Origin of the sequence: Caulobacter sp. BP25 (assembly GCF_002737755.1) — a bacterium.
Classification (GTDB): Bacteria; Pseudomonadota; Alphaproteobacteria; order Caulobacterales; family Caulobacteraceae; genus Caulobacter.
In genome coordinates this window covers 277611-334551 of record NZ_PEGH01000004.1, presented here as the reverse complement: position 1 = coordinate 334551, position 56941 = coordinate 277611, and the positions used below count along the sequence as shown (strand labels likewise).

Genomic DNA, 56941 nt, shown 5'->3' with positions numbered 1-56941 from the left:
CCTCGTGTGACAGGTGCGACTCGCGCGCCGCGCCGAAGGTCAGGGTGGCGTGGGTGGCGACGCCTTGCTCGCCCACCAGATCCACGGCGGCGAACAGGGTCGACTTGCCCTGGCGCAGCGTCCGCACCGAGATCGACAGTTCGCCCGCCGCCGGGCCGACGAAGGCGAATTGGCCCGAGCGCAGCGGCGGGGCTTCCGGAAAGGCTCGCTGGGCGGCCTCCACGCAAAGGGCGGCCGAGAGCCCGCCATAGGTCGTGCGGCCCTGTTTCCAGTCATCGGTGACGTGGGCGGAAAAGCCGGCGTCGGTGGCGACGACGCCGGCCAGCAGTTCGGAGTAGCTTGTCATGGGCGGAGGGTCGTTTTCTTTCGCTACGGAAGTCAACGCCCCCAGCGCCTTACTTCATCGCCAGGGCGTCCTTGAGCCCCGGCGTGAACTCCGCCCCCGCCTTTACCTGGGCGGTGGACGGCTTGAGCGCCTCGCCGATCGGCTCCGAACGCCCGCCAAGGCAGCCTTTGAGGAACTGCTCGGTCACCGCGTTGAAGGCGATATTGTTCTCTGGGCGGGCGAAGCCGTGGCCCTCGTCCGGGAACAGGACATAGGTGACCGGAATGTTCTTGGCCTGCATGGCGGCCACGATCTGGTCGGACTCGGCCTGGTTCACGCGCGGGTCGTTGGCGCCCTGACCAATCAACAGGGGCTTGGTGATCGCGCCGGCGCGATAGACCGGCGAGCGGTCCTTGAGCATGGCCACGCCAGCCGGTGTCGTCGGATCGCCCATGCGCTTGTAGAACTGCTGCTTACCGGCCTCCCAATAGGGCGGAATGGTCTTCAGCAGGGTCTCCAGGTTCGAGGGGCCGACGATATCGACGCCGCAGGCGAAGGCCTCTGGCGTGTACGTCAGGCCCACCAGGGTGGCGTAGCCGCCGTAGGAGCCGCCCATGATCGCCGTCTGCTTGGGGGCGGCGACGCCATTGGCTTCTGCCCATTTCACAGCGTCGATCAGGTCGTCATGCATCTTGCCGGCCCATTCCAGATTGCCGGCGTTGATGAAGGTCTTTCCAAAGCCCGTGGACGCCCGGTAGTTCACCGACAGCACCGCATAGCCCCGGTTGGCGAGCCACTGGTGGTAGCTGTTGTAGCCATAGAAGTCCCGCGCCCAAGGGCCACCGTGCACGAACAGCACCATCGGCGCGGGCTTGTCGGCCTTGCCGTCGCCATTGGCGTCCGCCCCTGGCGGCAGGGTCAGGTACGAGACGAGGGTCAAGCCGTCGCGCGCCTTGATCTCGACGGGCTGCATCGGCTGGAGCGGCTGGCCTTCCAGTTCGGGGCGCGTGACGAACAGCTTGGTCAGTGAGCGTGTCTTGCGGTCGTACAGATAGTTCGCTGAAGGCGCGCTGACTGGGTCGACCACGACCGTCCACAGATCATCGGCGTCGGTGCGCGAGGTGACGTTGATCTCGCCCTTCAACTGTTGCTGCAGAAAATCGAGATCGGCCTTCACGGTGGGATCGACGGCGGTCCAGGTGTTGCGCAGGTAGTTGACCGCATAGGCCTGGATGGCGCCGGTCTTGGGATCGGCCAGGATCTGGCCGATATCGGCCTTGGCGTCCTGGGCCACGATCTTGGTCTGGCCGCCCGCCACGTCCTGAGCGACCAGGGCCGCAGTGTCGCGACCGCGCGAGTCCAGCCAATACAGCGTCTTCCCGTCGGTGGTGAAGCCCAGAGCCGCCGTCGTCAGGGAGTCGTCCAGGCCGTAGCTCACGATCGGCGTCGGCTCGACCTTGTCGCCGACCATGCGGAAATAGTCGGCGCCGCCGTCGACACGCGCCTTCTGCGCCAGGCGAAGGGTCAGGGTCTCGTCAGCGACGAAGCCAGCATAGCCCTCATTTTTGAACACCAGCTTCAGCTCGCCGGTTTTGAGATCCAGGCTGTAGACGTCGTGCCAGCGGGGATCGCGGTTGTTCAGGCCCACCAGGATGCGGTCTTTGAAATTCCGGCTTATGCCCAGGATCTGGGCTCGGGTCTTTTCGAAGGGCGTAAGGGCTCGCTGAACGCCGCTGACCACATCGACGCCGTAGAGCAGGAAGTTCTCGTCGCCGCCCTTGTCGTTGATGAAGAGAATGGACGCGGAGTCCGGCGACCAGAAGAAACTCCGGATCGGCCGGGTCTTTTCTTGAGTCAGCGGCTTGGCCTGGCTGGGATCGGATCGCGGCGCGACCCAGATGTTCATCACGCCGTCACGGGGCGCGCCCCAGGCTAGCCACTTGCCGTCCGGGCTGATCAGGCCACGACCCCGGCTGGGATTGCCAAACAGCTTGGCGCGTTCGATCAGCGGCGTCGACGCGACCGCCTGAGCAGCCGTCTGGGCCTGGGTGACTGAGGGCAGGATCGCTAGCGCCGCGACGGCGGCGAAGAACATTGTGCGCATGAGGGGCTCCCAGGATGGAGCTCAACTCTGGGCGCCCGCGCAACATCGCGCAAGTTACGAACGCTTTAGTCTGGCGCGCTGGCTCAGTGGATCGTGGGCGAGGGCTCGATCCAGGCCCCTAGGGCGCGGGCGTCGGCCTCTTCCTCGATCGCCATTTCCTCAAGGAGCACGGCGGCCATCAGCCACTCCTGCAGGTCGTCCTCGGTCGCGGTGCCGTTCTCGAGGGCTTCCCTGACGGTTTCGATCAGCCATTCGACGGCGTCAGCGTGGGTCTTGCGCATGGTCTTGCCTCACAACCTGAGGACAAGAGTAGTGGTTAAGACAGCCAAAGACCCTGCGACACAGGGTCGTTTGGGCGCCGCATCTCGCCGCAGGGGCCCGCGCGGGAGCGCGTTAGGTTTAAGTGTGAGCGGTTAAACCGCTCGAACGCGCTCCATTCTAAGAAATAGGCCCTGTCTGGTTTAGGCGGAGCCAGCTCAACCAGACAGGGCCTGAACCGCGCGGGAAAGAGGGCCTACTGGCCGCCCTTCAGCTTGCGCTCGAAGAAGTCCAGGTGCGTTTTCAGCACGCTGAGTCCCTTGGACTTGCCGCTGCCGGCGCTGTGGCGCTCGCCCGGATACAGCGCCATCTCGAACGGGATCGCCTTCTTCTGCAGGGCCGCGATGACGCGGGTGCTGTTTTCCAGGATCACGTTGTCGTCGGCCATGCCGTGTAGCAGCAGTAGGCTGCCGGGCTTGAGCTTGTCGAGGCGCGTGTTGATGTCGGCATAGGCGTAGCCGGCCTTGTTCTCGTCCGGCTTGCCCATGTAGCGCTCGGTATAGGCGGTGTCGTACAGGCTCCACTCGGTCGGCGGGGCGCCGGCCGCGCCGGCCTTGAACGGGGTGTTCTCGGCGGTCAGCAGCATCAGGGTCATGAAGCCGCCGTACGACCAGCCCATCACGCCCAGCTTGCCGGGATCGACATAAGGCAGGCCGGCCAGGAACTTGGCGCCCTGCAACTGGTCCTCGACCTCGACCGTGCCCATGCGGCGGTCCAGCGCCCGCATGAACTTGGCCGAGCGATTGCCGCTGCCGCGGTTGTCCAGCTTGAAGATCACGTAGCCGGCTTCGAGATAGGTGCGCTCGGACGGGTTATGCCAGTTCTTCATCACGCGCTGGGCGTGCGGGCCGCCATAGACCGAGACGATAGCCGGATATTTCTTGGTCGGGTCGAAGTTGGTCGGCTTGAGAATCTCATAGTGAAGGGTCTCGCCGTCGGCGGCCTTCAGGCTGCCGAACTCCGGAACCGGCAGGGTCGAGGCGTAGGGCCAGTAGGGGTGCCCCTCGACCAGCTTGTTTTCCTCGATCCAGCGCACGCGCTTGCCGTCGGGCGAATAGAGCGCCGTTTGCGGGGGGGTCTTGGGATCGCCGTAGGACCCGGCGAAGGCGCCGTTGCTGGCGACCTTGGCTGACCACCAGCCGCCGGCCGAGGTCAGGGCCTTGGGCTTTCCGGGTTTGGCGTAGCTCACCTCGTACAGTCGGCGCTCGATCGGCGTCTCCATCGAGGCGGTGAAGATCGCCACCTTGCGGGCTTCGTCGACGCCTTCCAGCGCCGAGACGGGCCAGTCGCCCTGGGTGACCTGGGCGACCAGCTTGCCGTCGGCGGCGTAGCGGTAGAGGTGGCGGTTGCCGTCCTGCTCGGACGACCACAGGAACGAACCGTCTTTCAGGGGATGGAAGTCGTCGGCCACCTCGATGTAGTGGGGGTCGGTCTGGGTCAGGATCGTGCGGCCCTTGCCCGTCGCCGCGTCGAAGGCGATCAGGTCCAGGGTCTTCTGGTCGCGCGACAAGCGCTGGACGTAGACGATCTTGCCGTCGGCCGACCAGTCGACGCGGGCCAGGTAGATGTCCTTGTTCGCGCCGAGATCCAGCGCGTTTACCTTGCCAGAGGCCAGATCGCGGACGAACAGCTCGACCACGGCGTTGGGGCGGCCGGCGCGGGGGTAGCGCTGATTGACGATCGTCGCGCCGCTGGGGCCGATGTCGGCGCGCGGCACGATGTCGACGCCGCTCTCGTCAACGCGGGTGTAGACGATCCGGGCTTCGTCCGGGCTCCACCAATAGCCGGTGAAGCGGTCGAGCTCTTCCTGGGCGATGAACTCGGCGGTCCCGAACGACAGGGCGTCCTTGCCCTCGGTCGTCAGGGCCGTCTCGGCTCCGCCGGTCGCCGGCTTGATAAAGAGGTTCTGGTCGCGGACGTAGGAGACGTAGCCGCCCTTGGGCGAGACCTTGGCGTCGACCTCGTCGCCCGGCGTTTCGGTCAGGCGCGTAACCTTCCCGTCAGCGACGCTGTCTAGATAGAGGTCGCCGTCCAGCGGGACGAGGATGAAGCGGCCTTGCTTGTCCCAGCTGTACTCGATGATGCCGCGGGTGGCGGCGACGCGGGCGCGTTCGCGGCGGGCCTTTTCGGCTTCGGACAGTTCCTTGGTTCCGGAGGACAGGGCCGCCGAGTCGATCAGGCGATAGGGCTCCCCGCCCTTCACGTCGGCCGCCCACAGGTCCTGCACGTTGGCCGCCTCGGGCTTGGCCTTCAGGTAGGTGACCCGCTTGCCGTCCGGCGACAACGCCACGCCCTTGGCCGTCGGACCCGAAAGGCTGGGGTCGGCGAAGATGCGTTCAGGGGTGAGTTTTTCCGCCATGGCTGGGGAGGAGAGGGCGAGTACAGCGGCGAGCGCGGTGAGCGAGGGTCTGATCATGGCGCGCGACGCTATTCGCGAGCGTGGCGGTTGTCAGCAGCGAAGTTGATGCAGGCGGTGAAACTCTAGCGGCACATCGCGTCCAGCGCCTTCAGGTCCACCGGATCGGGCGGAACCGGCAGGCCCTTGGCCTTCAAGGCATTGTCCAGCGTGGTCGGTCGGGGCGGCAGGCTGGGATCAATATCCGTCTTGTAGAACGGATGCTTCTGCGCCTGTTCCAGAGTGGTGAAGCCAAAGCCCTTGTCCTGGTAAAGCTTGAACAGACGCGGCGCCATACGCGCGTCAAAGGCGCCCGCGTGCATCAGCAGAACATACGGGATGTCCTCACCGTAGAGCGTCTTGGCCATGGCGCGGGCGCGATCGGCCGCAGCGGCCGCGCCTTCCAGGAAGCGTTTCTCCAGCTCGGCGACAGCGGTCTCGTCGCCCTTGGCCATGCAGCGGGCATAGGGCTCGCCAAAGGCCCAGTCGTTGAAGCCCATGGTCACGCTGGCGATCTTGTAGTGGTTGGCGGCTAGCCACTGGCGCACGGCCAGGCGTTTCTCGGGCGTGTCGCCTTCGGACAGGAAGGGATAGCGCAGCCAGCGCCAGTCCTCGTCGCCCATAAGGTCCTTCAGCATCGGCTCGTTGCGAGCGATCTCGGCCGTGAATTGCTCGGGCGTCAGGGCGGCCAGATTCGGATGCGACCAGGTGTGGTTGCCCAAGGGCTGACCGGCTTCGCGCCACATCTTCAGCACGGGCGCGGAGGCGGGCTCGCGCTCGGTCTGGACGCCGTTGATGAAGCCGAAGGCGGGAGCCTTGGCGTCGGCCGAGGCCTTCAGGAGGTCCGCCGCGATCTGCACGCGCGTCACGCCCGGCGGCAGGGCGCTGTGGGCGGGCAGATCGTCCCAGGTGACGGCGATGACGGGTTTGGGCTCCGCGTGCGCGGCCGTGGCGGCGCTCAGGATCATACCGAGTAGGCCAATCATTTTCCCGATCTCCCCGGCGAATGCCGGGGTCCAGATCGAGCCAGGAGTGCGAACGAACTTGGTTTTGATTTTGGGCGCGAACACGTCTGACTTCCCGGATGAAACTGGGCCCCGGCATTCGCCGGGGAGACCGGACTCTATTTGCTTTCGAACAGGCTCAGCGGAATGGCGTCCGCCATCGCCTTGTAGCCCGCCATGTTCGGATGCAGACCGTCATTGTCGTAGGCGGCCAGCAGGTGGGTCGGCCGGGCCGGATCGCGCAGGGCCTTGTCCCAGTCGATGACGCCGTCGAAGTTTCCGGGCGCGCGGATGAAGGCGTTGATGGCCTGGCGATCGGCCTCGCTCTCGGGGCCGGGATGGTAATAGGCCGAGCCGCCATAGGGCAGGATGGTCGCGCCGATCACCTTGATGCCCCGCGCGCGGGCCCGGTCGGTCATCTGGCGGTAGGCGGCGATCACCTGCTCGACCAGCGCCTTGTGCGCTTCCGGCGTCGCGGGCGCGTCGCGGGTCAGCGTGCCCAGATCATTGACGCCTTCCAGCAGCACCAGATGGGTGACGCCCGGCTGGCTGAGCACGTCTCGCTCTAACCGCGCCAGGGCGTTGGGGCCCAGGCCGTCCAGCAGCACGCGGTTGCCGCCGATGCCCAGGTTCAGGACCGCGAGGTTCTTGCCCTTCAGCCGTTCGATCAGGGCGTCGGTCCAGCGCAGGTTGGTGTTGGGCTGGACGCCATAGCCGTCGGTAATGCTGTCGCCGAAGGCCACGATCGCGCCGGCCGTCTTCGCGGTCGGAGCCACCTCGACGCCCGCGATCTGGAACCAGCGATCGGCCGTCTTGGCGCCGGGGAGGTCGGCGGCGGCGACGTGGTCCCCGGCGAGAACGTACGATGTGGCGCGCGAGCCTGGATGACCGGTTTGAACGTCGGGCGCTTCGACATAGCGCAGGCTGATCGCCAGGCTCGTCAGGGGCGCGACCTTCAAGGCGACGGGATCGGACCAGTAGTCGGCGCCGGCCGGGATGGTGACTTCGCTGCGGCCAGAGAAGGTGAGGGGGCGATCGGTCTCGGGCTTGATCTTGGCGCTGTCGAGCGCGGCGGACACCGCCACATGCGCCGCCTTGATCGTCAGGGGACGCGTTCCGAAGGCGTTTGAGAGGCGCACCCGCAGCCTGTCCCCGCCCAGGCTGAGACGCACGATCTGGCGCAGGGTGGCGTGGGAATAGTCTTCCGGGGCGAGGCTGTTCTTGGTGTCCGGCGCTAGCTGGGCGCTGGCCCAGGCGCCAACCCAGCGGTCCCGCGCCTCCGCCGCGTGAGCGCTCAGGGGCAGGGCCATGGCGAAGGACAGGGCCAGGGCGGCCAGCGATCGACGCGTACACAACATCATCAGCGCTTCTCTCCCGCTCCGCCTCTGCGGCGGTAGCGGTAACGCTGGTAGGGTCTCTTTCAACCGGCGTAAAGCCGTGAAGCCGCCGGACGCGCGACCGGACGTCGCAGCGGATAAGAATCGCTTGCATCTACACCGATGTTAGCGCTATCAAGATCCCGTGAGGCGCCGAGCGCCTCTGCCCTTCCTGGGCGTTTCCTCCCTATGAACTTTCAGCCCGGTCTTTTGGCCGGGCTTTTCTTTTGCGCCGAGCGGCGGGAAGATGGGGTTCGAAACGTCGGAGACGCCAATGCCTGTCGGCAGGTCGCCCAAGAAGACCGAGACCCTCGAAATCCGCCTGCCGCCCGAGACCAAGGCCGCGTTCATGGCGCGTTGCCAGGGCGCGCGGCGCACGGCCAGCGAGGCGCTGCGTGATTTCATCGAGAGGGACCTTCGGGCGTCCACGACGCCGCGCCGGCGAAGCGCGCTCTGGCGTGTGCTGGCGGCGGCGCTGGCGGGGCTTGCGGTGGGCGCGGTGGCCGCGCCATCGCTCGCGCGCCCCTCCGGCTCGGATGCAGCGTTCCAGCGGCTGGACGCCAATCACGACGGCGCCCTTAGTCTCGATGAGTTCAAGGCGCGCTGAGGCGACTAGAGCGTGATAGCCGAAAGTGTGAGCGGTTTCGGCGGCAATCACGCTCTAAATGTTTGAAATAGAGCCTTTCCCCTTCGAATGCTTTCATTCGCAGGAGAAAGGCTCTAGCGGATCGGCTTGACGAAGCGATCCCACTGAAGGTTCAGCCAGGTCCACGGCTTGTAGAGCGCCGCGCCCGGTTCCCACGACGCCAGCACCAGCTCGGCCTTGCCTACAATGTTGTCGGCGGGCAGCAGGCCGACGCCCAGCTCGCGCGGCCAGCGGCTGTCGAGCGAGTTGTCGCGATTATCGCCCATCATGAAATAGCGGCCTTCGGGTACGACATAGACGTCGGTGTCGTCACCCGGCTGCCCGGCCCCTCCATCATAGGTGACATAGGATCGACCGTCCGGCTGGCGCTCGCGCACCTCAAGGACTTGGCGGTAGGGATCGTCATGGTCCTGCACGACCGTCATCGGCGCCTGGGGCAGGGGCTTGTCGTTGACGAACACCTGGCCGCCCCGGACCTGGATGCGATCGCCAGGCAGGCCGATGACGCGCTTGATCCAGGTCTGGCCAGGATCACGCGGCAGGCGGAAGACCACCACATCGCCGCGCTTGGGCGCGCCACCCATGAGGCGGCCGGCGGGCAGCGGCGGATTGAACGGCAGGGACGCCCGGCTCCAGCCGTAGGCGAACTTCGAGACGATGATGTAGTCGCCGATGACCAGCCCAGGCTCCATCGAGGAGGACGGGATCGTGAAGGGCTGGAACACCACGATCCGGAGCAGCACGGCGATCGCCAGGCCCGCCAGCGTGATGCGGGCGATCTCCAGGATCTCGGACTTGGCGCCGGGCGAGGCCGTGGCGGCGGGGGAGGTGAGGGTGTCGGTCATGCGCCGAGTAGGGGCGAGCGGCCGTCTCCCCGCCAGCGCCATCGTGTCGGGACGCGGCTAAAATCGTGTCCGGACAAAAGAGAAGGCCGGGCGACGCGCGCCCGGCCCAAGTCATAGAGGGGAGGAAGATCGGGGGCGAAAGGCCCCCGAAAGATCAGAAGCGCTTCTTGACCGACAGGTAGACCTGACGCGGCGGAGCCGGCAGGACGGTCATGGCCTCGCCGGTCGCGTCACTGTTGACGAAGCCGCCCGAACCGATGGTCGAGATGTAGTCCTTGTCGGTCAGGTTGGTGACATTGACCTGGACCTCCAGGCCCTTGCCCCAGCCTTGTTCGGCGAAGCGGTAGCCCATGGTCAGGTCGGCCACCGTGGTCGAGGGCGCCTGGCCGCCGATGTTCTCGTAGGTGTAGTAGCGCTTGTCGGTATAAGCGACGCCCAGCTTGCCGAAGAAGCCGGCCTGGTCGAACGCGATCTCGCCCTTGAAGATGTTCTTGGGCGTGTTGACGACGGTCTTGCCCTTGGTGCGAGCGCGGATCGTGCCGTCCTGGGCGACCACGTTATCCTGGTACTTGGAGTCGTTGTAGGTATAGGCGCCGTACAGGCTCCAGGCGTCGGTCAGGCGGTACGTGCCAGCCAGCTCCACGCCCTTGGTCTCGACCGAACCGACGTTCGACAGCACCGGGGCGTTGCCCTGGATGGCCGAGCCCTGCGCCACCGCCAGCAGGCGGTTGTCGAAGGTCACGTGGTAGACAGCGGCCACGCCCTGGAAGCGCTCAGTGCGATAGCGACCGCCCAGTTCGAAGGTCTGCGAGCTTTCCGGCTTGAGGGTCTGGGCGATGTAGTTGACGCGAGCCTGGTCTTGCGAGGCGAAGGGACCGGAGGTGGCCGCCGAGACATAGGCGCCCATGTTCTCGGTATAGCCGCCGAACACTTCGAAGTCGGACGAGGCTTTATAGACGAAGCCGACCTGAGGCAGGAAGTTATCCTTGCTCTCGATCTCGCCCGACAGTGCGTTGCCGACCACGGTCTTGACGCCGTTGGTCACCTTGATCGTCTTGAAGCCGAAATTGACCTTCAGGGCGTCGGTCAGGGTCCACTCGTCTTCGATGTGACCGGTCGTGGTCTTGGTCTCGAAGCTATACTGCCACTGGGTGAAGAACGGGTTTGACTGGAAGTCCAGCGGATCGCGCGACGGCGCGGCGGCGGTCTCGGCGTAGAAGCGACGCGCCTGGTTGAAGTTGTTCACCTCATGCCAGAAGCCGCCGCTGAGGCGGTGAGCCCCCAGGTCCACGGTCAGGCCGGCGGTCAGGCCTCCCCGGTCGATGTCGTATTCGGTGGTGCGGATCGACAGCGGGGCGGCGGTCGAGCCCGTGGTCCCGAAGCCGGGGCTGGCGACATAGGGCGTATACCACAGGCCCTGGCCCTTGTTCTTATGCTGATAGGCCGTGGCGTCCAGCTTCACGCGATCGGTGATGTTGAGGTTCAGCGACGCGCCGTAGAGGTCGTCGTCACGGATGCCGGCGCCGGCGTAGTAGGCGTCGTCCACCGTCGCGAACGGGGCCGGCAGGGCGGTCCCGGTCTGATAGGCGCGGGCGGCGGCGACCGCCAGGGCCCAGTTCGGCTGGGTGTTGTCCCAGTCGCGACCCAGGCGCTTGATCATCGCGAACGACATGTCCTGGTAGTCCTGCTCGCGACGTTCCGAGCGGTGGTAGAAGCCGGTCAGGTCGCCGCGCTCGCCCAGCGGCATTACCAGCTTGGCGTCGTACTGGCGCTGCTTCTGCTCGCCGCCGCCCTTCCACTTGTCGGATTTCTGGTCGGCGATGGAGATGTAGCCGCGCAGGCCGCCTAGTTGCTGGATAGCGCCGGTTTCGAAGCGGCCGAATACGCGGTGCATGTTGTCCGAACCGCCCGTGACGTCGATCTCGCCGCCCAGGGTCTCCTGCGGATCGCGCGAGAAGAACTGCAGCGTGCCGCCCAGGTTCGAGGTCGAGGCCGTGCCGAGGGCGCCCGCGCCCTGGGCCAATTCAACGCGGCCGATGTTCTCGCTGGCGATCGCGCGGCTGATATGCAGGCCGTTGTGGTTGCCGTAGCTCATGTCGCCCAGCGGGACGCCGTCCAGGGTGAAGCCCAACTGGTTCTGGTTGAAGCCGCGGATCGAGATGCGGGTCGACCACTCGTAAGCGCCGAAGGCGTCGGCCGACTGGAATGTGACGCCCGGCAGCTTGTCGATCGCTTTCAGAGCGCTGGTGCCGGCGGCCTGAAGGCCGATGGCGTCGCTGTTCAAGGTCTGGATTTGGCGGCTCTGGCCCTGGCCAATGATGATCAGCGCGTCGACTTCCGAGCTGTCTGCCGGAGCGGCGGCGGCTGGGGCGGCGGCGTCAACGGCCTTGTCGTCGGCGAAGGCGGGCGCGGCGCCCATGACGAGCGCCAGCGCGGCGACGCCCAGAAGCATCTGGTTCTTTTTCATTGTCAGAATCCCCTTGTCCGATGCGGATCAGCGTCGGCTTGGGGGATCGGCTAACAGCGGTCGACGACGGCCGAACGACGGTTCGGTGTCAGATGGTCGACACTCGCGCGACGGAATGATGAACCTTGGCGAGCGGCCTAATGTCCCGCCGCGATTGCGCGAAGCGGCCCGGACCGCTATTTCAGCGGCCAATCCCCGAAACCCTCGTCCAGCGAGAACGCGAGCCTCATGGCGCAGCAATATATTTTCCAGATGCAGGGCCTGACCAAGGCCTATCCCGGCGGCAAGAAGGTCTTCGAGAACATCTGGCTGTCGTTCTATTCCGACGCCAAGATCGGCGTGGTGGGCGTCAACGGCTCGGGTAAGTCGACCCTGCTGAAGGTCATGGCGGGCCTCGACAAGGAATTCTCGGGCGAGGCCAAGGCCGCCGACGGCATCAAGCGCGGCTATCTCCCGCAGGAGCCCGTGCTGGACCCGACGCTCGACGTCTGGGGCAACGTCATCGCCGACTGCGAAGACAAGCAAATCTTTGACCGCTACAACGCTCTGGCGGCCCAGCTCGGCGAGGAATACACCGACGAGCTGATGGAGGAGATGACCAAGCTGCAGGAGGTCATCGACGCCCGCGACCTGTGGGACATCGACTCCAAGGTCGAGATGGCCATCGACGCCCTGCGGTGCCCGCCCAACGACGCCAATATCGAAAGCCTGTCGGGCGGTGAAAAGCGCCGCATCGCGCTGGCGCGCTTGCTGCTCAGCAAGCCCGACATGCTGCTGCTCGATGAACCGACCAACCACCTGGACGCCGAGTCGGTGGCCTGGCTGCAGCACCACCTGGAAGAGTTCCCGGGCTGCGTCATCCTGGTGACCCACGATCGCTACTTCCTGGATCAGGTCACCAAGTGGACCCTGGAACTGGATCGCGGCAAGGGCGTGCCCTACGAGGGCAACTACTCGGGCTGGCTGGAGCAGAAGACCAAGCGCGTCGTCCAGGAGCAGTCAGAATCCGAAGCCCGCCAGCGCGCGCTCACCCGCGAACTGGAATGGGTCCGCAGCTCGCCCAAGGCCCGTCAGTCCAAGTCGAAGGCCCGTTTGGCCTCGTACGAGGAAATGGTCGCTGCGCAGGAGAACGCCCGCGCCGCCCAGACCCAGGCCCACATCCAGATCCCGCCTGGCCCGCGCCTTGGCAACCTGGTGCTCGAGGTCAGCGGCCTGGAGAAGGAGTACGGCGACAAGGTGCTGTTCAAGGACCTGTCGTTCCGCCTGCCGCCGAACGGCATCGTCGGCGTTATCGGCCCGAACGGCGCCGGCAAGTCGACGCTGTTCAAGCTGATCACCGGCCGCGAGCAGCCTGACGCCGGCACGGTCAAGGTCGGCGAGACCGTGAAGCTCTCGTACGTCGACCAGTCGCGCGACGCGCTCGACCCGAACAAGACCATCTGGGAAGAGATCAGCGGCGGCACCGACGTGATGATCGTCGGCAAGCGCGAGATCAACAGCCGCGCTTACGTGGGCTCGTTCAACTTCAAGGGCGGCGACCAGCAGAAGAAGGTCGGCCTACTGTCGGGCGGTGAGCGCAACCGCGTCCACCTGGCCAAGACCCTGGCAACCGGCGGCAACCTGTTGCTGCTCGACGAACCGACCAACGACCTGGACATCGAAACCTTGCAGGCCCTGGAAGAGGCGCTGGAAGAGTTCGCCGGCTGCGCCGTGGTCATCAGCCACGATCGCTGGTTCCTGGACCGCCTGGCGACCCACATCCTGGCCTTCGAAGGCGACAGCCACGTCGAATGGTTCGAAGGCAACTTCGAGATGTACGAAGAAGACAAGAAGCGCCGCCTGGGCGCCGATAGTCTCATTCCCAAGCGCATCAAGTTCCAGAAGTTCGCGCGGTAGGGGCGGGCGCTTCTACGCTTTTTAGACCGCCCGCGTTTTAAGCGCGGGCGGTTTTCGGCCCTATTCCAACGCGGGCTCGGCGTTGCCGCTCACGAGCGGTTGGTGACGGGGCGCTCAGCCGTCGCCTCTACCTTCACTCCAAGGTCAAGTTTCCACTTGTTTCAGCGCGGCGCCTGAGTTCCACTTAAGGTGGGTCTTTTGCCCGCCTGGGTGGCGTCAATGGTGAATATGAGCGGGCCATCAGGCCGGATTGTTTCCTAGGCGTCGTCGCTTGGGGGCGTCGCGAGGTCTAGCTTTTCTAGAGCGCGAAGTTGTCGGCGAGCAAGTTGTTCGGCGCTTGGTCGCCCAATAGTATCTTCGGGTGCATGTGATTTTGTCGTTTACCAGAGTGAGGCGTTCGCATGACAATCACCATTTCGTCGAATTTTATCGTCGAGAAGGATGAAGTATACGCGACGAAAGACGGATCTTCCGTATTTTACTTTTATTCATTTGGTGGCCAGATTGAATTCTTGAACTACGGAATGATCAGCGCCAGCGGCGGGCAAAGTGCCGTCGCGATCAATTCCTACGTTTCCAGCGGCACTATTAACAATCAAGGCCTTGTATCAGCTGAATCCTCGGGTACTTCCTACGCATTCTACTCTCCGCAGTGGAGTGCTGGTATAGTCAATACTGGCAAAGTATACGCCCAGGGTGATGCTGCCTATGGTCTCTATACTTGGTCGACGGGCCAAGCGTTTGAAAATCATGGGCATGTCGAAGCGGTCGGCGGTAGCCGCGCAGAGGGGCTGCACTTCGTCAATGGCGGGCGTGTGACCAATGACGGCGTTATTTCCGCAGTGGCGTCAGGGGCGGCCACCGGCATATACATTGATCGGTTCGAATACGGCAGCTTCACTAACGATGGCACTATTACCGCTACCTCCACGGGTGGCGGAACGAGCATTGGTCTGACGGTCCAGGGGCTCAGCTCCCAGGTATCGACGCCAAACATTATCAACAACGGCATAATCACCGGGACCTATGCGATCCTGGTTGGCGATGGCGGCTATTCCCCGCCTCAACAGACCGTTGAGTATGTGCTCAACAACAATACATTGAACGGCTCGGTCTCGCTCGGGACCGGGGCGGACACCCTCGTCAACTCAGGCGTAATTCGCGGCAATGTGCTGATGGGCGACGGCAATGACGTCGTTCGATTGTCCGTCGGCGCTGTGTTTGGCCATGTCGATATGGGCGCTGGTGACGACAGTGCTACGGGCGGCGCGCGCGACGACGACATTCGCGGCGGAATCGGGCGGGACGTCCTTAGCGGAGACAACGGCGCAGACACCCTGGATGGGGGCGTCGGTTCCGACAGCCTGTACGGTGGCCAAGGCGACGACCGCCTGACCGGCGACACCGGCGGCGACCTCGTCCTGGGGGGGAGGGTCAAGATCAAATTTTTGGCGGCACCGGTGAAGACTCGATCGACGCCGGCGCGGGTGACGACATCGTGGCCGGCGACGAAGGCAATGACACCATCCGCGGCGGCGATGGTTTCGACCAGATCAACGGAAATATGGGTGACGACCTCGCCTATGGCGGCGAAGGCGGCGACTGGGTCGTGGGCGGCAAGGACCAGGACCTGCTCTACGGCGACGCCGGGGAGGATGTCGTCTACGGCAATCTCGGCAATGACACCTGCTATGGCGGCGACGGCGCCGATTGGGTGCGCGGCGGGCAGGGCGACGATATCGTCGACGGTGGGGCTGGCAACGACTGGATGGCCGGTGATCGCGGCAACGACACCGTCACGGGCGGCGCGGGAGCCGATACCTTCTATTTCTTTGCAGGGGCGGCGATCGACCGGGTGACTGATTTCTCCAGCGCGGCCGGCGACCGGGTCCAGCTGGATCCCGGTCAGACCTACACGCTCACCTATTCTACCGAAGGGGTGGTGATCGACCTTGGCAACGGCGACCAGATGATCCTTGTCGGAGCGACCAGCCAGACGTTGGGCGACTGGCTCGCGATCTAATGTCGCGGCGCGACAGTTAATCGTTTCGCAGGCATACTTGTCGTTGCATTGTTGCGCATAGGATCGTTCCGTCGGTCGATCGTGTAACGGAGTTGCGCCATGGCCCAAGACGCGCCGCTGAGCGATATTACTTCGCTGGCTGACAGGGGCGGCGTCGAGGCGAACGGCAAGACCTCCTACACGACCAGTCAGGCCGCAGCGCAATTGACGCGGGAGTCGAGCGGCTGGGGCGGGAGCCTGGGAACGGCGGCGACCATCACCTACGGGTTCCGCTCGACCGCGCCCAGCACCCTGCCTTCAGATGCCGAGAGCTTCTCGCGCTTCAACGCGGCCCAGATCGCCGCCACCGAAAAGGCCCTGTTATCTTGGTCGGACGTTGCCAACATCACCTTCTCGCGCGTCGGAAGCGGGACCAGCGGCGAGGCGGCCTATTCCGACAGCGCCACAATGCTTTTCAGCAACTACTCGCCAAGCGCTGACTCAGATGGCGCGGCGTTCGCCTATTATCCGGGGAGCCGCAGCGCCAGCTCCCTGTCGGGCGACGTCTGGGTCAATAGCACGCTGGGCTACAACACCAGCCCCGTCCTCGGGAACTATGGGGTCAAGACCCTGGTTCATGAGATCGGCCACGCCATCGGTCTGTCGCATCCGGCCGATTATGACGCCTCGGATACGACCGCTCCCTCCTATGCCTCGAGCGCCGTGTATTTCGAGGATTCGTACCAGTACACGGTGATGAGCTACTTCTCGGCGGCGAACACCGGGGCCTCCCACGGTTCGACCTACGCGGCCGGGCCCATGCTTGACGACATCGCCGCGGCCCAGCGCCTGTACGGCGCCAACATGACAACCCGCACCGGTGACACCATCTATGGGTTCAACGCCACGGCCGAGCGTGACTGGTTTGTGGCCACGGCCAGCAAGGTTCCCGTTTTTGCGGTGTGGGACGCGGGCGGAAACGACACCTTCGACTTCTCGGGTTATGCGCGAAATCAGACGATCGACCTGACGGCCGGCGGCTTCTCCAGCATTGGCGGCTACACCTACAACGTCGCCATAGCCCAGGGCGTGACGATCGAGAACGCGATCGGAGGCAGCCTCTCGGACGTCATCCAGGGCAACGCTGCGGCCAACGTCCTGCAGGGAAACGCCGGAAGCGACGCGCTATACGGTGCGGAGGGCCAAGACAGGCTCTACGGCGGAGCGGGCTTGGACACGCTGTCGGGCGGCGACGGCGCCGACTACATCGAGGGCGGCGCTGATTTCGACCAGATCAACGGCAACGTCGGCGCGGACACCGCCTATGGCGGCCAGGGCGATGACTGGGTCGTCGGCGGAAAAGACAATGACCTGCTCTATGGAGAGAGTGGCTCTGATATCGTCTACGGCAACCTCGGCGACGACACTGTCGATGGCGGCGTAGGGTCGGACATCGTGCGCGGCGGCCAGGGCAATGACACCGTCGCTGGCGGTGACGGCGATGACTGGCTGGCCGGCGACAGAGGTTCGGACACCATCACTGGCGGAGCCGGGGCCGACCGCTTCTATTTCTTCAGCGGCGCCGGGGTCGATCGCGTCACGGACTTCCTAAGCGCCCAAGGCGACCGCGTGCTTCTGGACGCCGGCCAGACCTACACGCTGTCGTTCTCGTCAGGGGACGCCGTCATTGATCTGGGGAACGGCGACCAGCTGATCTTGGTGGGCGTCACCAGCCAGACCTTGGGCGATTGGTTGATCGTCTAGAGAGCTTCCGGCGAGCCGCGAGCGGGCCAGTCGTCGAGAAGGCTTGAAAGTGGGCGCGTTCGCAGCCTGACCACAAAAGCAAAGCGCCGAGATCGGGCTTGTCACCCCCTCGTGATCCGGTTTCCCTGGCGAGGGCGCTGCGGGCTGCTTAGCTGTGCCTCGACGCCTGGAAGTCAGCAGTGCTCCCGGCTCGCCTGAAGGAGGAAACGATGCCCGACAGCGGAAAGCCGATCGACAAGCCCCACGTCTTGCTGTCGCACGAGATGCTCATGCCGCTGCAGCCGCTGCTTGAGGGCGCCTACACGGTGTACCGCCTTTGGGACTACCCGGATCGGCTAGCCTTCCTGGAGGGGCCAGGTCTTCGCGTGAGGGCGATCGTCCACGCGGGCGAGATGGCGCTGGGGCCGGACATGCTCTCGGAGATGCCGCAGCTTGGTTTGATCGCCTGTGTCAGCGTCGGCTACGACGGCGTGGACGTGCCCTGGTGCAAGGCGCACGGCATCGCCGTGACCCACTCGACCGGCCTGAACGCCGCCGACGTCGCCGACCACGCGGTGGGCCTTGTCCTGGCCGCCTGGCGCGGGATCGTCGAGGGCGACCAGCGGGTGCGCGCCGGCCACTGGAACCATGCCGAACGCATGGCGCCGCGTCACGGCCTGCGCGGCCGAAAGGCGGGGATCGTCGGTCTTGGCCATATCGGCGAGGCCGTCGCCCGCCGGCTGTCGGCCTTCGAGATGAAGATCGCCTGGTGGGGGCCCCGGGCCAAGGACAGCGACTACCGTCGCGCCGACAGTCTGATGGCCCTGGCCCGCGACAGCGACGTGCTCGTTGTCTGCGCCCGGCCCGATGCCGAGAACCGCCACCTGATCAACCGGGCGGTGATCGAGGCGGTCGGCACTCAGGGGCTGATTGTCAATGTCGCGCGCGGCTCGCTGATCGACGAGGACGCCCTGATCGCGGCGCTGAAGTCCGGCGCTCTGGGCATGGCGGCGCTGGACGTCTTCGAGCACGAGCCGACCCCGGCCGCGCGCTGGGAGGGCGTCCCCCACGTCGTACTGACGCCCCACACCGCCGGCGCGACGCTGGACAGCATCCCGGCCATGGTCAACCTGACCCTGGAGAACCTGCGGCGCTACTTCCACGGCGAGCCCCTGGCGACGCCGGTGTCGGCCTAGGAACGATTGAAGCGGGAGCGGCGAGCGATGGCCAAGGTTCTGGGACTGGGCGGGGTCTTCTTCAAGGCGCAGGACCCCAAGGCCGTGCGCGGCTGGTACGCTCGGGTGCTGGGGTTCGAGGTTCACGACTGGGGCGGGGCGGTGTTCGAGGCGCCCAAGGGGAGCCAGGCGACCTGGTCGCCGTTCGCCGCCGACACCGACTATTTCGCGCCGTCCGCCGCGTCGTTCATGATCAATTTCCTCGTCGATGATATGGATGGGGTTCTTGCTCGGGCCGCCGCCGAGGGCGTCGAGCCTCTAGGGCGGCAGGACGAGGGCTATGGACGGTTCGCCTGGCTGATGGACCCGGCCGGGGTGAAAATCGAGCTCTGGGAGCCCGCCAAGGGCGACCCTGAGGCATAATTTCCTCTTGCCAAAACGGACATAAAGATATCTTTATGTCCCTATGAAGCTTACCGCCGAACAGGTCGTAGAAGTGTTGCGCGCCGCCGGCGAGTCCACGCGCTTGCGGCTTTTGGTCTTGCTGGCGGCCGAGGAGCTGTCGGTGCTGGAGCTGTGCCGCATCCTCGATCAAAGCCAGCCGCGCGTATCGCGGCACCTGAAGCTGCTGGCCGAAGCCGGCCTTGTCGAGCGCTTTCCCGACGGGGCCTGGGTGTTCTATCGCCTGGCCGCCAAGTCGGCGGGGCGGTTCCTTGTCGAGCAGGCGCTGGACCTGATCGACGACGCCGATCCCGTCATCCAGTTAGACGCCGACAAGCTGGCCACCGTCCGCGCCGAGCGCTCGACCGATGCTCAGGCCTATTTCGCCCGCAACGCCGCGCGCTGGAACGAGATCCGCTCGCTCTATGTCGACGAGGCCGAGGTCGAGGCCGCGATTCTGCGCGCGACCGGGGAGGGGCCGTTTGACGAGATGGTCGACCTGGGCGCGGGGGCCGGCCGCATGCTGACCCTGCTGGGCAAGCGCGCCAGCAACGCCCTGGGCCTGGATCTGTCACAGCAGATGCTGAACATCGCCCGCGACGAGGTGGCCAAGGCAGGGCTGGCCAGCTGTGAGCTGCGCCACGGCGACATCTTCCGGACCGGCCTGCCGGGCGGCTGCGCCGATCTCGTGACCGTCCACCAGGTGCTGCACTATCTGTCCGATCCCGCCAACGCCGTGGCCGAGGCCGCGCGGCTGGTCGCCCCCGGCGGCCTCTTACTGATCGCCGACTTCGCGCCGCACGACCACGAGTTTCTGCGCGAGGTGCACCAGCATCGCCGCCTGGGCTTTGACGACAGCGAGATCGTCCCGTGGCTGCGCGCCGGTGGCCTTCAGCTAGAAAGCAACATCGCCCTGCCGCCCTCCACGGGCGAGGGCCTGACCGTGAAAATCTGGACCGCGCGTCGTCCCTTGAGTGTCGCCGCCGAAAGGACCGCCGCATGACCCTTCCGCCCACCCGCCGCGTGATTGGTCCCGTCGCCCGCGCCGGCGAGCGGACAGGTCGCCCCCGCGTCTCGTTCGAGTTCTTCCCGCCCAAGACGCCGCAGATGGAAGAGAGCCTGTGGCAGGCGATCACCCGCCTGGCGCCGCTGGATCCTGCGTTTGTGTCGGTCACCTATGGCGCCGGCGGCTCGACGCGCGAGCGCACGCACCGGACGGTCAAGCGCATCCTGGACGAGACCAGCCTCAAGCCCGCCGCCCACCTGACCTGCGTCGGGGCTTCACGCGCCGAGGTCGACGAGGTGATCCGCGACTATTGGGAGACGGGCGTTCGCCACATCGTCTCGCTGCGCGGCGATCCGCCGCCTGGCGAGGGCGGCATCGGCGGCGTCTATGTCCCGCGCGAGGATGGCTACGCCAACGCCACCGAGCTGACCAAGGCCATCCGGGGCGTGGCGCCGTTCGAGGTGCTGGTCGGGGTCTACCCGGAAAAGCACCCCGAGAGCCCGTCGCTTGAGCACGACATCGACGTCTTGAAGCAGAAGGTGGACGCCGGCGCGACGCTGGGCATCAGCCAGTTCTTCTTCGATCTCGACGCCTTCCTGCGCTACGTCGACAAGGTCCGCGCCGCCGGGATCACCATCCCGATCGTGCCGGGCATCATGCCGGTGACGAACTTCGCCGGCCTCAAGAAGATGGCCGCCGCTTGCCAGACCACAATTCCGGGCTGGCTGGCCAACCTGTTCGACGGGTTGGAGAACGACGCCGAGACCCGCCGCCTGATCGCCTGCTCGGTCGCCACCGAGATGTGCGCCAAGCTTCAGGAGCAGGGCTTCGAGGACTTCCACTTCTACACCCTGAACCGCGCGGACCTAGTCTATGCCATCTGCCGCGTGCTGGGCCTGCGCGAAGTTCCGCCCTCTGCTTCCGAGGTCGCCGCATGACGCCGCTAGCGCCCCCTCCGTCTCGTCGCGTATCCGCGCCGATCCAACTCTCCCGCTTGGCGAGTGAGGAGGCGGTGTCTTCTTCCTCACCCGTGAAACGGGGGAGGTGGCGCGATGCGAAGCATCGTGTCGGAGGGCGCGCTCTGGCTGCGCTGGCGGCGCTGTTCTTCGCCTTCGCCCCCGCCGCCCACGCCGACATGCCGGCCAATTGGACCAAGCCGACCAAGCCCTACCGCGTGGTCGGCAACATCTATTACGTCGGGACGGAAGGCATCTCGTCCTGGCTGATCACCTCGTCCGAGGGTCACGTCATTCTGGATGGCGGCCCCAACGCCGAGACCGGCAAGCAGATCGAGCGCAACATCGCCACGCTGGGCTTTCAGCTGACCGACGTGAAGTTCCTGATCAACACCCACGCCCACTTCGACCACGCTGGCGGTCTGGCTCAATTGAAGGCCGACATCCCGGCCGCCAAGCTGTGGATTTCGCGCGGCGACGAGCCGGCGATCGAGCAGGGCCACCATATCGGCGATAACGAGAACGGCCCCACGCCGATGCCAGCGGTCAAGGTCGACCGGGCTTTCGGCGACGGCCAGAAGCTGAAGCTGGGTGAGACCGCTCTGGTCGCCCACCTGACGCCTGGCCACACGATCGGCTGCACCACCTGGACCACGGCGGTGGTCGAGAAGGGGCGGCCGCTGAACGTGACCTTCCCGTGCTCGCTGTCGGTGGCCGGTAATGTGCTGGTGAGCAACAAGACCCACCGGACGATCGTCGCCGACTATCGCACGAGCTTCGTGAAGATGCGGGCCATCCCGACCGACGTCGTGCTGCCCAGTCACGAGGAGCAGGGCGGCCTCCTGGCCAAGCGCCAGAAGCAGCTGCGCGGCGACCCGAACGCCTTCGTCGATCCGACCGAACTTGGCCGCTTCGTCGACGGCTACGAGGCCGCCTTCAACAAGGAGCTGGCGCGCCAGCAGGGCGCTGGAGCCAAGCAATGACCGACCTATCCATCCGCGCTAATCGCGTCGCCGCGCTTAAGGCCGCCGCGAAAGAGAAGATCCTGATCCTCGACGGCTCCTGGGGCGTGATGTTCCAGAAGAAGGGCCTGACCGAGGCCGACTACCGCGCCGAGCGCTTCGCCGCCTACAACGGTCAGATGAAGGGCAACAACGACATCCTGTGCCTGACCCGGCCCGATCTCGTGGCCGAGCTGCACGACGCCTATTTCTCTGCCGGCGCCGATATCTCCGAGACCAACACCTTCTCGGGCACCACGATCGCCCAGGCCGACTATCACCTGGGCGAACAGGACGTCTGGGACATCAACCTGGAAGGCGCCAAGATCGGCCGCTCGGTCGCCGACCGCTGGAACGCTCAGAACCCGGCGAGCCCGAAGTTCATCGCCGGCTCGATGGGGCCGCTGAACGTCATGTTGTCGATGTCGTCGGACGTGAACGATCCGGGGGCGCGCAAGGTGACCTTCGACCAGGTCTACGCGGCCTATCGCCAGCAGGTGGATGCGCTGTACCAGGGCGGGGTCGATCTCTTCCTGATCGAGACGATCACCGACACCCTGAACTGCAAGGCCGCGATCAAGGCGATCCTGGACTGGCGCGACGAGGGCCATGAAGAGCTGCCGATCTGGATCAGCGGCACCATCACCGACCGCTCGGGACGCACCCTGTCGGGCCAGACGGCCGAAGCGTTCTGGAACAGCGTCAAGCACGCCAAGCCGTTCGCGGTGGGCTTCAATTGCGCTCTGGGCGCTGATTTGATGCGTCCGCACATCGCCGAGATGGCCCGCGTCGCCGACACCCTGGTCGCGGCCTATCCGAACGCTGGCCTTCCCAACGCCATGGGTCAGTACGACGAGGAGCCGCACGAGACCGGCCACGCCCTGCACGAGTGGGCCAAGGACGGTCTCGTCAACATCCTGGGCGGCTGCTGCGGCACGACGCCGGACCACATCCGCCACGTCGCCGATGAAGTGCGCGGCGTGAAGCCCCGCCAGATCCCCGAGCGCCCCAAGGCCATGCGCCTGGCGGGCCTCGAACCGTTCGAGTTGGCTTAGTGTCTCTAACTTCAATTCTCCTTCTCCCCATGTGGGAGAAGGTGTCGCCGAAGGCGACGGATGAGGGGTCTAGCCGGCCCTTCAACCGCTGTCTCGCGGCGGCGATGTTCTTCAACCCCTCATCCGACCCGCTTCGCGGGCCACCTTCTCCCGCAAGGGGAGAAGGGATGACTGCTGCTGGATCCTGAAATGCGCCCCGTCTTCGTCAACATCGGTGAGCGCACCAACGTCACCGGCTCGGCCAAGTTCAAGAAGCTGATCGTCGAGGGGAACTATCCCGAGGCGCTGTCGGTCGCGCGCCAGCAGGTCGAGGCCGGCGCTCAGGTCATCGACGTCAACATGGACGAGGGCCTGCTGGACAGCCAGCAGGCCATGGTCACCTTCCTGAACCTGATGGCCGCCGAGCCCGACATCGCCCGGGTGCCGGTGATGATCGACAGCTCCAAGTGGGAGGTGATCGAGGCGGGCCTGAAGTGCGTCCAGGGCAAGGCGATCGTCAATTCGATCTCGATGAAGGAAGGCGAGGAGAAGTTCCTCGAGCAGGCCAAGCTTTGCCTGCGCTATGGCGCGGCCGTGGTGGTCATGGCCTTCGACGAGGTCGGCCAGGCCGACACCGAGGCGCGCAAGGTCGAGATCTGCGAGCGGGCCTATAACACCCTAGTCGACAAGGTCGGCTTCCCGCCCGAGGACATCATCTTCGACCCCAACATTTTCGCCGTGGCGACGGGGATCGAGGAGCACGACAACTACGCCGTCGACTTCATCGAGGCCACGCGGCGCATCAAGCAGATGCTGCCCTATGCGCGGGTGTCGGGCGGGGTGTCGAACGTCTCGTTCAGCTTCCGCGGCAATGAGCCGGTGCGCCGGGCGATCCACTCGGTGTTCCTTTATCACGCCATCAACGCCGGCATGGACATGGGCATCGTCAACGCCGGCGACCTGCCGGTCTATGACGTCCTCGACCCGGTGCTGCGCGAGGCCGTCGAGGACGTGATCCTCAATCGCCCGCAACGCGATCCGGTGATGACCAACACCGAGCGTCTGGTCGATATGGCCCCCCGCTACAAGGGCGAGAAGGGCCAGGCCCAGCAGGTCAATCTGGCCTGGCGCGAAGGCACGGTCGGCGAGCGGATCACCCACGCCCTGGTCAATGGCGTCACCGAGTTCATCGAGGCCGACACCGAAGAAGCGCGCCTGGCCGCCGAGCGTCCGCTGCACGTGATCGAAGGCCCGCTGATGGACGGCATGAACGTCGTCGGCGACCTGTTCGGCGCGGGCAAGATGTTCCTGCCCCAGGTCGTGAAGTCGGCCCGCGTCATGAAGCAGGCCGTGGCCTGGCTGATGCCGTTCATGGAGGCCGAGAAGGAAGGCCAGGTTCGACAGGCCGCAGGCAAGGTGCTGATGGCGACCGTCAAGGGCGACGTCCACGACATCGGCAAGAACATCGTCGGCGTCGTGCTGCAGTGTAACAACTATGAGGTCGTGGACCTGGGCGTCATGGTGCCCGCCGACCGCATCCTCGACGAAGCCCGCAAGCACAAGGTCGACATGATCGGCCTGTCGGGCCTGATCACCCCCTCGCTGGACGAGATGGTGTTCGTGGCCGCCGAGATGGAGCGCCAGGGCTTTGACATCCCGCTGCTGATCGGCGGCGCCACCACCAGCCGCACCCACACGGCGGTCAAGATCGAGCCGGCCTATCGCCGGGGCCCGACGACCTATGTCGTTGACGCCAGCCGCGCTGTGGGCGTGGTCTCGGGCCTGCTGTCGCCGGGCGAGCGTGACCGGATCATCGCCGAGACCCGCGCCGAATACGTCAAGGTCCGCGAGCAGTACGCGCGCGGCCAGACGACCAAGGCTCGCGCCTCGATTCAAGAGGCCCGCAAGCGCGCCTTCGCCATCGACTGGAAGGGCTACACGCCGCCCAAGCCCGCCTTCATCGGCACGCGGACCTTCGAGCCGTCGCTGGCCGAGCTGGTGCCGTTCATCGACTGGTCGCCGTTCTTCGCCAGCTGGGAGCTGATCGGCCGCTTCCCGCAGATCCTGGAGGACGACGTGGTCGGCCAGGCCGCGACCGACCTCTACCGCGATGCCCGCGCCATGCTGGACAAGGTGGTCGCCGAGAAGTGGTTCGGGGCCAAGGGCGTGATCGGCTTCTGGCCGGCCCAGGCCCAGGGCGACGACATCGTGCTCTACACCGATGAGACCCGCGTGGCCGAGTTCTCGCGCCTGCACACCCTGCGTCAGCAGATGGACAAGGGCGCCGACAAGAGCGGGGAGGCCAAGGCCAATGTCGCGCTGTCGGACTTCGTCGCGCCGATCGGGCAGGGGGCGGACTATGTCGGCGGCTTCGCCGTCACCGCCGGCCATGGCGAGGACGAGATCGTCGCCAAGTTCAAGGCGGCCGGCGACGACTACAACGCCATCATGGCCTCGGCCCTGGCCGATCGTTTGGCCGAAGCCTTCGCCGAGTGGCTGCACCACAAGGCCCGCGTCGAGCTGTGGGGTTATGCCGCCGACGAGGACGCCGATGTCGAGCGCCTGATCGCCGAGAAGTACCAGGGTATCCGCCCCGCGCCCGGCTATCCGGCCCAGCCCGACCACACCGAAAAGGGCACGCTGTTCAAGCTGCTCGACGCCGAGGCGGCTACCGGCCTGCAGTTGACCGAGAGCTACGCCATGACTCCCGGCGCGGCGGTGTCGGGCCTCTTCTTCAGCCATCCGCAGGCGCACTATTTCGGCGTCGGCAAGATCGACGCCGATCAGGTCGAGGACTACGCCCGCCGCAAGGGCTGGGACATGGAGACGGCCGAGCGCTGGCTGTCGCCGATCCTGAATTACGACCCCTTGGCCCGGGCGCGCGACGCGGCGGCTTAGGGACGGAAAATCCTCCCCCAGCGGGGGAGGATTGCGAACCGCGATATCCGAACGCATGCTCCTCCCAACAAAAAGGGGAGGGACGACATGGATCGCTCAGGCGTCAGCCGGCGAGCGCTGGGGGCCTTGGCCCTGGGCGGGGCGGCCGTGGGACTATCGGGATGCGAAGGGCCGGGCCAGACCGACCTCACACCCAAGAGCCGGCAATTCCCCAAGGACTTCGTCTGGGGTGTCGCCAGCGCGGCCTTCCAGACCGAGGGCTCGCAGACCGCCGACGGGCGCGGGCCCAGCGTCTGGGACGTGTTCGAAAAGGTCCCCGGTCGCATAGGCGATGGCTCGGACGCCACGGTCGCCACCGACAGCTATCGCCGCTTCCAGGAAGACGTCGACCTGATCGCGGGGGCGGGCCTCGACGCCTACCGCTTCTCGATCAGTTGGTCGCGCGTCCTGCCGCGCGGCGAGGGGGCGGTGAACGCGGCGGGCCTGGATCACTATTCTAGGCTGGTCGACGCGCTGCTGGCCAAGGGCGTCACACCCTACGCCACGCTGTTCCACTGGGACCTGCCGCAAGGCTTGCAGGACAAGGGCGGTTGGAAGAACCGCGACACCGCCCAGCGCCTGGCCGACTACGCCCACGCGGTGGTCGAGCGGTTGGGCGATCGGCTCAAGCACTACATCGTGCTGAACGAGGCGGCCGTGCATGCCGTCTTCGGTCACGTCCTGGGCGAGCACGCGCCGGGCCTTAAGGACGACAAGCTGCTGGGGCCGGTCATCCACCACATGAACCTGGGCCAAGGCCTGGCCATGCAGGCGCTGAGGGCCGGCGGCTCGGGCCTCCAGGTCGGTACGACCATGGCGCTGCAGCCTTGTCGCCCCGCTGGCGGACCGTGGGCGGTGTGGAACCGGCTGGCTTCGGACGGGCTGGACGCGCTGTGGAACGGGGCATGGCTGGATCCTCTGTTCAAGGGGACCTATCCCAAGGCGATGGACGACTTCCTGAAGGGCGTTGTTCGCGACGGCGACCTGGCGACGATCCGGCAGCCGGTCGACTTCCTGGGGGTGAACTACTACGCCCCGGCCTATGTGCGGCTGGATTTGAATGCGCCCGGCAAGATCGCTCAGGCCGCCCCGCCCAAGGGCGCAGAGCTGGACGCCTTCGGCCGCCACATAGACCCGTCGGGGCTGTTCGAGGTGCTGAACCGCGTGCGCCGCGACTATGGGGCCCCGCCAATGCTAGTCACCGAGAACGGCTGCTCCGACCCGTTCAGCCCGGGGCCGGCGATCCTCGACGACCAGTTCCGCATCACCTATCTGCGCCGCCATCTCCAGGCGGTGCTGGCGGCCCGCGAGGCCGGCTGCGACGTGCGCGGCTATTTCGAGTGGACCTTGATCGACAACTTCGAATGGAACCTTGGCTACACATCGAAGTTCGGCCTGGTGGCGATGGACCGTAAGACCGGCGTGCGAACGCCCAAGGCCTCGTACCGATGGTTCAAGGCCTTGGCGGAGAACGGGGCGTTGGGAGAGCGGTAGAAATCCTCCCCCTAGCGGGGGAGGATTTTTGTCAGTCCGGCTTGCAGATCAGCACGTCGCGCCCGCCGCGCTTGGCGGGGAGCAGGCTGCCGGCGCAGGGGACCGGATTGACGGGGTCGACGATGATCTCGCCGCCGCCGATGAGCGGGAGCTTCTTGGCGGGCGCCGCCGCCTTGGCGCTCGCGGGCGCGCTGGCGGTGGGGGCGGGCTTGGCGACCTCTGGCCTTGGCTTCGGCGCTTCAGGTTTGGGCGTGTCGGCTGCTGCGGCGGGAGGCGGCGCGCTGGGCTTGGCTTGGGGCGGCGCGGTCGGGGTCGGCGTCGTGGCCGAGCCGGCGTTGTAGTTCAGGGCGCGGCCCAGGATGGACGATTTCATCTCCAGCGCCTTGGCGCGCTTCTCGCAATCGCCGGGCGGGCTCCAGCTCATCCACATCTGGGCCAGGCGCGCCTTGTCGACCGATGCCGCGCCCTGCCAGATGGCCGCGCCGCGCTTGACCTGGGCGCCGCCGTATTCCGAGATGGGACGCGGGCTGGCCTTCTCCGCCGCCGTGATGGCCGTGGAGAAGGTCTTGAGGTCCTTCTGGGCCTGGGCGCGCATCTCAGGATAGGTCTTCAGCGCCGCCTGCACCCCATCCGGACCCGGGAACGCCTTCTCGATCCGTGTCACCTCGGGCATCACCTGGTCGTACAGCGAGGCGTAGCCGCCTAGCGCGCCATAGCACCAGGCGACATAGCCATACTCGTCGGTCGGCGGGGCGTTGGGCGAGGTCGAGGCGCTGACCTGGCCGTCTTGGGCCAGTAGGGCGAGAGCGAGAAGGAGGGCGTTCGCCATGCGGCGGAGGTCCTTTCGAATGATCCTACAGTGTGACTAGAGCAATTCGGTCGAGATTGGGACCGTTGCATGGCGAGCGCCAAGCGGAGCCATAACGGGCCAGCGGCCGATCGGCTCCCAGAACGTTGAAGCGGCGCTTTCGCCGCATTGCAACGAAGTCATGTGAATGATCATTCTCAATGTGCTAGAAGCACCTTGTCGACGTGATCCGCATCGCCTCGATCTCCGTATTCACCTGTGTCCGCTGGTTTCGAGGCGTTCATGAGCTTCTGGCGCAACATTGCGAGCATCGCCGCCCGGCGCGTGGACCTGGCCGACTGCACGGAGTGCCCTGGCGGCCTTCCGGGCGAGGACCCGGCGTTCTCGACGGCGGTCACGGCGCTGGGCGCCAAGCTAGCCAAGGTCGACGGCCGCGCCGACGGCGGCGAGTTCGCCGCCTTCACCGAGGTGTTCCAGCCGGACCCGGCCTCCGAGCCCAACATTCACCGCCTCTACGATTTGGCGCGGCAGACCACGCACGGCTTCGAAAGCTACGCCAAGCGTCTGGCCAAGCGGTATTCTAGCTGCCCGCAGTTGCTGGAGGACGTGGTCGACGGCCTGTTCCATATCGCCAAGTCCGACGGCGTGGTGACAAACGACGAGCTGGCCTATCTGGAGCGGGTGTCGAACCTGTTCGGCATGTCGCCGCTAGCGTTCCGTCGCCTGCGCGCCACGCATCTGGGCGTCGGCGCCGATGATCCTTACGCCATCCTCGACGTGCCGGCCGACGCCGATGACGCCACGGTCCACAAGGCCTGGAAGATCGCCCTGACCAACGTCCACCCCGATCGCGCCCGCGCCCGTGGGCTGCCCGCCGAGTTCATCGAAGTCGCCGAAGCCAAGGCCGTCGCGATCAATGCCGCCTTCTCGACCGTCATGCGTGAGCGCCGGGAGCTTGGCCTCGCCGCTGTTGGTTGAGGTGGGGCGATTGGTCTCGCTCTAGGCGAGGGAAAAACGCTTTTCATCCGCGTTCGACGGGTGTTCAGTTGATGTTCAGCGCTTGTGAACCACCTAAGAAGGATCATGAGTGCGAAGAGAGGACGCTGATGACCAACTCCGCCGCTGTTTCGCCCTGGCGTAATCTCGCTTGGATCGCGGGTGCGCTCGCGACGTCGGCGGCCGTGGTGATCGGTGCGGTCCTGGCGGTGCTTTTCGCCGCCACGGTCGTGGTGGTCGGGTTCATCGGCAGCGCCTTGTTCGGCTTGGCGGCTTTCGCTTTTCGCGGTCGCAAGGCCGCCGGCGCCCGCAACGCCGATCCGGGCCTGATCGAAGCCCGCAATGTCGGCGGCCACTCGTGGGTCGCCTACGGCTGGAACGAGCGGCGCTAGCTTAAACGGTCTGACTTCCCCAACGTCGCCCTTGCTCCCGGGCCGCGCCTAACCCATCCTGCCTTTCAAACAAATGTTGGGAGGCAAGCATGATCGGCGTCGTCGCGACCCTGTACGTCCAGCCGGACAAGTCCACTGAGTTCGAGAAGGTGTTCCTGGACCTGGCCTCCAAGGTGAAGGCCAACGAGCCGGGCTGCCTGATGTACCAGCTGACCAAGTCCAAGACCGAGGCCGGCGTCTACAAGGTGCTGGAGCTCTACGCCTCGGCCGACGCGCTCAAGCACCATGGTAGCACCGACTACTTCAAGGCCGCCGGCGCGGCGATGGGGTCGACCATGGCCGCCGCCCCGAACATCGAGTATCTCGACGCGGTGGAATAGGGCGATGGACCTGGCGTTCTCGGCCGAGGATCTGGCCTTCCAGCAAGAGGTGCGCGACTGGATCGCCACCGCCTATGACGACGACCTGCGCCGGCAGATGAGCCAGTCCAAGAACGGCTATCTGGACAAGGCCGGCCAGGTGACATGGCAGAAGAAGCTCTTCGAGCGTGGCTGGGTGGCGCCGGACTGGCCCGTCGAGCACGGCGGGCCGGGCTTCACGGCTTCGCAGCGCTACATCTTCAACATGGAGATGAGCCTGGCCGGCGTCCCGACCTCGTCACCGATGGGCCTGAAGATGGTCGCCCCGGTGATCATGGCCTTCGGGACCGACGAGCAGAAGGCTCAGCATCTGCCGTCGATCCTGCGCTCGGACATCTGGTGGTGTCAGGGCTATTCCGAGCCGGGCTCGGGTTCGGACTTGGCCAGCCTGCAGATGCGGGCGGTGCGTGACGGTGATGACTACGTCCTGAATGGCTCGAAGATCTGGACCACCCACGCCCAGTGGGCCGACTGGATGTTCTGCCTGGTCCGCACCTCGACCGAGGGGCGGCCGCAGGAGGGCATCTCGTTCCTGCTCTTGCGGATGGACACGCCAGGCATACAGATCAAGCCGCTGCCCACCCTGGACGGCCCGCCCGAGGGCGAGCAGGAGATCAACCAGGTCTTTTTCGACAATGTCCGCGTGCCCGTCGCCAACCGCATCGGCGAGGAGAACAAGGGCTGGACCTACGCCAAGTATCTGCTGGAGTTCGAGCGCGGCAACGCCTACGCGCCAGGCCTCATGCACATGCTCAAGAAGGTCAAGCGCATCGCCGCGCTTGAGCTAGCCGACGATGGCGGGCGGCTGATCGACGATCCCGACTTCCGAACCAAGATCAGCAACCTGGAAATCCAGGTTCAGGCGCTGAACGCCAGCGAGCTGCGGATCTTCTCGGGCCGCTCGGCGGGAAAGGCGATCGGCCCGGCCTCGTCGATGCTGAAATGCGTGGGCTCCGAGCACCAGCAGGCGATCACCGAACTGACCCTCGAGGCGGTGGGGACCTACGCGGCGCCGTTCGTGCGCGACACCTGGTCCAAGAGCAACGAGGGACGGGCGGGACCGGACTACGCCGCGCCCGCCGCGCCGGCCTATTTCAGCTACCGCAAGACCTCGATCTACGCCGGCTCCAACGAGATCCAGCGCAACATCATGGCCAAGATGGTGCTGGGGTTATAATCTCCGTCACACCCACGGTTCCAGTTTTTCTGCATGGCTTAGCTCGCGAACAAATGTTTGGATTGCGAGCTAGTCACTTCGCAATGGATTCCCCATGGCCCTCGACGCCCTATTCAAGCCCTTCGAGTTCAAGTCGCTGAAGCTGCCCAACCGGGTGGTGATGGCGCCGATGACCCGATCGTTCTCGCCTGGCGGCGTGCCGACCGACGATGTCGCCGCCTACTATCACCGACGCGCCGAGAACCAGGTCGGGCTGATCGTCACCGAGGGCACGGGCGTCGCGCGCCCCGCCTCGCTGAACGACGCCAAGGTGCCGCGCTTCCACGGTGAGAAGGAACTGGCGGGCTGGAAGAAGGTTGTGGACGAGGTCCACGCGGCTGGCGGCCTGATCGCCCCGCAGCTTTGGCACGTCGGCGCCGCCAAGGGCCCAGACCAGCTGGGCAAGGTCGACAGTCCCTCGGGTCTGTCGAAGGCCGGCGGGACGCCCTTCACCGAGCCGATGACCGACGCCGATATCGCCGACACGATCGCCGCCTTCGGCCAGGCGGCGGCCGACGCCAAGAAGCTGGGCTTCGACGCGGTCGAGCTGCACGGGGCCCACGGCTATTTGATCGACCAGTTCTTCTGGGAAGGGACCAATGTCCGTACCGACAAGTGGGGCGGCCCGACGCTCGGCGAGCGCGGCCGCTTCGCCGCCGAGATTCTGAAAGCCGTCCGCGCCGCCGTCGGCCCGGACTATCCGGTGATCATCCGCCTGTCGCAGTGGAAGCAGCAGGACTACGCCGCCCGCTTGGCGACCACGCCGCAAGAGATGGAAGCCTGGCTGCAGCCGCTGGCCGACGCCGGCGCCGACATCTTCCACTGCAGCCAGCGCCGCTTCTGGGAGCCGGAGTTCGAGGGCAGCGACCTCAATTTCGCCGGCTGGGCCAAGAAGCTGACCGGCGCCCCGACCATCACCGTCGGCTCGGTGGGCCTGTCGGGCGAGTTTATCGCGGCGTTCGGCGGGGAAGGCAGCCAGCCCGCCTCGCTGGACGGCCTGCTGGAGCGTCTGGAGCGCGGCGAGTTTGACCTCGTCGGCGTGGGCCGCGCCCTGCTGCAGGATCCCGAATGGGTCGTAAAGGTCCACGAGGGGCGCAATGGCGACCTGCAGAACTTCGAGCGCGCGGCGCTGGGGGTGCTTTACTAGGAAAGATTAGAGCCTGTCTGGGTGATCCAGACAGGCTCGTTGAGGGCTTGGGCGGTCCCGCAAGGACCGCCGTCTGGTCAGAACGTGTAGCGCACGCCGAAGAGAATCTCGCGACCCGTGTGGTGGTAGGTCGTGGTCATGTCTTCCTCACCGTTGAACTGGTACTGGTATTCGTCGGTGAGGTTCACGCCTTCCAGCGTCAGCTTGAAGTTCTTGTTGACGGTGTACTGCAGCGAGGCGTCGACGTTGAAGGTCGAGTTCGTGCCGTCATAGGCCGTGCCAGACGCGGTCTCGGCGCCCGGAACCTTGGTCAGATAGCGGTCGCGATAGGCGATCGAGGCGCGCGCGCTCCACTTGGCGTCCTCGTAGTACAGGGTGGCGTTATAAGCGTTGCGGGACAGGCCGGTCAGGTCGGCCGTGGCGACCACGGCCCCGGCGCTGTTCACGTAGTCCATTTCCGACTTCACATAGGTGTAGTTCAGCAGCACGCCGGTGTTGGCCAAGAGGCCGGGCAGGAACTTAAAGGCCTGCTGATAGTTCACCTCGACCCCGGTCAGGGCGCCGCCGTCGGTGTTGACCGGCCGGCTGAACGTCCATAGCGACGAGGCGCTGCAGCTGGTCGTCGTGCCGCAGGCGGCGGTGGCGACGCTGTCGGGCAGGCCGTAGCTGTTGCCGGTGAAGGTGCGGCTTTCGCTGACCGTCTGGACGAAGCTGCCGACGTCCTTGCGGAACACCGCCACGCCCAGAAGGGAGCCCGGCTGGAAGTACCATTCCAGCGACAGGTCGTAGGCGTTGGCGCGGAACGGATCCAGATTCGGGTTGCCCACGGAGACAGTGCGCGTGGCGCCCGAGACGCTGACCGTGGCGCCCGGCGTCAGGTTGCCCAGGTCGGGCCGTGACATCACCTTGGCCGCGCCGAAACGGACCAGGAAGGTGTCGGTCGGCTCCAGAACCAGATTCATCGACGGCAGGGTGTCGTCATAGCTGCGCGATGTCGACAGGGCGACGGGCGAGCCACTGACATAGGTGTAGCCGTTCGAGCTCTGCTCGGTCTTGACGTAGCGAACGCCGAAGTTCCCGCGGAACGGCATGTTGGCGACGCTGGTCTCGAAGCTGGTCTGGACGTAGCCGCCGCTGTCCTTCTCCCGAACGCCGCGGTTGTTGCCCAGGGCCGGCTCGGAACCCAGGGCGAAGGCGCCATTGTAGGCCGTCTGGTCATAGAGACTGAGCACGCTGGAGGCCTTGCTCAGGCTCGGGGCCCGGAAGGTCACGCCATTGATGGTGATCAGGCTGCTGTAGTCGGCGACGCTGATCGCCGCGACCGCCGAGGGAATGACGCCTTCCTGGTTGGTGGTGGTCCCGACCGAGCGACGCTGTTCGGTGGTGGTGAACTCGTACTTCTTGAAGTTCAGGCCGCCGTCCAGCTTGAACGTCGGGTTGATCGTGTAGTGCGCGTTGACCTCGGCGGCGTCGTAGGTGTTGCGCGCGGTCTGGGGCCGCAGGCGGATTTGCGACAGGGTCCAGGCCGAAGCGCTGGTCAGGTCGGCCGTGCCCCAGTTGAACGTGGGGTTGGTCTTGTCGGTGTAGTCGTAAGCGTAGCCGTTGACGTTGTTCTGGTCGAAGGTCAGCGTCGTCTGGATCGGGTTTTTGTGATCCGACACCGAGTGGCCGATCAGGGCGTCGACCTTGAACTTGTCGCTGAAGCGATGCTCGGCCGTCAGCGAGTTCTGGGTGAACTTGGTCCGCAGCTTGTCGAAGCGATCCTCGACGCGCAGGTCCACGCCGTCGAATGTCCCTTTGGTCAGGACGCCGTTGTTGATGCTGGCCGACTTGACGGTCGTGCCGCCGATGCCCGACGATCCGCTGGAGCTGAACGAGATCGCCTCGATGTACTGCTCCTCGCGCGTCGAGCGCAGGTCGGCGTAAAGGCTGTCGAACGACACTAGCGTGTCGTCCGACGGGCGCCATTGCAGCGCCAGGGTCGCCCCGAAACGCTCGCTTTTGCTCTGATAATAGTCGTAGCGCGGGATGCGCGGATGATAGGCCGCGTTGATCTCGGACAGGGTGAGGCCGCTGGCGGTGCTGGCGCCGAAGCCGCCCTTGGACCAGCGCACGGTGCTGTTGCCTTCCTCGACGATGTTGCGCTTGGCGTAGGCGAACGAGAACAACGCCCCGAACGTGTCGTCCTTCCAGGTGTTGGAGATCATGAACGCGGCGCGCGGGTTCGTGGTCTTGGCCAGGTCATTGTAGCTGCCCTGGGCCGAGCCGCTCATCTTGAAGCCGCTAAAGTCGAAGGGGCGGGCGGTGCGCAGATCGACGGTCGCGCCCAGCGAGCCCTCCTCGACATCGGCCGAGGCGGTCTTGCGCACCGTGATGGCGCTGAACAGGTCCGAGGCGAAGATGTTGAAGTCGAAGCTGCGCCCGCGATTGGTGCCGCCCGAGCTGTCGGCGCCGCCAGCGGTGGTCAAGGCCTCCATGCCGTTGATCCGCACGCGCGTGAACTGTGGACCAAGGCCGCGCACCGAGATTTGACGGCCTTCGCCGCCGTCTCGGGCGATCGACACCCCGGGAATGCGCTGCAGCGACTCCGACAGGTTCAGGTCCGGAAACTTGCCGATGTCCTCGGCCAGGATCATGTCGACGGCGGCGGCTTCCGAGCGTTTCGCGTTCAGCGCCTTGGCCAGGCTGGAGCGGAAGCCCACGACCACCACCTGCTCGACGGCGGTGTCCTCGACCTGTTCATCGAGCGCCTTGGCGGCGTCCTGGGCGTGAACGGCGCTGGATGCGGCCATGGCCGCCAGCAGCGCGAGCGCCGAAACTTGAAGCCTATGCGCGCGATGGCGCGATCCCGACCTGGTCAAGACTTTCCTCCCAATGTTGCTCGCCCGCTTTTGGAGGGGCTGTTAGCGCCGGGGACTGGAATGCCACCGGTGTCATTGGCGGTAGCTGAGGCTTTTTGCAGAATTATCTCGCTGAGTGGCTCAGGATTTCGCGCTGTTTCCGCGCTGCCTCACCATGAAGTCTTCGCGGAGTCGAAGGGGCGCGGCCCCGCGTTTTCTCGGCCTAGGCGTTGAAGTTCAGCTTCAGCCCCGGCCGCGCCCAGCGGGCCTTGTAGAGCTTGCCCGTTCCCGACGCGGTGATCCAGGCGTCGCGCATGTCGAGGCCGCCGAAGCAGATGTTGGTCACGATCACGTCCGGGAAGGCGTAGTGCTCGGTCGATCCGTCGGGGTCGAAGGCGGTGATCCCGCCGTTGATGATCGTCGCCACGCAGACCTTGCCGCCGGCCTCGACCGCCAGGCTGTCCAGCATTTGATACCCCGGCAGGGTGCAGACCACGTTACCCGGCATCAGCGGCATGGCTTCGGCCAGCACGCCGGGTGAGGCGATGTCGAAGGACCAGAGCCGCCCCAGCATGGTGTCGGCCATGTAGACGGTCTTCTCGTCGGGCGAGAGGCCCACGCCGTTGGGCGAGACGAAATGGTCGCGCCAGCGGGTGATCTTCGAGCCGTCGGGGAGGGCGTAGTAAAGGGCGCCGTACTTGCGGCCTTCGGGCGTCGAGCAGCCATGGTCGGTGAACCAGAAGCCGCCCTGTTTGTCGAAGACCAGATCATTGGGTCCGACCAGGGGCTTGCCGTCGCATTCGGTGTAGAGCGTGCTAATCGCACCGGTCGCGAGGTCAACCCGCTGGATGAAACCGCCGGCGTGCGTCGGCGGCGTCGGGCCGGGAATGTTCAGGCCATTGGCTTCGAAGAAATGGAAGCTGCCGCCGTTATTGGTGACATAGAGCGCGCCATCGGGCCCAATCGCCGCGCCGTTCGGCCCGCCACCCGTCTGGGCCACGGTCTCCTTGCGGCCGTCGGGCCAGACCCGGGTCAGGCGCTGGCCCTGGATTTCGGTGACGATGACCGAGCCGTCGGCCATGGCCACGGGGCCTTCGGGGAACTGCAGGCCTTCGGCCACCAGCTGGATGTCCATCGCGCGTCCCTCCCTGTCCGCCTCTGCCGGGCGATGAGGTGACTATAAACGCGTGTTTGAACTTGGCGAGCGTCCCGTTCGCCACACCGGGGCGACCTAGGAGCTCGCTAGAGCAGGGCGGCTGACGCCCTCGGCGGGCGAACCGGCGAAGCGCGCGACCGCCGCCAGCAGATCGTCGCGGACGATCGGCTTGGCCAGATGGCCGTCCATGCCGGCGGCGAGGCATCGCGCGACCTGCTCTGGCATGACGTCGGCGCTGAGGGCCAGGATCGGCACGCTGGCCTTGGATCCTTCCATGGCGCGGATGGCGTGGGTCGCCGCCAGGCCGTCCATCACCGGCATGTGCACATCCATCAGCACCAGATCAAAGTCCTGATCGCGCACCAGTGACACCGCCATCGCGCCGTCCTCGGCGGTGACCGCCTCGTGACCGCCTAGGGTCAGCAGGGCGTAGCCCAGCTCCCGATTGACGTGGTGATCGTCCACCAACAGCACGCGGGCGCCGCGCATGTCGCAGGTCGAAGTCGCGGCCGAGTCCAGCCTGAGCGTGGGCTGCGCCGGCGTGGCGGGGAGCTCGACCCAGAAGCTGGAGCCCCGACCCGGGGCGCTGGTAACGCCAATCTCGCCGCCCATGCGGGTGACCAAGGCCTTGCTGATCGCCAGGCCCAGCCCCGTGCCGCCATAGCCCCGGCTGATCGAGCTGTCGCCCTGGCTGAAGCGCTGGAACAGGCGCGCTTGCACGTCCGGCGCGATGCCGATGCCCGTGTCCAGAATCTCGAACCGAAGCCTTTGGTCCGACAGCTCAAGCCTGGCGGTCACCGCGCCCTCGCGCGTGAACTTGATGGCGTTGGACAGCAGGTTCAGCAGCACCTGGCGAAGGCGGGTCTCGTCCAGCAGGAACAGTGACCGCTCGTCGCCGCCGATGATCTGGACCCGCAAGTCGAGCTGCTTGGCCTCGGCCGCTGGCGCGGCGATCGCCATCGCGTCGCGCAGCACCACCGCCGGCGCCAGGGGCTCGGGGTCCAGTTCCATCCGGCCGGCTTCCAACTTGGAGAAGTCTAGCAGATCGTTGACGATCTCGACCAGCGAGCGGCCGGCGCGGTCGATCAGGTCCAGGCGGCGTCGACTGTCGGCTGACAAGCCAGGATCGGCGGCCACCAGATCGGCGAAGCCCAGGATGCTATTCAGAGGCGTGCGAATTTCGTGGCTGATCGTCGCTAGGAACTCCGACTTGGCCTTGTCGGCGGCCTGGGCGTCGGCCTGGGCGCGGCGGGCGGCGTCGCGGCCTCGGATCATCAGCGCCTGCAGGCGCTTCTGACGCTCCAGGATCATGGCTGCGGTCAGGCACACGGCGAAGAGCATGACGTGGAACACGACCGCATGGCGCAGCGGCGACAGCACTGCGTCGCGCTCGATGCCGACCCGATGCAGGACGGCGGGAATGGACGCGGCCAGGGACGCGATCACCAGGATCGCCGCCGCGCGCGGCCCGCCTCGGAACACGGCCAGCATGGCGGGGGCGAAAAGCAGGGCCTGCAGCCCTGGATCCCAGGTGAAGATCGCCACCGCGCTCACAACAACCAGCGCGGTCAGCATGGCCAGCTGCCAGGGCGAGGCCGGAAAGAGCGGCTTATGCCGCCGATCCAGCATCATGATGGTGGTCGGCATGGCCAGGAAAAGCCCCAGCACATTGGGCGGGATCCAGTCCGCCCAGCCGCTCCACATCGGCTGCCCGCGCGACAGGGCCAGACTGACGGTCGTGATCGTGGAGAACGCGACGACCATCATCGCGGCGGCGGCAGTTAGGCGCGCGAGGCCCCAAGGGCTGCGCATGTGGTTCGTCAGCCCCAAGCGTTGCAGCGCCCAGGCGATAATGACGTTCTGAACCACATCCTGTGGGACGACTAGCAGGATGAACGAAAGACGCACCCCGGCGATCAGCTCGATCGCAACGTGGGCGATCGCGGTCAGGGCCAGCATCGCCCATCGCGCCTTGCCCTTCAGGGTCAGCAGGCCGGCGATGACCACGGCGTTGGCCATCCAGATCGAAGGCAGATTGTGCGTCGCGCCAGCCAGAAATAGGCTGAAGACGACAGATCCCGAGAAGGCCGCCACAAGGCCCGCGATCCGAAGAGTCTGGTCGTCACGCGACGGATTCAGAGTATCCGCGATCAAAATGTGCTCCCCCTACCCAGGGTAGCATATCGCAGGTCGTCGTTTCGATCGGGTTTACGACTGGGGGCGAATCCTTAGATTCGCTCAAGCACCCTGAATACGAAGGCGTGATCGTCGCCCTCGCCGGCGGGATGGTCCTCGCGGCGGACCTCTGTCCAGGCGCCCTGGTCGAAGGCGGGGAAATGGACGTCGCCCTCGACCTCGGCGGCGACCTCGGTCAGGTACAGACGCTTGGCCTTGGGCAGGGCCAGTTCGAATAGGGCCCGGCCGCCGATCACGCAGACCTCGTCGAGCCCGTCGTCGGCGGCCTGTTCCTTGGCCATCTGCACGGCTTCCATCCAGGTCTCGCAGACGATCGCGCCGTGCGGCTCGAAGCTCTGGTCGCGGGTCAGGACGACGTTCATGCGGCCGGGCAGGGGCTTGCGTGGTAGGCTGTCCCAGGTCTTGCGGCCCATAATGATGGGCTTGCCCAGGGTATTGGCTTTGAACAGAGCCAGGTCCGACTTCAGGCGCCAGGGCAAGTCGCCGTCACGACCGATCACGCCGTTGGCGGCTCGAGCGACGACGATGGCGAGGTGAGGCTGGGTCATGCCCTTTGATTAGCGGGCGTTGGTCGAACGCGCCATGGCTTGATCGAAACCTGAACGTTGATCACTGTCGTCTTCAGAGAACAAGGATCGGGGAGGGCGCGATGTCGGCGACGGCGTTCGAGATGCACATGGCCCTAACGGGCGGGGTCGAGGTCCTGCGCGGCCGCGAGGTCGATCTGCCGCCGCCGGGACCTGGTGAGGCGCGCGTGGCGATCGAGGCGGCGGGCGTGGCCTTCGCCGATATCGTCATGCGGACCGGCCTCTATCCTGGCGTGAAGGCGCCGGTGACGCCGGGCTACGATTTCGTCGGCCGGATCGAGGCGCTAGGAGCGGGCGTCGAGGGCTTCGAGGTAGGCCAGCGCGTGGCGGCCCTGACCGTGACCGGCTCCTACGCCAGCCACCGTAATGTCGAGGCGCGCGTTCTGGTCGCCGCGCCCGAGGACGCCCCCGCCGAGGCCCTGGTCGCCGGCGTGCTGAACGGCCTGACCGCTTGGCAGATGTTCCACCGCGTGGCGGGCTCTGTGGCCGGAGAATGGGTGCTGGTCCACGGCGCGGCGGGCGGGGTTGGCGGCCTGCTGCTTGACCTCGCGAGGCTGGCGGGCGTCAGGGCGATCGGCACGGCGTCGGCGGGCAAGAAAGCCGAGGTCGAGGCCAAGGGCGGCGTGCATATCGACTATCGGGCGGAGGCCGTGGCGGAGCGCGCGATCGAAATCTCGGGCGGCGGCGTGGTCGCGGCCTTTGACCATGTCGGTGGATCGCACCTGAAGACCGCCTCGCTGGCGGCCTTGCGCGACGGCGGAACGGCGGTGCTCTACGGCGGCTATGACGCGACCAAGGGCGGCAAGGCGCGGCCGGGCGCGATGCTCAAGATGCTGCTGGCCGATCGTCTCTCGGCCCTGAAGCTGTTCAGCCAAAGCCAGGGCGTGGTCGGCTACAACGTGACGTCCTGGCGCGACGCGCGGCCGGAGGCGTATCGCCAGGATCTGGCGAAGGTGCTGGGCCTGATCGGGGAGGGCGAGATCCAGCCCACGATCGCCAAGGTCCTGCCGCTCAGCCAGGCCGGCGAAGCCCAGGCGCTGCTGCAGTCAGCGGCGCTGGCGGGGAAGATCGTGTTGAGGCCGTAGGGCGGTCTGCTGTCTCTCCGAGGCCGAAGGCGGCTTTCGACCCTGAGCGAACGTTGCGCGAAATCCCTCTCTCTTTGAGAGAGGGCGGGGCCCGCCGCGAAGCGGTGGGAAGGGGCGCGAGCGTGGTAACCGTACTCTGCCGTTCGTCACCAAGGCTGAGCGCGAGGGCGGGGCCCTGGTCGCCGCCGACGTCGAAGTTACTTCCGTGGTCCACGCCGACGAGGCCACGCGCTGGGATTTGCTGACGGCCAAGTTCGCCACGCGCCGTATCAACCGCAGCGAGGCGTACTCGCTGGATGGCGCCTGCAACAACTGGGCTGAGAGCTTCTTTAGCCGTATCCGACGCGCCGAGGCCGGTATCCACCACAAGATCGCGGGCAAGTTCCTGTCGGCCTACGCCCGCGAAATGGCGTGGCGCGAGGACTTCCGCCGTACTTCGAACGGCGGCCAATTTGTTATGATCGTGGGTGCGGCGATGGCCGCGCCGGTGTCGCGTCAGTGGAAAGGGTACTGGCAGCGCAACCAAGCGTAGGAAAGTACGGCGTTTTTCTCCGTTTTTTCCCGGTAATAACGCAAAATTTTCCGTTGCATATTTTACGGAAAAACCCGCGCTTGAATCGCAACGCTGTTGACGCGATTCAAGGTGATATGTATCACCAACTCAGTTGACGAAGCCGTCAATCGAAAAGGCAGGCCGAGCTTGCGCCCGACCTGCCTCCGAGTGCCGCAACCTTTAGCGACTGCGAACTGTACCGACGGCCAGGTCAGTACAGCCCCCCGACTGCGAATCCAGCGGATTAGCCGCCCGTGACGCCCTTGAATACGGCGACTTAATCGCCGCTGCAACGGGCCCACCCCAGAAATTTAGGAAAAATTGAGACATAACGGAACCTTTATGAGGTTTCGGCCAGTCTCCATATGTATTCGCCGCTGATCTTGTCGGCGGTCCTGGCGACAATCCCCGCATCCGCCTACCACCCTGAACGACGGTCGCGATTTCTGCTCTAATCGCTGGACGCCCTAACCAGCGCCGAAAGGCGTGATGATCTGCTGGGCGCTGGCGCGGGCGATCAGCTCGCCGTCGGGGCGGATGAAGTCGGCCTCGACGTGGATGATCGACTTGGTCTTGGCCACGACCCGCCCTTCCAGGCGCAGCGGCTCGGCCTTGCCGACGCGGATGAAGTCGATCTTGAGGTTGCTGGTGCGGAAGGCCGCGTCGGCGGGCGCGGCGGTCATCGCCGCGAAGGCCAGGATCTGGTCGGCGAGGGCGGCCAGATAGCCGCCGAACAGCGACCCATCGACGTTCAGAAGTTCCGGTGACGGCCGCCACGTCTTGCGGGCCCAGCCTGGGCCCCAGGCGTCCAGTCCGCCCAGCTTCAGGGTCTGGACGACGGGCGGCAGGATCGCGTCGCCGGAGACGACCTGATCCAGCCGATCCGTCGCCCACGTCAAACCGAAACCTCGGCCTTGATGTGCGGGTGGGCCTGGTAGCCCTCGAGCGTGAAATCCCCGTACTCAAACCCGAACAGGTCGCGCTTGTCGGCGATCGTCATGGTCGGGAAGTCGAAGGGCTCGCGGGTCAGCTGTTCGCGGGCCTGGTTCAGGTGGTTCAGATATAGATGCGCGTCGCCGAAGGTGTGGACGAACTCGCCGGGCTCCAGGCCCACGACCTTGGCGACCATCAGGGTCAGCAGGGCGTAGGACGCGATGTTGAACGGCACCCCTAAGAACACGTCGGCGCTACGCTGGTAGAGCTGGCAGCTCAGCTTGCCGTCCGCGACGAAGAACTGGAACAGGCAATGGCAGGGCGGCAGGGCCATGTCGTCGACATCGGCCGGGTTCCAGGCCGTGACGATATGGCGGCGGCTGTTGGGGTTGGTCTTCAGGTTCTCGACGAGGTTGCTGATCTGGTCGATCACGCGCCCGTCCGGCGTCGCCCACGAGCGCCACTGCTTGCCGTAGACGGGGCCAAGGTCGCCGTTCTCGTCGGCCCACTCGTCCCAGATGCGCACGCCGTTGTCCTTGAGGTAGGCGATGTTGGTGTCGCCCTTCAGGAACCACAAGAGCTCGATGATGATCGAGCGCAGGTGCAGCTTCTTGGTCGTCAGGACCGGGAAGCCCTTGGAGAGGTCAAAGCGGATCTGGCGGCCGAAGACGCCCAAGGTGCCCGTGCCGGTGCGATCGCCGCGCTGGACGCCGTGGTCCAGGATGTCGGCCAGCAGGGCCAGATACTGCCGCTCGGGGTGATCGGCGGCGGCTTTCGGAGCGTCGAGGACAGCGGTGGTCATGGGGCGATTGTGGCGGCGAATCGGGCCCTTGAACACCTGCGGCGCCTGAAACGATCCACAGGTCGGCGCCAGTTATCCCGATGTCAGAACCCCTCCCCCGCGAGGGGGAAGGGGCTCTAGGCCTTACTTGCTCGGCGCGAGGCCGGTGTTCAGCACCCAGCCGACATTGTCGTTCTCGTCGGCCACTTCCCACCACAGCTCCTGCTGTTTGCCGGTCGGGTAGACGACGGCGCCGGCGGGAAGGGTGCGGATCAGCTTGCCGCCGGCGACCGGGGTCGCGCGCAGGGCGACGGGCCGCTGGGCGGTGAAGGTCTTGGCCGGGGCGGCGGCGGCGGCCGGACCGGCCTCCGACAGCAGGCCCAGATCGCCGATCATCTTCGAATAGGCGTTGATGAACGACAGGGTGACGATGCGGCCGATGTCGGTGTCTTCGTAGCCGCCGCCGACCGCGCCGGCGAAGCCCAGACCGCCGCCCGCGCCCCAGCCGATGTCGTTCTTCACCGCATAGCCTTCGGCTACCGAGGTGGTCTCGGTCGTGCGGACATTGGTCAGCGACAGGACGGTGTTGGCTTCCAGCTTCTTGGTCTTGATGCCGCCGACCAGGCCGCCGACGCGACCGCCGATCAGGCCGCCGATGGCGCCGGCCACGGCCGTTCCGCCGACATTGCTGTTGCTGCCCTGGACCTCGGCGACCAGCACGTAGTCGGCCGCCTTGACCTGGCCCTGGCCGACGTTCGAGCCGCGCTGCAGGCCGAGGTTTCCGCCGATGGCGCGCTCCTTCTCGGCCGCGCTGAGGCCCGCGCCCCGGTCGACCAGGTTGAAGCAGCCCGAGCGCTGGACGATGGCGCGCAGAACCTTCTGCGGCGAGGCGAGATTGTACTGGGTCCAGCCGCTGGAATCGTCGCCATCGACGATCGACAGCGTGCCCAGCTTGCGCGTGCAGCGCGGCACTTCGCCGGACGCCTGGGCCTGCATCTGCTGGCCCTTGCTGGCCTTGGCCTGAGCAAAACCGGTGGCTGGCGTGATGGCGCTGAGCGCCAGACCAACGACCAGAGCGCTACGGAAGGCTTTCATTTTGACGTTCCCCGTACAAATGAGCGGATGCACTCGTACAGGCGAATTTTTACAAAGCAAAGTTTACAGCGCGATCATCCGGAAAAGCCGCCTTCATCCAGAAATTCTTGTTCGGCGGCCGTTGTCTCTCGGCCCAGGCCCGCGTTCCGGTGCGGGAAACGGCCGAACCGGGCGATGATGTCGCGGTGGAGCAGGGCCCACTTCATCGACTCCTCGTCGCCGGTGTCGGCCTGCAGGCCGGCGAACAGCTGGACGCTGAACTCCTGGTCGACCAGCGACTCCGAGTGTTCGAACGGCAGATAGAAGAAAGGGCGCAGCTCGGGCGCGATGGCGGTATCGGTGTCGTGGCCGGCGGCGATGGCGGCGCGGGCGAACATCCGGGCCAGTGGATCGGTGGCGAAAGCGTGCGGCGTGCCTCGGAACATGTTGCGCGGGAACTGGTCCAGCAGGATCAACAGGGCCAGCGCGCCCTCGGCCGTCTGCGCCCAGGCGTCGTAACGGCGCATCGAGGCGCGGTAGTGGGTCTGCTCGAACTTCAACGCGATGGCGGCGTCGAAGGCGGTGTCCTTGGCGAACCACCTGGCGGGGCCGGCCTGGCGCCAATAGCTGACGACGTCATTGGGATGCGCGGCCATCAAGTTCTCCGGCGTCATGTTCAAGCCTGGTTCATCCGGCGAGTCCGAGACTGCTATCAAGGGACAAGCCCGGGCCTGTCTTCAAGGCCCTTCGGAGCAAGACATGAAACGTGTGATCACGACCGCCCTGGCGCTCTCGCTGTTGGCGGGCGCGGCCCAGGCCGGCGCGGCGGAGGCGGTGGTCGCTCAGCAGCAGCAACAGCAGCGTGAGCCGGCGCCGCGAGACGGCGGCTCGCGCCCAGACCGGGGCGGCGACCGGGGTGGTCCCCGCCAGTCGGAGAGTGGCTGGAACCGGCCGGGCGGCGAGAGCGGCTGGAATCGAGGCGGTCGCCCTCAACCGCCTCAGGGCCAGCCTCGGTCCGCACGTCCTGATGGCGACCGTGACCGTGGCCGTGACGATCGTCGGAGCGATTGGGACCGCGACGGCAACAACCGTCCAGGCGGGCCCGACCGCGATCGAGACCGAGACCGGGACAATAGTCGCTGGAACGACCACCGCGACCGCAACGACTACCGCTGGAACGACAACCGCAGCTGGGAGTGGAACGATCGCGGCCGCGACCGTTACCGGGATCGCGACCGGGGGCGGCCGCACTATGATCGCTATACCTACCGGCCCAGCTACTATGCGCCTCAACGCTACCGCGCGCCGGTCTACCGTTATCCGCGCGGCTGGTACGCGCGCAGCTGGGCGTTCGGCGACTATCTACCCGGCGGCTGGTACGGCAATTCCTACTATCTCGACGCCTGGCGCTATGGCCTGCCCCTGCCGCCGATCGGCTGCGAGTGGGTGCGCGTCGGCGACGACGCCCTGCTGGTCGACATCTGGAGCGGCCAGGTCCTGAGCGTCTGGCGCGATCTCTTCTGGTGATCAGCCGCTCTGGCGATTGGAAAGGGGCGGGGGAGACGTCTTCCGCCCCTTTTTCACGCCCGCGCCGCGAGGTTTTTTCGTCCCGCGATGGCGAAGCTCGGCGGTCGTGACTAAAACGGGGGCGCGAAGGTCGCGCGTTTTCGCCGTTCTGTCGGCTCTGCCTTGACGAAACGGCAAAAAAACGCTCAAACGCCCGGCCTTCGCCGCTCTTCCGTTGCGCGGGGCGACCTTGATCGACCAGTCCTGGAGAAAAAACATGCGCGTCTACTACGACCGCGACGCCGACATCGCCCGCATCCTGGACAAGAAGATCGCCATCGTAGGCTATGGCAGCCAAGGTCACGCCCACGCGCTCAACCTCCGTGACTCGGGCGCCAAGAACGTCGCCGTCGCCCTGCGCGCCGGTTCGCCGACCGCCAAGAAAGCCGAAGGCGAGGGCCTGAAGGTCATGACGGTGGCCGAAGCCGCCGCCTGGGCCGACCTGATCATGATCCTGGCGCCCGACGAGCATCAGGCCGCGATCTACAAGAACGACATCGCCCCCAACATCCGTGACGGCGCGGCCCTGCTGTTCGCCCACGGCCTGAACGTCCACTTCGGCCTGATCGAGCCGAAGAACACCATCGACGTGCTGATGGTCGCGCCGAAGGGCCCGGGCCACACCGTGCGCGGCGAGTACCAGAAGGGCGGCGGCGTGCCGTGCCTGATCGCGGTGCACCACAACGCCACCGGCAACGCCCTGGACCTGGGCCTGGCTTACGCCAGCGCCATCGGCGGCGGCCGCTCGGGCATCATCGAGACCAATTTCCGCGAAGAGTGCGAGACCGACCTGTTCGGCGAACAGGCCGTCCTGTGCGGCGGCACGGTCGAGCTGGTTCGCGCCGGCTTCGAAGTGCTGGTGGAAGCCGGTTACGCGCCGGAAATGGCCTATTTCGAGTGCCTGCACGAGCTGAAGCTGATCGTCGACCTCATGTACGAAGGCGGCATCGCCAACATGAACTACTCGATCAGCAACACCGCCGAGTACGGCGAGTACGTGACGGGTCCGCGTATCATCACGCCGGAAACCAAGGCCGAGATGAAGCGCGTGCTGGAAGACATCCAGTCGGGCAAGTTCGTCCGCGACTTCATGCTGGAAAACCAAGTGGGCCAGCCCTCGTTCAAGGCCACGCGTCGCCGCGCGGCCGAGCACCAGATCGAGGAAGTCGGCGGCCGTCTGCGCGACATGATGCCCTGGATCGCCAAGAACAAGCTGGTCGACCAGGCCAAGAACTAAGCTTCAGCATCCGAAGCCTAATTCCGCGAAGCCCTCGGCCCTCACAGGTCGGGGGCTTTTCGTTTGCGGCTTGCGCGGCGCACTGGGGCGATGAAAGGTTCGCTCTGGTCCTGTTTGGGCCGGTCCCGCCTAGGGAATGACGAAGGAGACGCTCCATGAAACGCCTGCTCGCCGCCATGATCGCCGGGGCCGCCCTGTCGGTCGCCGCCGCGCCGACCTTCGCCGCCGAGGTCGCCTACAAGCTCGACCCGTCGCATACCGAAACCATGTTTGTCATCGACCGGTTCGGCTTCAATTCGGTGATCGGCATCTTCGCCCAGTCGGAAGGGACGATCTGGCTGGACGAGGCCGCGCCCGAGAAGTCGCGCGTCGAGGCGACGGTCAAGGTCGATAGCCTGCTCAGCGCCCACCCGGTGCGCGACGAGCACCTGAAGGGCGAGCGCTGGCTGAACGCCGCCAAGAGCCCGACCATGACCTTCAAGTCGACCAAGGTCGAGAAGACCGGCGACACGACGGCCAAGGTCTTCGGCGACCTGACGATCATGGGCGTGACCCAGCCGGCCGTGCTGAACGTCAAGCTGAACAAGATCGGGACCGCGCCGAACAATCAGAAGAAGCAGGCCGGCTTCACGATCACCGGCCAGATCAGCCGCAAGGCGTTCGGCAGCGCCAGCGCGGCCGGCATGATCGGCGATGCGGTCGACATCCGCATCGAGGCCCTGGCGGTGGCGCAGTAGGCGCACGTCACTCCAGCACGAACACCGGCCCCCAGCCCAGCTGGTACCGGTGTTCGCCCGAGGACAGGTGCGGCCGCAGCTGCCAGGCGCCCGGCTTCAGCACGCTGGGCGGCCGACCCTCGACATAGGTGACGGTCAGCACCTCGCCGCCGGGCTCGGACACCGAGAACTGGCGGATCGGCGGTGTGGCGTTCGATAGGGCGCGAGCGATCTCGTCAGCGCTTCGAATGCGTAGGGGCGCCGGGCCTGGCAGGCGCGCGGCGACCTCGGCATAGGCTCCGACGGCGATCACGCGCGGGCCCTGGCGCAGGGCGCCGTAGCCGACGTGGGTGAAGCTTCCCGCGACAAGATTGGCCCTGTGACCGGGACTGTCGCGCCACTGGTTCATGATCTGGTCGGGCCGCACCGCGCCGTCGGCGTTGCGGCGCATGGCGATGTTCTCGGCGGGCGCGCCGACCAGGTCTCGCGCCAAAAGGCCGACGCGGCCGGCGGGGGAGTAGCCTTCCTGTGTCAGGTGGTCGAACCGCTCGGTCACGGCCATGTCGGCGGCGTGGGCGCGAGCGGCGGCGACCAGCCCCGCGTCCCAGGCCAGTGGCGGCGCGCCTTCGCGGCGGCGGATCAGGTTGTTGAGGTCCAGCAGGGTCTGTTCGAAATCCTCGTCGAAGTCGCCGCCGGGCGGGGCGGTCAGCAGGCCTCGCAGGCGGCGCTCATAGGCCAGCCACGGCTGCGAAGCAGCGGCCAGGGCTGCAGAGGCGAGGGACGCGGAGGTCAGGGCGAGAGCGCCGGCCAGCAGGGTTCTTCGCGCGATCGACGTCATAGGGCCTTCCGACAAACATTGACCCCCAAACATTGACCCTCAAACATTGACAGGGGCGCCTGGGGACCAGACGTAAGACGCATGCGTCCTGTCCGTTCCCTGTGGCTCGCCGGTCCCCAAACCTGGCTCCCCGACTCCGAGACCCAAGCCGCGCGTCAGAGGGCTCTGTGCCTGGACGCCGGTTTCGAGCCCCTGACCCCGGCCGTCATGTCCCCGGGCGAGGGCGACGACGAACTGGCGGCCCGGCAGTTCTACGCGACCCGCATGGCGCAATTGCGCCAGGCCGACGCCGGCGTCGTCAACCTGACCCCGTTCCGAGGGCCCTCTGCCGACACCGCTGCGGTGTTCGAGGCCGGGGTGCTCGCCGGGCTAGGCCGCCCGATCTTCGCCTATCTGAACGTCGCCAGCGAGATCGAGGTCGAGTACGTGGCCCGCGTCGACCAGATGCTGGGCGCCTCGCTCGACGAGAACCGCGTGTGGCGCGACGCCGACGACTGTCAGGTCGAGGACCACGGCCTGCCCGAGACCGTGATGCTGTGGGGCGAGGCGCGGCGGCTGTTCGTGATCGTGACGCACGATCCGCTGCGGGATGTGACGGGGCTGGAGCTGTGTCTCGAGGCGCTGGGATTGTACGCGGAGTAGGGCGGCTCGCTGGCAGCGCCTATCGAGTTTGGCGGTAGTTTTGGGAGAGGAACTTGCGCCAAGCTACTGATGGCCGCGCGGCTTGCGCTACCTCTGGGCGGTAGAATGGTAACCGCTGGCTTGGACACATGGGAACAGTAGCGGCTGACCCACTCACTGCGCGATCGCCACCAACAATAAGCAACACGGGCATGGGGATCTCCTAAGCGATTTCAGTTTCCCCGGCCGATCTCACATGCGCTCTTCGCAGGATTGTTCAAGGGCCTCTCTTGGCCCATCGCTACCCCGGACAGCCCTGCGATCGTCTCGCCGTGAGATGTAAGGATGGCTCCCGTCGCGGGGGGCGGGCGGGGCGACTGGCGAAGTCGGACGCAATCCGAGATCCTCCCCCGCGAAGCGGGGGAGGTGGCCCAGAGGGCCGGAGGGGGCTAGCTCGGCCGACTTCCAGTTCGCCCCCTCCGTCGGCTCCGCCGACACCTCCCCCGTGTCACGGGGGAGGATCTTTTACGGGCGTTCGCGGCGCTCTATGCTCGGTATTGGCGAGGTAGAACCAAGCAAAATCAATTACTTCTCACTTTTACACGCCGCTGGATCATCCGCGTTGAATCCCGATCCATACTTCTTCTCACCCGATAGCGCGGAAGGGACGTCCGGCCGGCGATCGTGACGGCTGTCGGGGGTGGTCGAGCGGGACTTTGGTCCGGGCTGAAATCGCCCGGGCGTTCCGGGACCGGGGTTCGTCGCCCTGGCCCGCCCGTCGGGGGCCGACTGTCGGGAGCGGGTTAAAACCCCGCGCCCCGCTGGCTCACCGGATAACGCGCCACGCGGAGCGTCTGGCTTCGTCGAAACGGTACACACACTCTAATCCTCCGGGCGTCGCCCGGGCGCTCCGCTTCCCTTCCATCCCTTCAGCGGCCCGCCGCGTGAAGCGGCGAAGTCGTGTGCGCCCGGCTTACCACCCCAGCGCCGCTTCCCCCCGCAGGATCGCCTCGGCCTGCGCCGAATGCTTGCCGCCATCGCGGTCGTGCAGCACCAGAGGCGGCAGCAGGACCAGCGGGGCCTTGCCGGTCTTGATGGCCCGCACGATCACCCGCTTGGCCGGGGCGTCGGCGAACGGGGCGATCGGGCGGATGCGGAACGAGCCGGCCTTGGGCGCCAGTTGCGCCAGGATGTCGGCCAGGCGATCGGCGCGGTGGATGATCGTGATGGTCCCGCCCTCGCGCACGGCCTTCAGGCAGAAGGTTGTCCAAGCCTTGAGGCCGCCGTCGGCCATCCAGGCGCCGCTCTTGGCGGGGTGGGGCGCGCGCAGGGTTCCCGGATCGTCGAAGAACGGCGGATTGGTCATCACCGCGTCGAACACCGGCAGGCCCAGGGCGCGGAACCCCGAATCGATATCGCCCGCTTGGATGGAGACGCGATCGGAGAGCACGTTAAGGTCGGCGTTCTCGGTCGCCAGGGCGGCGGCGATGGGGTCACGCTCGACGCCTTGGAACAGAACCTCGGGCCGGCGCGTGGCGGCCGCCAGCAGGGCGCCGCCGACGCCGCAACCGGGCTCAAGCACGCGCTGGCCGGGCAGGGCGTCGCAAGCAGCCGCCAAAAGCGCCGCATCCATGCCGGCCCTGTAGCCGTCGGCCTTCTGGCGCAGCCGCACGCGGCCTCCCAGAACCCGGTCCTCTGTCACCCTTGGATCGTCCAATGCTTTTGAGGCCTTGTGCTCGCCTTGACCCTGACCTATCCCGCCACCATTGTCCCTCGCAACGGTAGATCCCTCCGGATAGCGAAGAGGGGGACGCCGCAAGGAGATCATGGTTTTGGACGCAGCCGCAGCGACCCTCCCCCGGAAGTCGGGCTCGGTGGATCGTCTCGTGCGCCTCGCCGAGACCGATATGGCCGGCGTCAACCGCCTGATCACCGAGCGGATGCAGAGCGACGTGCCGATCATCCCGGCCCTGGCCGAGCACCTGATCGCGGCCGGCGGCAAGCGCCTGCGGCCGCTGCTGACCGTCGCTGCCGCGCGCCTCGCTGCTTCGGATGGGGCCGGGTCGGATAACGACCACTGTCTGAAGCTGGCGGCCGCCGTCGAGTTCATCCACACCGCCACCCTGCTGCATGACGACGTCGTCGACGGTAGCGCGCTTCGTCGCGGCAAGGTCGCCGCGCACCTGATCTGGGGCGGGGCGCAGAGCGTGCTGGTCGGCGATTTCCTTTTCGCCCGGGCCTTCGAGCTGATGGTCGAGACGAATTCGATGAAGGCGCTGGAGATCCTGGCCCGCGCCAGCCGCGTCATCGCCGAGGGCGAGGTCATGCAGCTGATGCGCAGCCACGACCTGAACCTGTCGCAGGCGCTTTATCTCGAGATCATCCAGGCCAAGACGGCCGAGCTGTTCGCCGCGGCCTCGGAGGCCGGCGCGGTGTCGGCGGGCGTCGACGCCGCCAAGACCGACGCGCTGAAGGCCTACGGCCTGCAGCTGGGCCTGGCGTTCCAGCTGGTCGACGACGCGCTCGACTACGGCGGCGCCACCGAGACGCTTGGCAAGAACGCTGGCGACGACTTCCGAGAAGGCAAGGCGACGCTTCCGTTGCTTCTGGCCATCGCCCGATCGGGGCCGCGCGAGGCCGAGTTCTGGGAGCGGGCCGTGGGCCGTCGCGAGCAGACCGAGGCCGATTTCCGCCGGGCGCGCGAGCTGATCATCGGGACGGGCGCGCTGGACGCGACGCTGGATCTGGCCACCGACTACGCCGACAAGGCCAAGGCGGCCCTGGCGATCTTCCCCGCCAACGATTGGCGCGGGGCGCTGGAAGACCTGGCCGACTTCGCTGTCAGCCGCCGGGCCTAACCCAAGCTGGGCGCGCGGTGAATTCGGCGTAATCCGGCTCGCGTGTCCTTCACAGGCGAACGGAACAGAGCCACCTAGACGGTTGAAGGCCGGCTTGGCCTGACGGGGACAACGCCTTGATCCGCTTCCTTCTGAACGTTCTCTGGTTCTTCTTCGGCGGCTTCGTCATGGGCCTCGGCTGGTTGCTCGCCGGCGTGCTGCTGGCCATCACCATCGTGGGCTTGCCCTATGCCGGCGCGGCCTGGCGCATCGCGGGCTTTGCCTTCTGGCCGTTTGGCAAGGAGATCGTCAGCCGCGAGATCCTCACCGGCCGCCAGGACCTGGGCACCGGCCCGCTGGGCTGCGGGCTGAACGTGATCTGGTTCATCCTGGCCGGCTGGTGGCTGGCGCTGGGCCACATCGTGGTCGCCGCGGCCGAGGCCATCACGATCATCGGCATCCCGTTCGCGCTGAAGGACCTGCAACTGGCCCAGATCGCCATCGCCCCGATCGGGCGCGAGGTGGTGACGCGCTAAACAAAAAAGGGGCCGCTTCGCAGCGGCCCCTTCGTCATTTGGATGTCCGGCGATCAGCCCGGCGAGATCATCTTCTCCGGGCGGACGTACTGGTCGAACTCTTCGTTCGTCAGATAGCCGCCGCCGACGGCCTCCTCGCGCAGGGTGGTGCCATTCTTGTGCGCGGTCTTGGCGATCTTGGCGCAGGCGTCATAGCCCAGCTTGCCGTTCAGGGCCGTGACCAGCATCAGGCTGTTCTCGACGCCCTTCTTGATGTTGTCGACGCGCGGCTCGATGCCGACCACGCAGTTGTCGGTGAAGCTGATCGCCGCGTCGGCCACCAGGCGCACCGACTGCAGGAAGTTGTAGGCCATCACCGGGTTGAAGACGTTCAGCTCGAAGTGGCCCTGGCTGCCGGCGAAGGTCAGGGTCGAGTGGTTGCCGAACACCTGGGCGCAGACCTGGGTCAGGGCCTCGGACTGAGTCGGATTGACCTTGCCCGGCATGATCGATGAGCCGGGCTCGTTCTCCGGCAGCGACAGCTCGCCAAGGCCGGCGCGCGGGCCAGAGCCCAGGAAGCGGATATCGTTGGCGATCTTGAACAGGCTGGCGGCGACCGTGTTGATAGCGCCGTGGGTGAAGACCATGGCGTCGTGGGCGGCCAGGGCCTCGAACTTGTTCGGCGCGGTGGTGAAGGCCAGGCCCGTCACGCCGGCGATCTTCTCGGCCACCAGTTCAGCAAAGCCCACGGGGGCGTTCAGGCCGGTGCCGACGGCGGTGCCGCCCTGGGCCAGCTGCATCAGCATCGGCAGGGTCATCTCGATGCGAGCGATGCCGTTCTCGATCTGCTGGGCGTAGCCGCCGAACTCCTGGCCCAGCGTCAGCGGGGTGGCGTCCTGAGTATGGGTGCGGCCAATCTTGATGATGTCCTTCCACTCGGCGGCCTTGGCGGCCAGGGCCTTGTGGAGATGCTTCAGCGCGGGCAGCAAGTCGTGGACCACCTGCTCGGCGCAGGCGATGTGCATGGCCGTCGGGAAAGTGTCGTTCGACGACTGGCTCATATTGACGTGGTCGTTCGGGTGAACGGGCTTCTTGCTGCCCATCTCGCCGCCCAGCATTTCGATCGCGCGGTTCGAGATGACCTCGTTGGCGTTCATGTTCGACTGGGTGCCCGAGCCGGTCTGCCAGACGACCAGCGGGAAGTGATCGTTCAGCTTGCCTTCGATCACCTCATTGGCGGCGGCGATGATCGTTTCGGCGATCTTCGGGTCCAGCTTGCCCAAGGCGAGGTTAGCCTCGGCGGCGGCGCGCTTGACGATGCCAAGGGCGCGGACGACGGGCAGAGGTTGCTTTTCCCAGCCGATCTTGAAGTTGCCCAGGCTGCGCTGGGCTTGCGCGCCCCAGTAGCGGTCGGCGGCGACTTCGATCGGGCCAAAGGTGTCGGTCTCGATACGCGTGGCGGTCATGCGGAGATCTCCGGAAAAACGGTCGAGCGCGGTCTAGACCTTGCGCGGCTGGAGGGCAATGTTCGCGGTTGCGATAAGCGCCAGGCGAGCCTACGCCTCGGCCTTCGTCCGGCCGGAGCCCCGAATGAGTCCCCACATCGCCCTGCTGCGCGCTGTCAATGTTGGGGGACGCAAGGTCCTCAAGGACGACCTGCTAGGCTTGGCGACTGATCTTGGCTTCGACGACGCCAAGACCCTTCTGGCCAGTGGCAATCTGGTGCTCTGGGGCGAAGCCGGCGAGGGTCTTGAGGCGCGTCTGGAAGACGGTTTGGAGAGGCGAATGGGCCTGCGCACGGATTTCATGGTCCGCACGGCCGCCGAGCTCCAGGCGGTGATCTCCGCCAACCCGTTTCGGGAACAGGCGGGCACTCGGCCCAATCATCTGCTGGTCAGTTTCTTGAAGACGCCGATCGACGGCGACACGGTCGAGGTGCTGCGCGCGGCGATCAAGGGGCGCGAGGAGATCCACGCCGAGGGGCGGGCGCTCTATATCGACTTCAAGGACGGTATCGCCGAATCCACGCTGGATCGCGACTGGAAGAAGACCAAGCGAGAGCCGCTCGGCACGATGCGCAACTGGAACACTGTCTTGAAGCTGGCCGACATGGTGGCGGCGTGAGCCAGGGTTTCGACGGAGCCGATTGGACCCACCACGGCAAGGTCCGCGCCCGCGAGGCGGGTGGCGAGCTGACCCTCGTGGTCGATGGCCTCACCACTCAGGGCAAGTACTACAAGCCGCTGATCTACGAGTTCTTCCGCAAGTCATGGCGGGGCTCACGCCCGGCCTGGGGCGAGTTCAGCGTCGAGATCGGCATGGAATATGTCGGCGAGCCGCCGTGGATGGATCTCGACAACCTGGCCAAGGCGCTGCTGGACGCGATCAAGGGTTACGCCTTCCACGACGACGCTCAGGTCGCCCGGCTGCTGGTCGAGCGGCGGCCGGGCGATCGCGAGCGGATCGTCATCCAGGTGCGAAAGCTGAGCACCAATCTGATGCGGCGGACCTTGGAGGGCTGAGGCGGCGCCTCAGCTCCAGGGCAGCAGATAGCCCCACAGGCCCAGCAGCACGCTCAGGAAGACGAACAGCAAGGCGGTGAAGGTGAAGGCGACCTTGCGGCCCGCGTTCCAGCTGTCGACACGCCGGCCGCCGCGCCACACCATCGGCAAGGCGCCCAGGGTCAGGACGGCCATAAGCGCCGCCACGAGGGCGCAGGCCGAACCGCTGAGCAGCCAACCACTGGGCCAGCCGAAAAAGGCCGCTGTCTGATCCGAAGCGCGGACCGCGAAGACGCCCATGCATGCCGCCGAGATCAGCCACAGCACGGCCTGGGCGGTCTGCATCTGGCTGGCGCGAGCCTGCACGGGAGTCTGGCGGGCTTCGCGGCGGTTGCGGACGATGGTCCCGAGCACGGTCGCCAGGCTGGCCAAGCCGGCCAAGGCGATGATGGCCGTCAAGAGGGATGCCGATCGCATGGGTCCGATCCGCTCGTAGGTCGCGAACCCGCGCGCGGCGTAGAAGCGCGACGGCCGATCGCCATTGGCGTCGAAGACGATGACAAGAGGACCATCGACGGCCTTGAACACGCCAGGACGTCCAGCGGCCGTGAAGAGGGTCGTCGAGCTCCCCTCGCTGATGGAAAGGCGTCCTTCGGGCGTGGCCCGGACGATCACGCGGCCGATCATGCGATTGATAAAGCCCTCCAGGCCGCCATAGGCGCGACGCGTCGTCAGGTAGTCCCCTTCGTAGAGTCTAGCCTGCTCGTAGCTCATGGCGCTGGGCGGCGGCGCGGCGGGCGGTTTGGCGTAGAAGTGCTCGATGATCGTCGCGGGCAAGGTGGCGGGCAGGTTTGCGCCGCTATCGGTGTTAACCGAAATGAAGATCCCAAGGCCCAGGTCGGGCGCGATCACCATGTTGGAATGGAAATAGAGCGTGGCGCCGCCGTGGCCGAAGCCGCGTCGACCGCCGGGTAGAGGGATGTCCTGGAAGCCTGCGTTCCAGCCTGCGGCCTCCGGAGCCGGGCGGTACATGGGCGTACGGAAGGCTTGCGCGGCCTTGGGCGAGAACACCGTCTTGCCGTCGATCACGCCGCCGTTGAGCAGCAGGGTCATGTACCTGGCCATGTCGCCGGCGGTGCTCGAGGCCGAACCGGCCGGAGCCACCTGGCCCATGAATTCTCGCGGCCGAACCTTCCAGCCCAGGGGCGTCCACGAGAAGCCGTCCGAGAGTTCGGCCGCTAGGTCGCCGGACATTGGCGCTGGCAGCTTGTCGCTCCAGGGACGCGCCTCGCGGAAGGTCGTGTGGCGCATGCCGGTCGGCACGATGATCTCTTCGCTGACCAGCTGCTCGAAGGGCTTGCCCGTCACATTGGCGACAGCGGCGCCAGCCAGGGCTGCCCCGTAGTTCGAGTAGCTGGGCAATAGGCCAGGCTCGCGCACCCGGCGGGGGCGCTCTTGGCGCAGATAGTCCGCGAGCGGACGGATGCGGTTGGGATCGCGCTCGAACAGCTGGCCCAGCGCACGGTCCTCGAAGCCCGCAGTGTGGGTCATCAGGTCCCGAAGGCGGACCTGGGTCTTCTTGCCTTGATCCTTCAACTGCAGCGGCTCAGGCAGATAGAGGTTCACCGGCCCGTCGAGGCGCATGTGGCCCGACTCGATCTCGTTCATCAGGGCGATCCAGGTGAACGTCTTCGAGATGGAGGCGATGCGGAACAGGGTTCGGTCGGGATCGACGGCTCTGCGCTGGTCCAGGTTGGCGAAGCCATAGCCCTTCTTCAGCGCGACCTGGCCGTTCTGAACCACCGAGATGGTCACGCCGGCGATGTGGTCGCGGGTCATCGCGCGCTGCACCACGCCGTCGACGAAAGCTTCGAGTTCTTGACGAGGCAGGGGTGTAACGCCGCTCGCGACGGGCTGCGCGGCGGGAGTGCTCGGCGCTGGCGCTGGAGGGCTGGGTTGCGGCGCCGGCGTTGGCCGTGGCGGCCGGACACGGCGAGGACGCAGGCTGGAGTAGGGGCGAGGGGCGGGTTCCGCGACAGGGGCGGTCTCGCTGGATGGTGGCGGCGTACTAGGCGTGACGTCTTGGGCTCGCGCCTCCGATCCCAGAGCGGGCCAAAGTGCGATCAAGGCCGCCGCGAAGGCGGCTGCGGGCGAAACACGCAACGTCAACGATGTCCCCTGGGTGAAGCAGTAACTTCTAGGGTTTGTGTAACCTGCTTGCCGCGCGGGTCAAACCCTCCTGCTCAAGGTGTTCTGGCCACGGACGCCCGCGCGGCCTCAACCTATTTCTTCTTGAAGTTGGCGAAGGGCGTCGGGATCGCCGTGCCGGTCGACTTGGCCAGCAACCGCCCTTCGGGGTCGTAGAGTTCGCCTTCCATGAAGCAAACGGTCCGGCCCCACTTCACCACCCGGCCGACGCCGCGCAACGCGCCCGGCATGGTCGGGCGCAGGAAGCTGGTCTTCATCTCGAGGGTCGGAACGACGTGGGTCATGCCCGACGTGATCATGCCGGCCACCGACATGGCCTCGTCCAGCATGGCGCAGACATAGCCGCCTTGGATCTGACCCATCGGATTGCAAAGCAGGTCGGCGCGCGCGGTGAAACCGACTTCGATCTCGCGATCGGCCTGACGCACGGCGAGCAGTTCAAAGCCCAGGGTCTGGGATCCGCTGGGCGGGTTCTTGGATGCGCGGAAGCGCGCGAGGATCGCCTCGTCGCTCAGGGTCTGCGGAGCGTCCGAGGCGACGTCGCTCATTTCTTT

General features: G+C 66.3%; 50 protein-coding genes and 3 pseudogenes (2 of these 53 only partly in view). 30 read left to right on the top strand and 23 right to left on the bottom strand.

All coding sequences use genetic code 11. From position 1 onward, the window contains the following. The 6 genes from CSW59_RS02815 to CSW59_RS02790 form a co-directional block, all read right to left on the bottom strand. Positions 1-346, bottom strand: the start of a protein-coding gene (locus CSW59_RS02815) for a thioesterase family protein (RefSeq protein ID WP_099442597.1). 443 nt of this gene lie to the left of the window's left edge; only the first 346 of its 789 coding nucleotides appear in the window; its start codon is at positions 344-346; its stop codon lies off the left edge, out of view. A gap of 49 nt (positions 347-395) precedes the next feature. After that, the gene (locus CSW59_RS02810; RefSeq protein ID WP_099442596.1) at positions 396-2429 is read right to left on the bottom strand and encodes a S9 family peptidase; all 2034 of its coding nucleotides are present in this window, start codon (positions 2427-2429) and stop codon (positions 396-398) included. 83 nt (positions 2430-2512) lie between these two features. Further along, positions 2513-2710 carry a hypothetical protein gene (locus tag CSW59_RS02805; RefSeq protein ID WP_099442595.1) on the bottom strand — a complete coding sequence of 66 codons (198 nt, stop codon included), beginning with the start codon at positions 2708-2710 and terminating at the stop codon, positions 2513-2515. Positions 2711-2943: 233 nt separating this feature from the next. Then, positions 2944-5163: a S9 family peptidase gene (locus tag CSW59_RS02800; RefSeq protein WP_099442594.1), complete on the bottom strand. Its 2220-nt coding sequence runs from the start codon at positions 5161-5163 to the stop codon at positions 2944-2946. A 65-nt stretch (positions 5164-5228) separates the two neighbouring features. Continuing rightward, complete coding sequence (locus CSW59_RS02795; protein ID WP_099442682.1) at positions 5229-6128, bottom strand: polysaccharide deacetylase family protein; 900 nt, start codon at positions 6126-6128, stop codon at positions 5229-5231. Positions 6129-6265: 137 nt separating this feature from the next. Continuing rightward, entirely contained in the window at positions 6266-7507 is a 1242-nt protein-coding gene (locus CSW59_RS02790; protein ID WP_099442593.1) for an SGNH/GDSL hydrolase family protein, read from the bottom strand. Positions 7508-7796: 289 nt separating this feature from the next. On the opposite strand from CSW59_RS02790, the gene CSW59_RS02785 reads away from it, so the two are divergent. Beyond that, positions 7797-8129, top strand: coding sequence for an EF-hand domain-containing protein (locus CSW59_RS02785; protein WP_099442592.1), 333 nt, complete (start codon positions 7797-7799; stop codon positions 8127-8129). A gap of 113 nt (positions 8130-8242) precedes the next feature. Here the strand turns inward: CSW59_RS02785 and lepB are convergent, their stop codons facing one another. Then, a complete protein-coding gene (gene lepB / locus CSW59_RS02780; RefSeq protein WP_099442591.1) occupies positions 8243-9013 on the bottom strand; it encodes a signal peptidase I in 771 nt (256 codons plus the stop codon). Between the two features lie 154 nt (positions 9014-9167). Next, on the bottom strand, positions 9168-11480 hold the full coding sequence (locus CSW59_RS02775) for a TonB-dependent receptor (RefSeq protein ID WP_099442590.1): 2313 nt from the start codon (positions 11478-11480) through the stop codon (positions 9168-9170). Between the two features lie 228 nt (positions 11481-11708). Between CSW59_RS02775 and ettA the strand changes: the two genes are divergently transcribed. The 14 genes and pseudogenes from ettA (at position 11709) to CSW59_RS02710 (ending at position 27165) form a co-directional block, all read left to right on the top strand. After that, positions 11709-13376: an energy-dependent translational throttle protein EttA gene (gene ettA, locus CSW59_RS02770; RefSeq protein WP_099442589.1), complete on the top strand. Its 1668-nt coding sequence runs from the start codon at positions 11709-11711 to the stop codon at positions 13374-13376. Between the two features lie 401 nt (positions 13377-13777). Next, positions 13778-14746, top strand: a pseudogene (locus CSW59_RS21730) (calcium-binding protein); the annotation flags it as partial. 65 nt (positions 14747-14811) lie between these two features. After that, positions 14812-14892 (top strand): annotated as a pseudogene (locus CSW59_RS21590) (hypothetical protein); the annotation flags it as partial. Further along, the gene (locus CSW59_RS21115; RefSeq protein WP_099442587.1) at positions 14875-15399 is read left to right on the top strand and encodes a calcium-binding protein; all 525 of its coding nucleotides are present in this window, start codon (positions 14875-14877) and stop codon (positions 15397-15399) included. The pseudogene CSW59_RS21590 and the gene CSW59_RS21115, both read left to right, overlap by 18 nt. Positions 15400-15498: 99 nt before the next feature. Further along, a complete protein-coding gene (locus tag CSW59_RS21110; RefSeq protein ID WP_099442586.1) occupies positions 15499-17142 on the top strand; it encodes a M10 family metallopeptidase C-terminal domain-containing protein in 1644 nt (547 codons plus the stop codon). 209 nt (positions 17143-17351) lie between these two features. Beyond that, positions 17352-18317 (top strand): 2-hydroxyacid dehydrogenase, encoded by a 966-nt coding sequence (locus CSW59_RS02750; protein WP_099442585.1) that lies wholly within the window; start codon positions 17352-17354, stop codon positions 18315-18317. 27 nt (positions 18318-18344) lie between these two features. Next, entirely contained in the window at positions 18345-18719 is a 375-nt protein-coding gene (locus CSW59_RS02745) for a VOC family protein (RefSeq protein ID WP_099442584.1), read from the top strand. A 43-nt stretch (positions 18720-18762) separates the two neighbouring features. Continuing rightward, positions 18763-19740, top strand: a complete 978-nt coding sequence (locus CSW59_RS02740) for a metalloregulator ArsR/SmtB family transcription factor (RefSeq protein ID WP_099442583.1) — start codon at positions 18763-18765, stop codon at positions 19738-19740. Continuing rightward, positions 19737-20681, top strand: a complete 945-nt coding sequence (metF, locus tag CSW59_RS02735) for a methylenetetrahydrofolate reductase [NAD(P)H] (RefSeq protein WP_099442582.1) — start codon at positions 19737-19739, stop codon at positions 20679-20681. The genes CSW59_RS02740 and metF overlap by 4 nt, the downstream gene beginning before the upstream one ends. A gap of 92 nt (positions 20682-20773) precedes the next feature. Next, positions 20774-21682 carry a CAU/MBL1b family subclass B3 metallo-beta-lactamase gene (gene blaCAU / locus CSW59_RS02730; RefSeq protein WP_369825734.1) on the top strand — a complete coding sequence of 303 codons (909 nt, stop codon included), beginning with the start codon at positions 20774-20776 and terminating at the stop codon, positions 21680-21682. Further along, positions 21679-22755: a homocysteine S-methyltransferase family protein gene (locus CSW59_RS02725; protein ID WP_099442581.1), complete on the top strand. Its 1077-nt coding sequence runs from the start codon at positions 21679-21681 to the stop codon at positions 22753-22755. The genes blaCAU and CSW59_RS02725 overlap by 4 nt, the downstream gene beginning before the upstream one ends. Before the next feature lie 29 nt (positions 22756-22784). Continuing rightward, positions 22785-22943 (top strand): hypothetical protein, encoded by a 159-nt coding sequence (locus CSW59_RS02720; RefSeq protein ID WP_143754939.1) that lies wholly within the window; start codon positions 22785-22787, stop codon positions 22941-22943. Then, a complete protein-coding gene (metH, locus tag CSW59_RS02715; RefSeq protein ID WP_099442579.1) occupies positions 22933-25632 on the top strand; it encodes a methionine synthase in 2700 nt (899 codons plus the stop codon). Before CSW59_RS02720 ends, metH begins: the two co-directional genes overlap by 11 nt. A gap of 87 nt (positions 25633-25719) precedes the next feature. After that, positions 25720-27165: a GH1 family beta-glucosidase gene (locus CSW59_RS02710; RefSeq protein WP_099442578.1), complete on the top strand. Its 1446-nt coding sequence runs from the start codon at positions 25720-25722 to the stop codon at positions 27163-27165. A gap of 31 nt (positions 27166-27196) precedes the next feature. Here CSW59_RS02710 and CSW59_RS02705 read toward each other — a convergent pair whose 3' ends face one another. Beyond that, positions 27197-27994: a hypothetical protein gene (locus CSW59_RS02705; RefSeq protein WP_099442577.1), complete on the bottom strand. Its 798-nt coding sequence runs from the start codon at positions 27992-27994 to the stop codon at positions 27197-27199. Between the two features lie 261 nt (positions 27995-28255). On the opposite strand from CSW59_RS02705, the gene CSW59_RS02700 reads away from it, so the two are divergent. The 5 genes from CSW59_RS02700 (at position 28256) to CSW59_RS02680 (ending at position 32143) form a co-directional block, all read left to right on the top strand. After that, complete coding sequence (locus tag CSW59_RS02700) at positions 28256-28951, top strand: DnaJ family molecular chaperone (RefSeq protein ID WP_099442576.1); 696 nt, start codon at positions 28256-28258, stop codon at positions 28949-28951. 71 nt (positions 28952-29022) lie between these two features. Further along, positions 29023-29361, top strand: coding sequence for a hypothetical protein (locus tag CSW59_RS02695; RefSeq protein ID WP_369825732.1), 339 nt, complete (start codon positions 29023-29025; stop codon positions 29359-29361). Between the two features lie 89 nt (positions 29362-29450). Then, positions 29451-29741 (top strand): putative quinol monooxygenase, encoded by a 291-nt coding sequence (locus CSW59_RS02690; RefSeq protein ID WP_099442574.1) that lies wholly within the window; start codon positions 29451-29453, stop codon positions 29739-29741. A gap of 4 nt (positions 29742-29745) precedes the next feature. After that, the gene (locus tag CSW59_RS02685; RefSeq protein WP_099442573.1) at positions 29746-30957 is read left to right on the top strand and encodes an acyl-CoA dehydrogenase family protein; all 1212 of its coding nucleotides are present in this window, start codon (positions 29746-29748) and stop codon (positions 30955-30957) included. 94 nt (positions 30958-31051) lie between these two features. Beyond that, positions 31052-32143 carry an NADH:flavin oxidoreductase gene (locus CSW59_RS02680; protein ID WP_099442572.1) on the top strand — a complete coding sequence of 364 codons (1092 nt, stop codon included), beginning with the start codon at positions 31052-31054 and terminating at the stop codon, positions 32141-32143. A 77-nt stretch (positions 32144-32220) separates the two neighbouring features. Here CSW59_RS02680 and CSW59_RS02675 read toward each other — a convergent pair whose 3' ends face one another. From CSW59_RS02675 to CSW59_RS02660, 4 genes are all read right to left on the bottom strand, one after another. Then, a complete protein-coding gene (locus CSW59_RS02675) occupies positions 32221-34935 on the bottom strand; it encodes a TonB-dependent receptor (RefSeq protein ID WP_099442680.1) in 2715 nt (904 codons plus the stop codon). A gap of 271 nt (positions 34936-35206) precedes the next feature. Continuing rightward, positions 35207-36118, bottom strand: a complete 912-nt coding sequence (locus CSW59_RS02670; protein WP_099442571.1) for an SMP-30/gluconolactonase/LRE family protein — start codon at positions 36116-36118, stop codon at positions 35207-35209. A 96-nt stretch (positions 36119-36214) separates the two neighbouring features. Then, positions 36215-38293: an ATP-binding protein gene (locus CSW59_RS02665; protein WP_099442570.1), complete on the bottom strand. Its 2079-nt coding sequence runs from the start codon at positions 38291-38293 to the stop codon at positions 36215-36217. 74 nt (positions 38294-38367) lie between these two features. Then, positions 38368-38883 (bottom strand): dihydrofolate reductase, encoded by a 516-nt coding sequence (locus CSW59_RS02660; protein ID WP_099442569.1) that lies wholly within the window; start codon positions 38881-38883, stop codon positions 38368-38370. Positions 38884-38984: 101 nt separating this feature from the next. Here CSW59_RS02660 and CSW59_RS02655 point away from each other — a divergent pair, with 101 nt between their 5' ends. Further along, a complete protein-coding gene (locus CSW59_RS02655; protein ID WP_099442568.1) occupies positions 38985-40007 on the top strand; it encodes a zinc-binding dehydrogenase in 1023 nt (340 codons plus the stop codon). A gap of 115 nt (positions 40008-40122) precedes the next feature. Next, positions 40123-40539, top strand: a pseudogene (locus CSW59_RS02650) (transposase); the annotation flags it as partial. A 488-nt stretch (positions 40540-41027) separates the two neighbouring features. On the opposite strand, the gene CSW59_RS02645 reads toward CSW59_RS02650, so the two are convergent. The 4 genes from CSW59_RS02645 to CSW59_RS02630 form a co-directional block, all read right to left on the bottom strand. Next, positions 41028-41459: a PaaI family thioesterase gene (locus CSW59_RS02645; RefSeq protein WP_099442566.1), complete on the bottom strand. Its 432-nt coding sequence runs from the start codon at positions 41457-41459 to the stop codon at positions 41028-41030. Next, positions 41456-42295 carry a thymidylate synthase gene (locus tag CSW59_RS02640; protein ID WP_099442565.1) on the bottom strand — a complete coding sequence of 280 codons (840 nt, stop codon included), beginning with the start codon at positions 42293-42295 and terminating at the stop codon, positions 41456-41458. The genes CSW59_RS02645 and CSW59_RS02640 overlap by 4 nt, the downstream gene beginning before the upstream one ends. Positions 42296-42418: 123 nt before the next feature. Further along, complete coding sequence (locus tag CSW59_RS02635) at positions 42419-43369, bottom strand: SH3 domain-containing protein (RefSeq protein WP_099442564.1); 951 nt, start codon at positions 43367-43369, stop codon at positions 42419-42421. 74 nt (positions 43370-43443) lie between these two features. Then, positions 43444-44007 carry a DUF924 family protein gene (locus CSW59_RS02630; RefSeq protein ID WP_099442679.1) on the bottom strand — a complete coding sequence of 188 codons (564 nt, stop codon included), beginning with the start codon at positions 44005-44007 and terminating at the stop codon, positions 43444-43446. Positions 44008-44107: 100 nt separating this feature from the next. Here CSW59_RS02630 and CSW59_RS02625 point away from each other — a divergent pair, with 100 nt between their 5' ends. The 3 genes from CSW59_RS02625 (at position 44108) to CSW59_RS02615 (ending at position 46888) form a co-directional block, all read left to right on the top strand. Beyond that, positions 44108-44875, top strand: coding sequence for an RcnB family protein (locus tag CSW59_RS02625; RefSeq protein ID WP_099442563.1), 768 nt, complete (start codon positions 44108-44110; stop codon positions 44873-44875). Between the two features lie 232 nt (positions 44876-45107). Beyond that, on the top strand, positions 45108-46151 hold the full coding sequence (gene ilvC / locus CSW59_RS02620) for a ketol-acid reductoisomerase (RefSeq protein ID WP_369825733.1): 1044 nt from the start codon (positions 45108-45110) through the stop codon (positions 46149-46151). A gap of 155 nt (positions 46152-46306) precedes the next feature. Beyond that, positions 46307-46888 (top strand): YceI family protein, encoded by a 582-nt coding sequence (locus CSW59_RS02615; protein ID WP_099442562.1) that lies wholly within the window; start codon positions 46307-46309, stop codon positions 46886-46888. Between the two features lie 7 nt (positions 46889-46895). On the opposite strand, the gene CSW59_RS02610 is transcribed toward CSW59_RS02615, so the two are convergent. Further along, positions 46896-47705: a CAP domain-containing protein gene (locus tag CSW59_RS02610; RefSeq protein ID WP_099442561.1), complete on the bottom strand. Its 810-nt coding sequence runs from the start codon at positions 47703-47705 to the stop codon at positions 46896-46898. 81 nt (positions 47706-47786) lie between these two features. Here CSW59_RS02610 and CSW59_RS02605 point away from each other — a divergent pair, with 81 nt between their 5' ends. Continuing rightward, positions 47787-48347, top strand: a complete 561-nt coding sequence (locus CSW59_RS02605) for a nucleoside 2-deoxyribosyltransferase (protein WP_099442560.1) — start codon at positions 47787-47789, stop codon at positions 48345-48347. Positions 48348-49299: 952 nt separating this feature from the next. On the opposite strand, the gene CSW59_RS02600 is transcribed toward CSW59_RS02605, so the two are convergent. Continuing rightward, positions 49300-50043, bottom strand: coding sequence for a tRNA1(Val) (adenine(37)-N6)-methyltransferase (locus CSW59_RS02600; RefSeq protein ID WP_099442559.1), 744 nt, complete (start codon positions 50041-50043; stop codon positions 49300-49302). Between the two features lie 115 nt (positions 50044-50158). Here CSW59_RS02600 and CSW59_RS02595 point away from each other — a divergent pair, with 115 nt between their 5' ends. Both CSW59_RS02595 and CSW59_RS02590 read left to right on the top strand, forming a co-directional pair. Continuing rightward, positions 50159-51184 (top strand): polyprenyl synthetase family protein, encoded by a 1026-nt coding sequence (locus tag CSW59_RS02595; protein ID WP_201722703.1) that lies wholly within the window; start codon positions 50159-50161, stop codon positions 51182-51184. A 116-nt stretch (positions 51185-51300) separates the two neighbouring features. Then, positions 51301-51699 carry a YccF domain-containing protein gene (locus CSW59_RS02590; RefSeq protein WP_099442557.1) on the top strand — a complete coding sequence of 133 codons (399 nt, stop codon included), beginning with the start codon at positions 51301-51303 and terminating at the stop codon, positions 51697-51699. 53 nt (positions 51700-51752) lie between these two features. Here the strand turns inward: CSW59_RS02590 and fumC are convergent, their stop codons facing one another. Then, entirely contained in the window at positions 51753-53144 is a 1392-nt protein-coding gene (gene fumC / locus CSW59_RS02585) for a class II fumarate hydratase (RefSeq protein ID WP_099442556.1), read from the bottom strand. Between the two features lie 124 nt (positions 53145-53268). On the opposite strand from fumC, the gene CSW59_RS02580 reads away from it, so the two are divergent. Further along, complete coding sequence (locus CSW59_RS02580) at positions 53269-53802, top strand: DUF1697 domain-containing protein (RefSeq protein WP_201722699.1); 534 nt, start codon at positions 53269-53271, stop codon at positions 53800-53802. Further along, a complete protein-coding gene (locus CSW59_RS02575) occupies positions 53760-54200 on the top strand; it encodes a RusA family crossover junction endodeoxyribonuclease (RefSeq protein WP_099442554.1) in 441 nt (146 codons plus the stop codon). The genes CSW59_RS02580 and CSW59_RS02575 overlap by 43 nt, the downstream gene beginning before the upstream one ends. Before the next feature lie 9 nt (positions 54201-54209). On the opposite strand, the gene CSW59_RS02570 is transcribed toward CSW59_RS02575, so the two are convergent. The 3 genes from CSW59_RS02570 to CSW59_RS02560 all read right to left on the bottom strand — a co-directional run. Continuing rightward, positions 54210-56348 carry a serine hydrolase gene (locus CSW59_RS02570; RefSeq protein ID WP_099442553.1) on the bottom strand — a complete coding sequence of 713 codons (2139 nt, stop codon included), beginning with the start codon at positions 56346-56348 and terminating at the stop codon, positions 54210-54212. Positions 56349-56461: 113 nt separating this feature from the next. Next, positions 56462-56935, bottom strand: coding sequence for a PaaI family thioesterase (locus CSW59_RS02565; RefSeq protein WP_099442552.1), 474 nt, complete (start codon positions 56933-56935; stop codon positions 56462-56464). Continuing rightward, positions 56932-56941, bottom strand: the 3' end of a protein-coding gene (locus CSW59_RS02560) for an SspB family protein (protein ID WP_099442551.1). It continues 476 nt past the right edge of the window; only the last 10 of its 486 coding nucleotides appear in the window; its start codon lies off the right edge, out of view; the stop codon is at positions 56932-56934. Before CSW59_RS02560 ends, CSW59_RS02565 begins: the two co-directional genes overlap by 4 nt.

Coding starts and splice junctions, on each gene's coding strand:
- CSW59_RS02680 (WP_099442572.1), top strand. CDS start 31,052: ATGGCCCTCGACGCCCTATTCAAGCCCTTCGAGTTCAAGTCGCTGAAG.
- CSW59_RS02625 (WP_099442563.1), top strand. CDS start 44,108: ATGAAACGTGTGATCACGACCGCCCTGGCGCTCTCGCTGTTGGCGGGC.
- fumC (WP_099442556.1), bottom strand. CDS start 53,144: ATGACCGCCACGCGTATCGAGACCGACACCTTTGGCCCGATCGAAGTC.
- CSW59_RS02675 (WP_099442680.1), bottom strand. CDS start 34,935: ATGGCCGCATCCAGCGCCGTTCACGCCCAGGACGCCGCCAAGGCGCTC.
- CSW59_RS02670 (WP_099442571.1), bottom strand. CDS start 36,118: ATGGACATCCAGCTGGTGGCCGAAGGCCTGCAGTTCCCCGAAGGCCCC.
- CSW59_RS02740 (WP_099442583.1), top strand. CDS start 18,763: ATGAAGCTTACCGCCGAACAGGTCGTAGAAGTGTTGCGCGCCGCCGGC.
- CSW59_RS21110 (WP_099442586.1), top strand. CDS start 15,499: ATGGCCCAAGACGCGCCGCTGAGCGATATTACTTCGCTGGCTGACAGG.
- CSW59_RS02685 (WP_099442573.1), top strand. CDS start 29,746: ATGGACCTGGCGTTCTCGGCCGAGGATCTGGCCTTCCAGCAAGAGGTG.
- CSW59_RS02655 (WP_099442568.1), top strand. CDS start 38,985: ATGTCGGCGACGGCGTTCGAGATGCACATGGCCCTAACGGGCGGGGTC.
- CSW59_RS02640 (WP_099442565.1), bottom strand. CDS start 42,295: ATGACCACCGCTGTCCTCGACGCTCCGAAAGCCGCCGCCGATCACCCC.
- CSW59_RS02635 (WP_099442564.1), bottom strand. CDS start 43,369: ATGAAAGCCTTCCGTAGCGCTCTGGTCGTTGGTCTGGCGCTCAGCGCC.
- CSW59_RS02695 (WP_369825732.1), top strand. CDS start 29,023: ATGTTCAGCGCTTGTGAACCACCTAAGAAGGATCATGAGTGCGAAGAG.
- CSW59_RS02700 (WP_099442576.1), top strand. CDS start 28,256: ATGAGCTTCTGGCGCAACATTGCGAGCATCGCCGCCCGGCGCGTGGAC.
- lepB (WP_099442591.1), bottom strand. CDS start 9,013: ATGACCGACACCCTCACCTCCCCCGCCGCCACGGCCTCGCCCGGCGCC.
- CSW59_RS02795 (WP_099442682.1), bottom strand. CDS start 6,128: ATGATTGGCCTACTCGGTATGATCCTGAGCGCCGCCACGGCCGCGCAC.
- CSW59_RS02720 (WP_143754939.1), top strand. CDS start 22,785: ATGTGGGAGAAGGTGTCGCCGAAGGCGACGGATGAGGGGTCTAGCCGG.
- CSW59_RS02810 (WP_099442596.1), bottom strand. CDS start 2,429: ATGCGCACAATGTTCTTCGCCGCCGTCGCGGCGCTAGCGATCCTGCCC.
- CSW59_RS02565 (WP_099442552.1), bottom strand. CDS start 56,935: ATGAGCGACGTCGCCTCGGACGCTCCGCAGACCCTGAGCGACGAGGCG.
- CSW59_RS02800 (WP_099442594.1), bottom strand. CDS start 5,163: ATGATCAGACCCTCGCTCACCGCGCTCGCCGCTGTACTCGCCCTCTCC.
- CSW59_RS02725 (WP_099442581.1), top strand. CDS start 21,679: ATGACCGACCTATCCATCCGCGCTAATCGCGTCGCCGCGCTTAAGGCC.
- CSW59_RS02580 (WP_201722699.1), top strand. CDS start 53,269: ATGAGTCCCCACATCGCCCTGCTGCGCGCTGTCAATGTTGGGGGACGC.
- CSW59_RS02690 (WP_099442574.1), top strand. CDS start 29,451: ATGATCGGCGTCGTCGCGACCCTGTACGTCCAGCCGGACAAGTCCACT.
- CSW59_RS02745 (WP_099442584.1), top strand. CDS start 18,345: ATGGCCAAGGTTCTGGGACTGGGCGGGGTCTTCTTCAAGGCGCAGGAC.
- CSW59_RS02790 (WP_099442593.1), bottom strand. CDS start 7,507: ATGATGTTGTGTACGCGTCGATCGCTGGCCGCCCTGGCCCTGTCCTTC.
- CSW59_RS02705 (WP_099442577.1), bottom strand. CDS start 27,994: ATGGCGAACGCCCTCCTTCTCGCTCTCGCCCTACTGGCCCAAGACGGC.
- CSW59_RS02610 (WP_099442561.1), bottom strand. CDS start 47,705: ATGACGTCGATCGCGCGAAGAACCCTGCTGGCCGGCGCTCTCGCCCTG.
- CSW59_RS02785 (WP_099442592.1), top strand. CDS start 7,797: ATGCCTGTCGGCAGGTCGCCCAAGAAGACCGAGACCCTCGAAATCCGC.
- CSW59_RS02775 (WP_099442590.1), bottom strand. CDS start 11,480: ATGAAAAAGAACCAGATGCTTCTGGGCGTCGCCGCGCTGGCGCTCGTC.
- CSW59_RS02605 (WP_099442560.1), top strand. CDS start 47,787: ATGCGTCCTGTCCGTTCCCTGTGGCTCGCCGGTCCCCAAACCTGGCTC.
- CSW59_RS02710 (WP_099442578.1), top strand. CDS start 25,720: ATGGATCGCTCAGGCGTCAGCCGGCGAGCGCTGGGGGCCTTGGCCCTG.
- CSW59_RS02750 (WP_099442585.1), top strand. CDS start 17,352: ATGCCCGACAGCGGAAAGCCGATCGACAAGCCCCACGTCTTGCTGTCG.
- ettA (WP_099442589.1), top strand. CDS start 11,709: ATGGCGCAGCAATATATTTTCCAGATGCAGGGCCTGACCAAGGCCTAT.
- CSW59_RS02805 (WP_099442595.1), bottom strand. CDS start 2,710: ATGCGCAAGACCCACGCTGACGCCGTCGAATGGCTGATCGAAACCGTC.
- CSW59_RS02615 (WP_099442562.1), top strand. CDS start 46,307: ATGAAACGCCTGCTCGCCGCCATGATCGCCGGGGCCGCCCTGTCGGTC.
- CSW59_RS02660 (WP_099442569.1), bottom strand. CDS start 38,883: ATGACCCAGCCTCACCTCGCCATCGTCGTCGCTCGAGCCGCCAACGGC.
- metF (WP_099442582.1), top strand. CDS start 19,737: ATGACCCTTCCGCCCACCCGCCGCGTGATTGGTCCCGTCGCCCGCGCC.